The 57,671-nt window shown below is 52.9% G+C and carries 41 protein-coding genes (1 of these 41 cut by a window edge); 27 read left to right on the top strand and 14 right to left on the bottom strand.

Going from position 1 to position 57,671, the window contains the following annotated elements; translation table 11 throughout:
• Positions 1–544: the 5' portion of an NADPH-dependent aldehyde reductase Ahr gene (ahr, locus tag AC6HVW_RS15160; RefSeq protein WP_071682091.1), read on the bottom strand. It extends 503 nt beyond the left edge of the window; the window shows 544 of its 1,047 coding nt (coding positions 1–544); it begins with the start codon at positions 542–544; the stop codon falls past the left edge of the window.
• A 156-nt stretch (positions 545–700) separates the two neighbouring features.
• Entirely contained in the window at positions 701–1,864 is a 1,164-nt protein-coding gene (gene yqhD / locus AC6HVW_RS15155) for an alcohol dehydrogenase (RefSeq protein ID WP_497569517.1), read from the bottom strand.
• Positions 1,865–2,085: 221 nt separating this feature from the next.
• On the opposite strand from yqhD, the gene AC6HVW_RS15150 reads away from it, so the two are divergent.
• Positions 2,086–2,970 carry an AraC family transcriptional regulator gene (locus tag AC6HVW_RS15150; protein ID WP_223501563.1) on the top strand — a complete coding sequence of 295 codons (885 nt, stop codon included), beginning with the start codon at positions 2,086–2,088 and terminating at the stop codon, positions 2,968–2,970.
• On the opposite strand, the gene AC6HVW_RS15145 is transcribed toward AC6HVW_RS15150, so the two are convergent.
• Positions 2,967–3,989 (bottom strand): zinc-dependent alcohol dehydrogenase family protein, encoded by a 1,023-nt coding sequence (locus tag AC6HVW_RS15145; RefSeq protein ID WP_497569516.1) that lies wholly within the window; start codon positions 3,987–3,989, stop codon positions 2,967–2,969. The two genes, AC6HVW_RS15150 and AC6HVW_RS15145, sit on opposite strands and share 4 nt — an antisense overlap.
• Positions 3,990–4,094: 105 nt before the next feature.
• On the opposite strand from AC6HVW_RS15145, the gene AC6HVW_RS15140 reads away from it, so the two are divergent.
• Entirely contained in the window at positions 4,095–5,000 is a 906-nt protein-coding gene (locus AC6HVW_RS15140) for a LysR family transcriptional regulator (RefSeq protein WP_497569515.1), read from the top strand.
• Between the two features lie 14 nt (positions 5,001–5,014).
• Here the strand turns inward: AC6HVW_RS15140 and AC6HVW_RS15135 are convergent, their stop codons facing one another.
• Positions 5,015–5,671 carry a DedA family protein gene (locus tag AC6HVW_RS15135; RefSeq protein ID WP_021806837.1) on the bottom strand — a complete coding sequence of 219 codons (657 nt, stop codon included), beginning with the start codon at positions 5,669–5,671 and terminating at the stop codon, positions 5,015–5,017.
• Between the two features lie 569 nt (positions 5,672–6,240).
• On the opposite strand from AC6HVW_RS15135, the gene exbB reads away from it, so the two are divergent.
• The 3 genes from exbB (at position 6,241) to cui (ending at position 8,441) form a co-directional block, all read left to right on the top strand.
• A complete protein-coding gene (gene exbB / locus AC6HVW_RS15130) occupies positions 6,241–7,233 on the top strand; it encodes a tol-pal system-associated acyl-CoA thioesterase (RefSeq protein WP_021179542.1) in 993 nt (330 codons plus the stop codon).
• A 3-nt stretch (positions 7,234–7,236) separates the two neighbouring features.
• Positions 7,237–7,659, top strand: coding sequence for a TonB system transport protein ExbD (gene exbD, locus AC6HVW_RS15125; protein WP_071682087.1), 423 nt, complete (start codon positions 7,237–7,239; stop codon positions 7,657–7,659).
• 257 nt (positions 7,660–7,916) lie between these two features.
• Positions 7,917–8,441, top strand: a complete 525-nt coding sequence (gene cui, locus AC6HVW_RS15120; RefSeq protein WP_071682086.1) for a colicin immunity protein Cui — start codon at positions 7,917–7,919, stop codon at positions 8,439–8,441.
• Between the two features lie 17 nt (positions 8,442–8,458).
• Here cui and AC6HVW_RS15115 read toward each other — a convergent pair whose 3' ends face one another.
• Positions 8,459–8,881, bottom strand: coding sequence for a colicin-like pore-forming protein (locus tag AC6HVW_RS15115; protein WP_071682085.1), 423 nt, complete (start codon positions 8,879–8,881; stop codon positions 8,459–8,461).
• Between the two features lie 30 nt (positions 8,882–8,911).
• A complete protein-coding gene (locus tag AC6HVW_RS15110; RefSeq protein ID WP_137751210.1) occupies positions 8,912–9,163 on the bottom strand; it encodes a hypothetical protein in 252 nt (83 codons plus the stop codon).
• A 641-nt stretch (positions 9,164–9,804) separates the two neighbouring features.
• On the opposite strand from AC6HVW_RS15110, the gene AC6HVW_RS15105 reads away from it, so the two are divergent.
• The gene (locus AC6HVW_RS15105) at positions 9,805–11,994 is read left to right on the top strand and encodes a TonB-dependent siderophore receptor (RefSeq protein WP_071682083.1); all 2,190 of its coding nucleotides are present in this window, start codon (positions 9,805–9,807) and stop codon (positions 11,992–11,994) included.
• Positions 11,995–12,036: 42 nt separating this feature from the next.
• Here AC6HVW_RS15105 and AC6HVW_RS15100 read toward each other — a convergent pair whose 3' ends face one another.
• From AC6HVW_RS15100 to AC6HVW_RS15085, 4 genes are all read right to left on the bottom strand, one after another.
• Positions 12,037–12,855: a shikimate 5-dehydrogenase gene (locus AC6HVW_RS15100; RefSeq protein WP_223664677.1), complete on the bottom strand. Its 819-nt coding sequence runs from the start codon at positions 12,853–12,855 to the stop codon at positions 12,037–12,039.
• 119 nt (positions 12,856–12,974) lie between these two features.
• Positions 12,975–14,501: a p-aminobenzoyl-glutamate transporter gene (abgT, locus tag AC6HVW_RS15095; protein WP_071682081.1), complete on the bottom strand. Its 1,527-nt coding sequence runs from the start codon at positions 14,499–14,501 to the stop codon at positions 12,975–12,977.
• A gap of 91 nt (positions 14,502–14,592) precedes the next feature.
• Complete coding sequence (locus AC6HVW_RS15090) at positions 14,593–16,044, bottom strand: M20 family metallopeptidase (RefSeq protein ID WP_186485967.1); 1,452 nt, start codon at positions 16,042–16,044, stop codon at positions 14,593–14,595.
• Positions 16,041–17,357, bottom strand: a complete 1,317-nt coding sequence (locus tag AC6HVW_RS15085) for a M20 family metallo-hydrolase (protein WP_497569514.1) — start codon at positions 17,355–17,357, stop codon at positions 16,041–16,043. Before AC6HVW_RS15085 ends, AC6HVW_RS15090 begins: the two co-directional genes overlap by 4 nt.
• Before the next feature lie 272 nt (positions 17,358–17,629).
• Between AC6HVW_RS15085 and AC6HVW_RS15080 the strand changes: the two genes are divergently transcribed.
• Positions 17,630–18,526: a LysR family transcriptional regulator gene (locus AC6HVW_RS15080; RefSeq protein ID WP_024482999.1), complete on the top strand. Its 897-nt coding sequence runs from the start codon at positions 17,630–17,632 to the stop codon at positions 18,524–18,526.
• A gap of 19 nt (positions 18,527–18,545) precedes the next feature.
• Here AC6HVW_RS15080 and AC6HVW_RS15075 read toward each other — a convergent pair whose 3' ends face one another.
• Positions 18,546–19,028, bottom strand: coding sequence for a FidL-like protein (locus AC6HVW_RS15075; protein ID WP_071682078.1), 483 nt, complete (start codon positions 19,026–19,028; stop codon positions 18,546–18,548).
• 14 nt (positions 19,029–19,042) lie between these two features.
• The gene (locus tag AC6HVW_RS15070; RefSeq protein WP_039995567.1) at positions 19,043–19,852 is read right to left on the bottom strand and encodes a winged helix-turn-helix domain-containing protein; all 810 of its coding nucleotides are present in this window, start codon (positions 19,850–19,852) and stop codon (positions 19,043–19,045) included.
• Between the two features lie 377 nt (positions 19,853–20,229).
• On the opposite strand from AC6HVW_RS15070, the gene AC6HVW_RS15065 reads away from it, so the two are divergent.
• The 9 genes from AC6HVW_RS15065 (at position 20,230) to AC6HVW_RS15025 (ending at position 29,175) form a co-directional block, all read left to right on the top strand.
• Positions 20,230–20,841 (top strand): helix-turn-helix transcriptional regulator, encoded by a 612-nt coding sequence (locus tag AC6HVW_RS15065; protein ID WP_497569513.1) that lies wholly within the window; start codon positions 20,230–20,232, stop codon positions 20,839–20,841.
• Positions 20,842–21,143: 302 nt separating this feature from the next.
• Entirely contained in the window at positions 21,144–23,318 is a 2,175-nt protein-coding gene (locus tag AC6HVW_RS15060) for a PA5441 family protein (protein WP_497569512.1), read from the top strand.
• The gene (locus AC6HVW_RS15055) at positions 23,288–24,064 is read left to right on the top strand and encodes a DUF3142 domain-containing protein (protein WP_071682076.1); all 777 of its coding nucleotides are present in this window, start codon (positions 23,288–23,290) and stop codon (positions 24,062–24,064) included. Before AC6HVW_RS15060 ends, AC6HVW_RS15055 begins: the two co-directional genes overlap by 31 nt.
• Positions 24,057–24,311 (top strand): type II toxin-antitoxin system Phd/YefM family antitoxin, encoded by a 255-nt coding sequence (locus AC6HVW_RS15050; RefSeq protein WP_071682075.1) that lies wholly within the window; start codon positions 24,057–24,059, stop codon positions 24,309–24,311. Before AC6HVW_RS15055 ends, AC6HVW_RS15050 begins: the two co-directional genes overlap by 8 nt.
• Before the next feature lie 367 nt (positions 24,312–24,678).
• Positions 24,679–25,725 (top strand): LacI family DNA-binding transcriptional regulator, encoded by a 1,047-nt coding sequence (locus tag AC6HVW_RS15045; RefSeq protein ID WP_021806804.1) that lies wholly within the window; start codon positions 24,679–24,681, stop codon positions 25,723–25,725.
• A gap of 123 nt (positions 25,726–25,848) precedes the next feature.
• On the top strand, positions 25,849–27,156 hold the full coding sequence (locus AC6HVW_RS15040) for an MFS transporter (protein WP_497569511.1): 1,308 nt from the start codon (positions 25,849–25,851) through the stop codon (positions 27,154–27,156).
• Between the two features lie 35 nt (positions 27,157–27,191).
• The gene (locus AC6HVW_RS15035; RefSeq protein ID WP_071682073.1) at positions 27,192–27,956 is read left to right on the top strand and encodes an SDR family NAD(P)-dependent oxidoreductase; all 765 of its coding nucleotides are present in this window, start codon (positions 27,192–27,194) and stop codon (positions 27,954–27,956) included.
• Between the two features lie 89 nt (positions 27,957–28,045).
• A complete protein-coding gene (locus AC6HVW_RS15030) occupies positions 28,046–28,471 on the top strand; it encodes an RbsD/FucU domain-containing protein (RefSeq protein ID WP_071682072.1) in 426 nt (141 codons plus the stop codon).
• Positions 28,472–28,602: 131 nt separating this feature from the next.
• A complete protein-coding gene (locus tag AC6HVW_RS15025; protein ID WP_497569510.1) occupies positions 28,603–29,175 on the top strand; it encodes a DJ-1/PfpI family protein in 573 nt (190 codons plus the stop codon).
• A 32-nt stretch (positions 29,176–29,207) separates the two neighbouring features.
• On the opposite strand, the gene AC6HVW_RS15020 is transcribed toward AC6HVW_RS15025, so the two are convergent.
• Positions 29,208–29,987 carry a helix-turn-helix domain-containing protein gene (locus AC6HVW_RS15020; RefSeq protein WP_071682070.1) on the bottom strand — a complete coding sequence of 260 codons (780 nt, stop codon included), beginning with the start codon at positions 29,985–29,987 and terminating at the stop codon, positions 29,208–29,210.
• A gap of 117 nt (positions 29,988–30,104) precedes the next feature.
• Positions 30,105–30,425 carry a FaeA/PapI family transcriptional regulator gene (locus tag AC6HVW_RS15015; protein ID WP_059201791.1) on the bottom strand — a complete coding sequence of 107 codons (321 nt, stop codon included), beginning with the start codon at positions 30,423–30,425 and terminating at the stop codon, positions 30,105–30,107.
• A gap of 762 nt (positions 30,426–31,187) precedes the next feature.
• Between AC6HVW_RS15015 and AC6HVW_RS15010 the strand changes: the two genes are divergently transcribed.
• The 11 genes from AC6HVW_RS15010 to AC6HVW_RS14960 all read left to right on the top strand — a co-directional run.
• Positions 31,188–31,724 (top strand): fimbrial protein, encoded by a 537-nt coding sequence (locus tag AC6HVW_RS15010; protein WP_024482986.1) that lies wholly within the window; start codon positions 31,188–31,190, stop codon positions 31,722–31,724.
• A 69-nt stretch (positions 31,725–31,793) separates the two neighbouring features.
• Positions 31,794–32,327, top strand: a complete 534-nt coding sequence (locus tag AC6HVW_RS15005) for a fimbrial protein (protein ID WP_071682069.1) — start codon at positions 31,794–31,796, stop codon at positions 32,325–32,327.
• Between the two features lie 122 nt (positions 32,328–32,449).
• Complete coding sequence (locus tag AC6HVW_RS15000) at positions 32,450–35,026, top strand: outer membrane usher protein (RefSeq protein ID WP_081367032.1); 2,577 nt, start codon at positions 32,450–32,452, stop codon at positions 35,024–35,026.
• 8 nt (positions 35,027–35,034) lie between these two features.
• Positions 35,035–35,784 (top strand): fimbria/pilus periplasmic chaperone, encoded by a 750-nt coding sequence (locus AC6HVW_RS14995; RefSeq protein WP_024482983.1) that lies wholly within the window; start codon positions 35,035–35,037, stop codon positions 35,782–35,784.
• A 64-nt stretch (positions 35,785–35,848) separates the two neighbouring features.
• Entirely contained in the window at positions 35,849–36,385 is a 537-nt protein-coding gene (locus AC6HVW_RS14990; protein WP_497569509.1) for a fimbrial protein, read from the top strand.
• Positions 36,386–36,398: 13 nt separating this feature from the next.
• Entirely contained in the window at positions 36,399–36,887 is a 489-nt protein-coding gene (locus AC6HVW_RS14985; RefSeq protein ID WP_071682068.1) for a fimbrial protein, read from the top strand.
• A 14-nt stretch (positions 36,888–36,901) separates the two neighbouring features.
• Positions 36,902–37,432: a fimbrial protein gene (locus AC6HVW_RS14980; RefSeq protein ID WP_071682067.1), complete on the top strand. Its 531-nt coding sequence runs from the start codon at positions 36,902–36,904 to the stop codon at positions 37,430–37,432.
• A 79-nt stretch (positions 37,433–37,511) separates the two neighbouring features.
• Complete coding sequence (locus AC6HVW_RS14975) at positions 37,512–38,339, top strand: MrpH family fimbial adhesin (RefSeq protein WP_059201785.1); 828 nt, start codon at positions 37,512–37,514, stop codon at positions 38,337–38,339.
• 846 nt (positions 38,340–39,185) lie between these two features.
• Positions 39,186–40,295: a macrolide transporter subunit MacA gene (macA, locus tag AC6HVW_RS14970; RefSeq protein WP_071682066.1), complete on the top strand. Its 1,110-nt coding sequence runs from the start codon at positions 39,186–39,188 to the stop codon at positions 40,293–40,295.
• Positions 40,295–42,241, top strand: a complete 1,947-nt coding sequence (macB, locus tag AC6HVW_RS14965; protein WP_071682065.1) for a macrolide ABC transporter ATP-binding protein/permease MacB — start codon at positions 40,295–40,297, stop codon at positions 42,239–42,241. The genes macA and macB overlap by 1 nt, the downstream gene beginning before the upstream one ends.
• 169 nt (positions 42,242–42,410) lie before the next feature.
• Positions 42,411–57,671 (top strand): amino acid adenylation domain-containing protein (locus tag AC6HVW_RS14960; RefSeq protein WP_497569508.1); only part of this gene is annotated, 15,261 nt, incomplete at its 3' end.

The raw sequence follows: 57,671 nt of genomic DNA, 5'->3' as shown, positions 1-57,671 counted from the left end.
CAACGCGCTGTGTCGGGCGGACATCGTACTGCAATAGCGGGTTGAACACCGTGATCCCGCCGCAGAACAGCGGCCCGGCGCTGGTCACGTCAACGCCTTCCGGCAGTGGGATCGCCCAGGCCCAGTGGCTGCGGATGCGATCGGCAAAACCGCCGTGGCGACCAATGATGGTAGGTTGTACCTCGTTGCACAGATGCTGATCGCCAGACATACAGGGGTGGCAGTGCATACAACTGCCGCGGTTCCAGCCAACGCCCACCACCTGGCCAATCTTCAGCCCTTTGTTCTGCGCATGGGCACCGAGCTTGGTGACTTTGCCCACCACCTCATGGCCAGGCACGAACGGATAGTGGGTCATGCCCCATTCATTATTGAGCATGGAGAGGTCGGAGTGGCAGACGCCACAGTAGTCGATAGCAACTTCAATTTCTTCGTCGCCTAATGCACCGGCGTCGAAGGTAAAGGGTTCAAGCGGCTGTCCCTGGCCGGGCGCGGCCCAGGCACGAATGCTATTGTCAGATACGGAGCTGGATTGGTTCGCCATAAAATTCTCCCATGAGTTAACGAGACGATGTTATGCGACGCGATCGAAAGCGCGGACAAGGCGCACAACCGTGCCCGATGATCGGTCGGGCACGGTAAGTAGAAACTAAAGCCTAGCAGGAAACTGTGATGTTGCGATGAAATCGTGCGCCAGCAATTAGCGTGCCGCTTGATAAATGCGTTGGCTGACTTCCAGCGTAATGTCCCCATGCTCGCCCAGAGCGGTCATGCCGTGCTGGTGCAACTTGTCGAGCAGCGCAGGGATGGAGCTACCGTCGAGTTGATAATCAGACAGGCGGGTTGGCACGCCCATTTGCTCAAAGAAGGCACGGGTGGCGGCAATCGCGCCGTCGATACGGCTTTCTTCGGAACCCTCACGCAGACCCCAGACGCGATCGGCGTACTGCAGCAGTTTTTCGCACTTCTGGGCTTGTTTCTCTACCAGCAAAGCAGGCAGGACGACGGCCAGGGTTTGCGCATGATCCAGACCGTGCATGGCGGTCAGCTCATGGCCCAGCATATGCGTTGCCCAGTCTTGCGGCACACCGGCACCGATCAGGCCGTTCAGCGCCATGGTGGCACTCCACATCACGTTGGCACGTACCGCATAGTTTTCCGGTTCGGCCAGCGCACGTGGGCCATCTTCCAGCAGCGTTAACAGCAGGCCTTCGGCAAAGCGATCCTGCACCTTGGCATCGACCGGATAAGTCAGGTATTGCTCAATGGTGTGGACAAAGGCGTCCACTACGCCGTTGGCGATCTGGCGCGGCGGCAGTGAATAAGTCACCACCGGATCAAGCACGGCGAACAGAGGCTGCACCAACGGGGAGAAGAAGTGCTGTTTGTCGCCGCTGCTCTTACGGGTGATCACCGCGCCGCTGTTGGATTCGGAGCCGGTCGCTGGCAAGGTCAGCACGCAACCCATCGGTACTGCGCTGACGATCTCGCTGCCCACGGTTTTCAGGATATGCCAAGGATCGCGATCGGCCTGGTAGTCGGCCGCTGCCGCGATGAATTTGGTGCCATCAACCACTGAACCGCCGCCGACCGCCAGCAGGAAGTCGATCTTTTCTGCCCGCACGATTTCCACCGCTTTCATCAGGGTTTCATAGGTCGGGTTAGGTTCGATACCGGAGAACTCCTGCACGTTGCGGCCAGCCAGCGCGGCATAGACCTGATCCAGCACGCCGTTGTTCTTCACGCTGCCACCGCCGTAGGTGATCAGAATGCGGGCGTCTGCCGGGATTTGTTTGCCTAATTCGGCAATCTGGTTTTTACCGAACAGGATTTTGGTTGGGGTGTGGAGGATGAAGTTTTGCATTATCGTATTCTCTTTTCGCGTCAGGGAAGCGCCAGCGGCGCAAAATAACTGGGGTCTATTGTCGGCAACCTGGCACGATCGCACAATGCACATTCCTGTCGGTGTCTTGCCTATTCCTACACTACACTGTAGAAAATGCATGTTTATGGTTATTATCCGTGTCGAATTATTCAGACGACCAGAGGGGCTTGCTGATGGAGAACGTTGAACTACGTAGCCGTATGGCGCGCCAGGCGATGCGCTTTGCCACTGCCAAAGGCTATAGCCCAACGCCCGTACCCATGGTGAAGGTGCTGTATTCCGACGAATATTACCCGCGCCAGCCGGTGATGTATGAGCCAGGCATTGTCATCATCTTTCAGGGTCACAAGGTGGGCTACTGTGGCAGCAAGGTGTTTCAGTACGATCCGCGCAATTACCTGCTGATGACGGTGTCGCTGCCGTTTGAGTGTGAAACCTTTGCCAGTCCGGAACAGCCGCTGGTGGGGCTGGCGGTCAATATCGACACCCAGATGCTTCAGGATCTGCTGATCGATATCGGTGATGACGATTACCTGATGCAGCCCAGGGGTGAAAGCTGCGGCGTTAACCTCTCGGTGCTTAGCGATGAAATGCTGTGCGCCACCGAACGTCTGTTGGACGTGATGGAGAAACCGTTGGATGCGCGAGTGCTGGGGCCACAGATCGTGCGTGAGCTGCTTTATTACGTGCTGCGTGGCAGCTGTGGTGCTTCGTTGCAGGAGCTGGTTAACCGGCATACCCATTTCAGCCAGATCGCCAAGGCGTTACGGCGGATTGAAAACCAGTATGCCGAGAACCTCAACGTCGAACAGTTGGCGTATGAAGTGAACATGAGCGTGTCGGCGTTTCACCATAACTTTAAGGCGGTGACCAACACCTCGCCGCTGCAATATGTGAAGTCGTATCGCCTACACAAGGCGCGTTTGCTGATGTTGCATGACGGTCTTAAGGCCAGCACGGCGGCGATCCGCGTGGGCTACGAGAGCGCTTCGCAGTTCAGCCGCGAGTTTAAGCGGCTGTTTGGCATTACGCCGAGCGATGAAATCGCCCGGCTGCGGGACAACAGCGCCATCATGCAGGGTTAGCGCGCTAGGACGATTTTGCCGAACGGGCCGCGATCGAGGTGATCGAGCGCCGCGGGTAGCTGATCGAAACGGTAACGCTGGTCGATGACGGGCTTGATGCCGTTGGCGTCGACGGCGCGAACCAGATCTTCCAATGCGCGGCGATGGCCGACGGCAATCCCCTGGATCTGTGGCGACTTCAGCAACAGCAGGCCTGCGGGGATGGCGATCTCCGCGCCTTCCAGCATGCCGATCACGGAAATACGCCCGTGGATCGCCACCGCACGTAGGGAGTTGAGCAGATTGCTGCCACCCACGGTTTCGACAATATGATCGATACCGCGATCCTGCGTCAGTTGATAGATCGAGTCCACCCAATCCCCTTGCAGGCGATGAATGCCGTGATCGGCCCCTAACGCCTTGGCTCGTAGTAGTTTCTCTTCGCTGCCGGAGGTGATAAAGACCTGCGCTCCGTGGGCTTTGGCAATCTGTAGCGCGAACAGGGCAACACCACCGGTGCCTTGCACCAATACCGATTCACCGGCACGCAAATGGCCGCGTTCTGCTAAGGCGAACCAGGCCGTCAGCCCGGCGCAGGGCAGGGTACTGGCTTGGGCATCGTCTAATGTAGTAGGTGACGCGCTCAGCCAGCTCTCATCAACCACCACGTATTCCGCCAGCATCCCTTGATAAGTACCGCCTGATGCACGATAAGGCGGAATGCGGGCATCACCGTCGGGTTTTCCGTCGATCCAGTCTGGGCTAAAGGTAGAGATCACCCGATCGCCAGGGCGAAAACGCGTGCTGCCGCTTCCCACCGCGTCTACCACGCCAGCCATATCCGAGGCAGGGGTAAACGGCAGCGGCAGATCCAACGGCATGGTGCCTTCTATCACCATCTTATCGCGGTAGTTCAGCGCCACGGCGTTCACTTTCACCCGAACCTGATGTGGGCCCGGCTGTGGAATGGCGCTCTCGGTTAATTGCAGATGCTCACGCCCTATGGCGTTCATCGTCCAACGTTGCATGGTATTGGCCATGTAGTGCTCCTGATGGGGTGAAGATATTCACAGATAATAACGTTGATTTAAAATCACCAGTGGCGATAATTTTTCCCAAGATTGTTTCCTAAAAGGCTACAAAAGATGAACGACCGATTAAGCGGCATCTCGGTATTGGTCAGCGTGGTGGAGGCGGGCAGCTTTGCGCTGGCGGCCAACAGGCTGCATCTTTCCCGTTCGGCGGTGGGTAAAACTATCGCCCGGCTGGAACAACGGCTGGGCGTGCGGTTGTTTCACCGCACTACCCGCAGCCTGAATCTGACTGACGATGGCGCGCTGTTCTATGAGCGTTGTTTACGGGCGTTGGAGGAGATCCGCGTCGCAGAGAACCTGTTGGAAAGCGGTAAGCGGCAGGTCAGTGGCCGGTTGCGGGTCTCGATGCCGGTGCTGATTGGCCGCCTGTGTATCGCGCCGGTGCTTACCGCATTGGCGCGTGAGCATCCAGGATTGGAACTCGATCTTTCATTTAGCGATCGGGTGGTGGATGTGGCTGAGGAGGGATTCGATCTGGCGGTGCGTAACGGCCCATTGCCAGACAGTGCCGGGCTGGTGGCTAGAAGGCTAGGGGATAACCGTATGACCCTATGCGCCTCGCCGGATTATCTGGCTCGCTGTGGTACGCCGAACAGCGTTGAGGAGCTGTTCCAGCACGATGCCATCGCTTATCGCTACGCCGCAATGATACGTAGCTGGTTGATCCCGTTGGCCGACGGCACAATGCGAGACGTGATGCCGAAAACCCGCTTGTTGATGGATGATTTGCAGGCGATTGCCGACGCGGCGGTGGCCGGGTTTGGTATTGCCTGGCTGCCATGCTGGCTAATCCGTGATGCCTTGCTGGAAGGTCGATTACAGCAGGTATTGGGGGAGGTACCGGGGAAAGACTTTGAAGTGCATGCCGTCTGGCCGCTTACGCCGCATTTACCCTTGAAAGTGCGGCTGGCGGTGGATGCGCTGGTCAGCCACCTGCCCGCGAGGATGGCGCTATAGCCGCGCCACCCGATTCAGGAAGCGCGTTTTTTACGCCAAACGACCAGCATCACGCCCAGCAGCCCAACGACCAACAGCACCATCGGCAGGATCATCAGCCCGGCCATCACCTGATCTTCGTGGCGTTTCACCAGCGGGATTTGGCTAAAGGCATAGCCTAGCGTGACTACCGAGCCTACCCACAGCAAGCCGCTGAGCCAGTTAAAGATTTGAAAACGGGCGCTATTGAGGCCCGAGATACCGGCCATGGTTGGCAGCAGGGTACGTACGAAGGCCAGGAAACGGCCAATCAGTAAAGCGACCAGGCCGTGGCGGTTAAACAGCATGTGCGCGCGCTGGTGGTATTGCGCCGGTAGCTGTAGCAACCAGCCTTTCACCACCGAGGTATGGCCAAGCCATCGCCCTTGCAGATAGCTGAGCCAACAGCCAAGGCTGGCGGCGACCGTCAGAATAATCAGCGTGGGGATAAAGTTCATCACGCCTTTGGCGATCAAGGCACCGGCCAACAGCAGTAAGCTATCTCCGGGCAGGAAGGAAGCGGGCAACAAACCGTTTTCCAAAAACAAGGTGGTAAAAAGGACGGCATAAACCACCCAAATCACGCTGGGATCGGCAAGTGCAGTAAAGTCTTGCGTCCACAGTGCGTGAACAATTTCTCTTAATACATCCATTCTTTATCCTGGGGTGCCTGGGCTGACTTTCTATAGGCTACCGTGCTGTTATAGCCATGCTCACCGGTAAATATAGGCCACACACGGCGGTGAGGCCCTTGAGCACCATATAGTGTACCGCTATTAGCTTAAGCGGACATTAAACAGAGCATAGAAAATGTGGCAAAGGCCGTAAAACTCGGAAAAAGTACAGGCGACCGTCGGTATGGCCAAGTAAAAACGCTGTAAAACCTTGTACCTTGCTGTGTGATTTTATCTAGCCCTTACGTAGGGGGATGCATGCCTCGCTTGCAGACGTTTTCCCGCAGTCATGGCTGAGCTATTCACACCGTTTGTGGCATGTTGGGGTAAAAATCAGCAGTTTGAGTGATGATTTTGTTAGCATTATGGGTGGGCAATGTTATGCCAAAAGACGCGCAAACCCTGATAGTGACTGGGGTTGTATCATTTTTTGCTCGTCGATGCGTAATTCTTCAAATAATAATGATAACTACTATCAATCCCTGATTGGTTTGATATGATCGCACGCTGAATTCTTCCTTAAATGTTGAAATGGGTGGAGGCACAGCGTGAAAACGGCTGGCAAAATGACAAATCAAAGTGCTCAGGGCGCAGGCCGTGGGCAATGGGGCGCATTGGGGCGCAGTGTGATCGCCTCACTGGTGTTGGTGGTGGGGTTGGCGGGCAACGCTCAGGCGGCACCGGCCACTGCACCAGCAGTCGCTGAAAGCGTTGCCGCGGCAACGACACCGGCCACACCAACAGCGGTAACCCCAGTGGCGGGTACCCCGGAAAATATCACCCCGGTTAATCCTGAACCGACCATCCAACCGCCTGAAACGCGCGGCATGGACCTTTCCGTCTGGGGCATGTATCAGCACGCCGACATCGTGGTGAAAATCGTGATGATTGGCCTGGTGCTGGCGTCTATTGTCACCTGGACTATTCTGTTTGCCAAAGGCAGCGAGCTGTTTCGTTCCAAGCGCCGTCTGCGCCGTGAGCAGTTGGCGCTGGCCGACGTGCGTTCGCTGGACGATGCCTCCGAACTGGCGCAAAGCTTCTCGCAAGAGAGCATCAGTGCGGTGCTGCTGCAAGACGCGCAGAACGAACTTGAGCTGTCGGCGGCCTCTGACGACAATAACGGTATTAAAGAGCGAACCGGTTTCCGTCTGGAACGCCGCGTAGCGGCCTACGGGCGTCAGTTGGGGCGCGGCAATGGCTTCCTGGCCACCATCGGCGCTATTTCACCGTTTGTCGGCCTGTTTGGTACCGTATGGGGCATCATGAACAGCTTTATCGGCATTGCCCATTCGCAAACCACTAACCTGGCGGTCGTTGCCCCGGGGATTGCAGAAGCCTTGCTGGCCACCGCGCTCGGTCTGGTTGCAGCTATCCCTGCGGTAGTGATCTACAACATCTTTGCTCGTGTCATCGGCGGCCACCGTGCTCAGGTGGGCGATGTGGCGGCACAGGTGCTGCTGCTGTTGGGCCGCGATCTGGATCTGGCGGCCTCGGCCGATGCCAAACGTTCGCAGCATGCGCACCAACTGCGGGTGGGGTGAGTTATGGCGATGCGCTTAAATGAAGATCTGGACGACAGCGGCGAACTGCATGAAATCAACGTGACGCCGTTTATCGACGTCATGCTGGTGCTGTTGATCATCTTTATGGTGGCTGCGCCGCTGGCAACGGTAGATATTCGTGTCGATCTGCCTGCTTCTTCCGCTAAACCGCAGCCGCGTCCGGAAAAACCGGTGTTCCTGTCGGTGAAGGCAGACAAGCAGCTGTACGTGGGCGATGAGCCTGTGACGGCGGAACAGCTGACGGCGGTGCTGGATCAACGTACGCAGGCGAATAAAGAAACCACCATCTTCTTCCAGGCGGACAAGACCGTAGATTATGAAACGCTGATGAGCGTGATGGATACGCTACGCAAATCCGGCTACCTGAAGGTGGGGCTGGTGGGGATGGAAGGCGTGGCCAAGTAACGCTTAACACCGCTGTTAAAAACATCTGAAGGGGCTGTTTAGCCCCTTTGTCTTATCTAGATACCAACCTGAAAATTCCTACGCTAATCACTGATTGCGCTTCAATAGTCTGAATGGTGCCTGTGGTATTCCGGCATTGAACATTTCTTGCAGAAATTCTGGCATGTTACAATTGATAATGATACTCTTTATCAATTGGGTGTATTCAAGAATGGTATAGAGACTAATTAGTATTAATTGCAAAATTTGGGGGCGTGATGCGGGAAGGGGAAAGCGGTATCGCTGAGCGAAAACTGTTTATGACATTAGCTGTTGGGCTATGTCCCTTGTTTTTGCTTTTCTGTTACTTTAAATTAAACCCAACTGCCCAACTATTTGAACTTGGCGTTGAGATAACTAAAATTCACCCGATAAATATATCCTCTGATAATATGTTATTAAGTTCAGTCTTAGGGGTGTATTGCAAGTTAGCGTTATTTTTTGCCTTTTACTTTGTCATTAAATACAGAAGTCATCTACGGCTTAAGCTTAGTGGTGTCGGTTTGTATTCGATAATAGTCAGATTTTTTCTCTTTTCTATCGTTTACGCTATATATATTTATATGTTTATTTTTTGCTCACTTGATGTATCACATGGAAACAGATTGCTTAAATTATTATCTTCTAATGATTATTTTCTTTTTGTCTATTACGTGATTACTTTTACTGGGATATATTTATTTACTTCACTTTTCCTATGGTTTTTGGTGAGATTCCCATCAGAGTACGCAGCCCGACGATAAGAGCGCCGGGCTTTATATCAATTTAATAAATCTATGATTTTATTGTTCAGTGTTTCGGCAAGTGACGCGTCAATAAAAGATGACGCAATGCTAATTACCAGGATGGCGGCTATTACTGGTAATACATACATTGAAAATAAAGAGAGTATTCCAGTCACTATTGCCAAGGCAACACTAGACGCTACTCCACTCAACACCATAGCTTCCACCTCTAACATCAGTGGCTTCCAATTCCCAGATTCGTAGCCCTCTATACTTTTTTCGCGTATTTTCTCAGCCTTAATCACCAGATCTGCGACTTTAAAGAATCGGCCAAAATTACTGAGCTTGTTTGCCATGTCGTTAACATTCGTATATCTCCAGGCATGAATAAGAGCATCTCTGTCTCCTTTGTTGATTTTCATACCAGGGGTTGACATGATTTTATTTAAAGATGCCATTGCATCATTAAAGTTTCTTATTCTCTTTCCTTAGAAATTTTTAATGTTATTGGCAATTTCATCAGCAGCAAGTTGGTAATTTTTACCCAAACGTTTACTGATCCCTTCTGCTGAGCTGGAAACAATGGTAGAAATGTTTAGCAAAAACGCTTTTTCTGCTTTGGCCTTTGCCTCCTTTTGTTTTTTAAGTGCCTCTTTAAATGTGCCCTTATTCATTCCACCAAATTGAGCAAATCGAGTCATGTATACTTTTTTGGCTAAAGGCATATTTCCTTTGCTCAATGCACTTCTGAGTTCTTTATAATCTTTTCCATTCTTTATATAGGGACAGTTTTTCTGTCCGCAGCGCAGGCAAATATTATTGTCTAATAACTCCTTGGTTTGGTCAGATACTGAGTTATCTCCTGCAGGCTAAACAATCATTAGATCGCCAGAGTCAATACCTGTTGTAGGCCAACCCCAAGCGCCACCGTCCCATGCTAGCCCCGGTTCTGGAGCTACTCCATTATTCCAACTGTAGGGATCGTAGCCAACAATTTCATCAATCATATGAGTTCCTCTTCTTGTTCACAATTAGGTTGAGCTCTGTATATGTGTTTATATACAGTATTGAGAATGATATTCGTTTCCAGTGAGCAACTCAATGAATGATAATGATTCTCAGTTGTGCCGTAACTGACACAAAACTGACAAGTGTTGGCTTTGCCAGCTATCCTCGCTGCTCCCTGATGTGCCGCCTGTTGCATAACCCTCGATAGCCATATTCGCCATTCTTCCGCTTAAAAAATAACCAGTCAGAAGTATGGAGAAATTGTGAATTTACGCTTTCCTGCGTTTAAGTGGTAATAATTATCATTACAATTCGCAATTACAAAAATGGTTACAATTATTATTATCTACTTTAAATAAAAGGGATTATTACGATGGTTATACCTAACAACAGCAGACTGCGACCTTGTGCGATCTTGTTGGCGGGGCTTTTCAGTAGCGGTGGGATGGCGGCAGAGGAGGTGCCAGTAGAAGACAGCGAGACCATGGTGGTGCGTGCCACTGCGGCGGAAGAACTGAAACAACAGCCCGGGGTTTCGATTATCACCGCCGAGGATATACGCAAAACGCCACCGGTCAACGACCTCTCCGACATCATCCGCAGAATGCCAGGCGTCAACCTTACCGGCAACAGCGCTAGCGGTAGCCGAGGTAATAATCGGCAGATTGATATAAGAGGAATGGGGCCGGAAAACACCTTGATCCTGATCGACGGTGTCCCGGCAACCTCACGTGATTCAGTGCGTTATAGTTGGCGTGGCGAAAGGGATACTCGTGGCGATACCAACTGGGTACCCGCAGAAATGGTTGAACGCATTGAGGTGATACGTGGCCCGGCGGCAGCCCGCTATGGTTCGGGTGCAGCTGGCGGGGTAGTTAATATCATTACCAAACGTCCAACCAAAGATTGGCATGGCACGCTTTCGCTGTTTACCAACCAGCCCGAAAACAGCAAGGAAGGGGCGACCAACCGCGCCAACTTCAGTTTAAGCGGCCCGCTGGTCAGTGACGTGCTGACCATGCGCCTGTTCGGTAACATCAATAAAACCGATGCCGATGCCTATGACATCAACACCCAGCAGAACGGTTCCTATGCCGCAGGGCGTGAAGGCGTCAGAAACAAAGATATCAATGCCTCACTCTCCTGGAGAATAGACCCGCAGCAGATCCTCGACTTTGACTATGCCTACAGCCGCCAAGGCAATATCTACGCGGGCGATACCCAATACAGCAATGGCAATCTCAGCCCAGGCGGTCTGGTGGCTTCGCTGTACGGCCAGGAAACTAACCGCCTGTATCGCCAGAGCTACGGCATTACCCATAATGGCATCTGGGACTGGGGCCAATCCCGGCTGAACTTTAACTATGAGAAAACCAACAATACCCGTCTGGCGGAGGGCACAACTGGCCGCATCGAGGGGATGATCAACGACGATACTTACAACACCAGCCGGCTGGAGAATTATCGCACCGGCGGTGAGCTGAATATCCCGCTGGATCTGCTGTTTGAGCAGAACGTCACGCTGGGTGCCGAGTGGAATCGTGAAAAGCTCAACGATCCGGCATCCATGCAGATGACCGACTCCAGTGGCATCATCATCGGCGGCGTCTCTGGCGATCCCTCCGAGCGCAGCGCTAAAAATAGCGCCGACACCAGTTCACTTTATTTTGAGGATAACATCGAGCCGCTGGCGGGAACCTTTGTGATCCCTGGGTTGCGCTTCGACTATCACAATAAATATGGCGCTAACTGGAGCCCAAGCCTGAACATTTCGCAGGAGCTTGGCGAGTATTTCAAACTGAAGGCCGGTATTGCCCGAGCCTTTAAAGCGCCAAACCTGTACCAGTCCAGCGAAGGCTATCTGTTATCCACCCGTGGTAACGGGTGCCCGAAGGACATAGTTTCAGGCAGCTGCTATCTGCTGGGGAATAACGATCTGGATCCGGAAACCAGCGTTAACAAAGAGATCGGCCTGGAATTTACCTGGGCAGGTTACGATGCAGGCATCACCTATTTCCGCAACGACTATAAAAACAAGATCGTGGCGGGCACCGAGATTGTTGGCTATGCCTCTAACGGTTACAACATCTTGCGTTGGGAAAACGGCGGTAAAGCGCTGGTCGAAGGGTTGGAGGGTAACCTGGTGGTGCCATTGGTTGAGGACATGCTCACCTGGCGCACCAACGCGACCTATATGATCACCTCCGAAAACAAGGATACCGGTAATCCTCTGTCGGTGATCCCCAAGTATACGGTGAATACCCTGCTGGATTATCAGGTCACCGATAAGCTCTCCACCAACCTGAATTGGACGATGTATGGTCGGCAAAAGCCGCGCGAATATGCGGAGATCCGTAACGAAGCCGGCACGCTTTCCACTCAGGAAGTCGGGGCTTATTCGGTGGTGGGCATTGGCGTCAATTACGATCTGATGAAGGATCTGAGCCTGAAAACCGGCGTCACCAACCTGTTCGACAAGCAGATCTACCGTGAAAACGAAGGGGCTTCGACCTACAACGAACCGGGCCGGGCCTATTACGCGGGCCTGACCCTGTCGTTCTAATCGCGGCTGGTATGACGTATCCCCTCTGGTGAGGGGATACCATTAGCCACGAGCATGTGCCGCAGCGCGAGAGATTTGCTCATCGGAAGGACGCACGCCGGTGTACAACACAAACTGCTCCAAAGCCTGTAAAGCGATCACTTCTGCACCGGTCACCACCTGCAAACCCTGCTCCCGTGCATAGCGGATCAGCGGGGTTTCTGCTGGCAGTGCAACCACGTCGAAAGCGATCTTGGCAGCCTTGATGGTGGCCGGTTCAAAGGCCAACTGCTCGGCTTCGCTACCGCCCGCCATGCCGATCGGCGTGACGTTAATCACCATCTCAACCTGCAAATCGCCTACTTCTGGCTGCCACTGATAACCATACTGCGCTGCCAGCGCCTGGCCTGCCTGTGGGTTGCGCGCAATGATATGGCCGTTCTTGAACCCTGCATCGCGCAGGGCGGCGGTCACCGCTTTGGCCATACCGCCGCTGCCACGCAGGGCAAACGAGGTGGCCGGGGGGATCTGGTATTTCGCCAGCAGTTTGGCGATGGCGATATAGTCGGTGTTATAGGCCCGCAGGAAGCCGTCGTCGTTGACGATGGTATTGACTGACTCAATTGCTGTGGCCGACGCATCCAGCTCATCAAGGAACGGAATACAGCTCTCCTTGAACGGCATGGAAACCGCACAGCCGCGAATACCCAAAGCGCGCACGCCGCCGACCGCTGCCTGAATATCTTTGGTGGTGAACGCCTTGTAGATGAAGTTCAGATCCAGTTCCTGATACAGATAGTTGTGGAAACGGGTGCCGAAATTGCCTGGCCGACCGGCCAGTGACATACACAGCTGCGTATCTTTGTTGATTTCACGACTCATAGCAGGCCCTTAGCGCATTGAAATAAGTGTCCCCACCGGCTGGCAAGCATCCGGCGGGGATAATCGGTTCAGCTTACGCCAAAAGACGGGTTATTGAGCACAATTTTTTCGGCATTGGTTTACCCCATTTTCGGGTAGATCCCAGGCCCGATAGGCAGCCCCAGCATGTACCACACCACTAGCAGCAGGGTCCAGACGGCGAAGAACACCAGCGGATAGGGCATGATCAGCACGTAGTAGGTGCCGAGTTTGGCGTCTTTCAGGTAGCGTTGCAGAAAGCCAAGGAATAGCGGCAGGAATGGCGACATCGGTGCCAGCGGCAGCACGGATGAATCCGCGATGCGGAAAATCATCTGGGCGAAGGCCGGGTGAAAGCCCAACAGCATAAACATCGGCACGAAGATCGGGGCCAGGATCGACCAGATGGCGGAGCCGCTGGCAATAAACATGCACAGGAAGGCGGACAGGAACATCAGGCCGAGGAACGCCGGTGCGCCGCTCATTCCGGCCGCCTCCAGCAGATCCGTCAGGCCGATGGCCATAAACTTGCCCATGTTGCTCCAGTTGAAGAACGCTACAAACTGCGACAGCGGGAACACCATGACGATAAAGCCCGCCATGTTCTTCATCGGCTCCACCAGCTGGTTGGGAATATCGTCCGGGCGGCGGATGCTCTTGGTGACGACGCCGTAAGTGATGGCGACGGTGAAGAAGAACAGGATGATGATCGGCACAATGCCTTTAATAAAGGGCGAGGGGATCACCGAGCCGGTTTGCGGATCGCGCAGCGGGGCACCCTCCGGCACCACCAGCGCTGCCATCACGGCGATAAATACCAGCGCGGCGATCCCGCTCATCATCAGGCCACGGTTTTGTAATGGAGTGAGCACCTCTAGCTTGTCTTCGGCGGTGCCTTGCCATTTTGGTAGCCGTGGCTCGATAAACTTATCCGTTAGCAACGCGCCGGTAATGGTCAGGACGATCACCGAGGTGGCCATAAAGTACCAGTTATCGATCACGCTGACGTGGATTGCGCCGTCAACCGCTTTGGCCGCTTCGGTACTGATGCCGGAAAGCAGCACATCGGTGGTGACAATCAGCAGGTTGGCGGTAAACCCCGAGCCGACACCGGCGATCGCCGCCAGTAGCCCGGCAATGGGGTTACGCCCGACGGCCAGGAAGATCAACGCCCCCAGCGGCGGCATGACCACCAGCGCGGCATCGGAGGAAATATGGCTGAAGAAGGCGATAAACAGCACCATATAGCTGGCGTAGCCGGCGCTGACGTGTGAGGCCATTTTGTACATCAGCGCCTGCAACAGGCCGACCTTTTCCGCCAGACCGGCACCGATCACCAGCGCCAGGATCGCCCCCAATGGCGCAAATCCGCTGAAGTTGTGGATGATATTGGGGAGGATCCATTGTATTCCCTCCACGCTCAGCAGATTTTTTACCTGGATCATCTCCCCGGTAGCCGGGTTTTTCACCACTAGGCCCAACCAGGAAATGAGCGCGGTGGCGAGCATTAACACCACGATTAAATAAACGAATAACAGGAAGGGATTGGGGATTTTATTACCGATACGTTCTATCCAGTAAAAAATACGCCCGGGGCTTTTATTGGCGGATGATGCTATCTCACTCATGATATTACCCTCTTGTCCGTCATCAGATTTTTATAGTTTTATGGGTCGCTATGGAGTCCTGGCTCGGAACGGGAGCCAGAACGGTTGGGATTTACTTCAATGGGGAAGGTTTCACCCCCGCAGGGATGGGGCATTGATAAGGCTGTTCGGCACGTTGCTGGCGGAACTCCTCGCGGCAGGCGTTCAGCAAAGCGTTATCGCTCAGTAAGGCGACGGCGGTAGCGGCCATCACTTTACCTGCCAGACACATGCCCTTATGGGCTATTGAGGTGCGGCCCTGGGCGACTAACTGCCAGGTATGCAACGGCGTCCCTAGGGCAAAGCAGGGGCTGAAGCACTGGGCCGTTGGCGTGACCCAACTGATGTCGCCGACGTCGGTAGAGCCGTACAGGATTTCTTGTGACTCCACGTAGGGAGAGACCTCGTCCATCAACACCTTATCGCCCAACTGCTTTACCCATTCCTGCCCAGCGACCCCACCGGTGCGTGAAATATTCAGTTTGGCATTGCGCAGGTCGTCCTTGCTGAGCGTTTGGCGGATCTCCGTGGCAAACCGCCGCTCTTCGTCGCTGTAATCCGGTAAGCCGAAATCGCACACGTACTGATACATCGCCTTTTCCAGGCGGCGATTGGGGACGTAGTTGGAGCAGGCTTTTTCAAAGTGCACGGTCATCTGGGTGTCGGTCATCAGCGCTGCACCTTTGGCAACGTTGACCAGGCGCTGGTAAATGTCCTGCACTTGATCGAGTTGTGGAGCTCGCACCAGGTAAAGCACTTCGGCATCGGCCTGCACTACGTTGGGGGAGCTACCGCCGGTATTGGTGACCGCATAATGCAGCCGGGCTTCCTGCACGATATGTTCACGCAAGAAGTTGGCTCCGGTGTTCATCAGCGTCACGGCATCCAGCGCGCTGCGGCCGAGATGTGGCGAGTTGGCCGCGTGAGCGGCGACGCCCTTGAAGCGGAATGCGGCCTGAATATTGGCCAGGCTGCTGGTATTGAACATGCCGCTGAAGCCTTCCGGGTGCCAGGTGAGGGCGGCATCCACATCGGCGAACAGCCCTTCACGCACCATAAATGTTTTACCAGAGCCGCCTTCTTCTCCTGGGCAGCCGTAAAAGCGTATCGTGCCGGTTAACTGTTGTTGTTCCATCCAGGCTTTAACCGCAAAGGCCCCGGCCAGTGCAGCGGTGCCGAGCAGGTTATGCCCACAGCCGTGACCATTGCCGTTTTCCACCAGCGGAGACGGAGTGGCACAGCCCGCCTGCTGGCTCAGACCGGCCAATGCATCGTATTCACCCAATAAGGCGATCACCGGATGGCCGCTACCGAAGCTGGCGATAAACGCCGTTTCAATGCCGCCAACGCCGCGTTCAACCGCAAAACCCTCTTGTTCCAAGGCGTTCGCCAGTAGCTCGGCGGAGTGGGTTTCGGTAAAGCGAGTTTCTGGGTGATCCCAGATCTCATCGCTTAAGGCACTGAAACGGGCCTGATGGCTATCGATGTAATGGTGGATAAAAGAGATCAGTTCCGGCTGTTTCATACTGCGCTCCCAAAAGTCGGTAGGTTCAGTGCCAGGGTGGCCAGCGTTTTTACCGCCACGCTGAGTACCTGCTCGTCAAAGTCGAATTTCTCGTTGTGATGCCCGGCGCTGAGTTCGCAACCGAAAATCACATAGGATGCTTGCCCACCGTGAGATTTCACCCGTTCCATCATGTAGGTGGCATCCTCTGAGCCCGCCGCCTGCTCGCGGCGATCCACCACTGAACCAAGCTCGCTGATGCTGAGCGCCTGGCGATGGATGTAATCCACCCAAGGTTGCGTCGGCTGGCTGCTTTGCGCCGCGCCCATCAGGGCGATGTCGTATTCCACCCCCTGCATGGTGGCGGCTCCTTGGATGACGTTGAGCGCCTGCTGGTAGACAAACTCGTTGATCTCATTGGTGGCACCGCGAGTCTCTACCTTCATAAAGGCGGAGTCTGCGATCACGTTGCGGCCGGTGCCCGCTTGCAACACGCCAACGTTTATACGTGAGCTGCCTTCGCTGTGACGAGGGATGGCATACAGCCCAATGCTGGCTTGAGCCGCTGCCAGCAGGGCATTGCGGCCATCCTCCGGTTTGGCACCGGCATGGGATGCCACGCCACGGAAAGTGACGTCCAGCTTGGTGGTAGCCATAAAGCTGTCGCTGCCGCACACCAGTTCCCCGGCCGGTACGTCGGTGCCGATATGCACGGCGGTAAAGAAATCGACATCATCGACCACGCCAGCTGCCACCATCGATTTGGCTCCGCGGGTACCTTCCTCGGCCGGTTGGAATATCAGCTTGATGCGGCCATGCAGCTGTGGCTCCAGGCTCTTGAATACCCGCGCCAACCCCAGGCCGATGGTGGTATGCCCATCGTGCCCGCAGGCGTGCATCATGCCGCTATTGCAGGAGGCGAAACCTTCACGGAATGGCAGATGGTCGGCATGCAGTAGTTCGTTGAGATCGAGTGCGTCCATATCGACGCGAAAGGCGATGGTGGGGCCAGGGCGGCCGGTATCCAGCGTGGCGACAATGCCGGTAAAACCACCGGAAAAGAAGGGTAGCCACTTCGCCAGGGCACCTTGTTCGATGGCTCGTTGTTCTTGCGCCGCCAGGATTTGTGCCGAGGGTAGCCCCATGCGGGCTTCAGCGTTGATCACCTCGCGGCCGAGTTGCAACTGATAACCTAATCGATCCAACTCTTCCGCCACCAGCGAAGCGGTACGGAATTCAAGCCAGCCAGATTCGGCATGGTGGTGGAAGTCACGGCGCCAGGCTTGCAGCTGCGGATACAGTTCGGTCACTAACGTTGAAAGCGGAGTGTTCATAGCAGTTTTCCATTAGTTATCACGCCTTGAATAAAATTCAGGCAGATGTGGTGCACTGACGAGGATCAGGCAATTAAATTAAAATTGAATATTTATGTAATTAGTTGCTAAAAAGCTGTGAAATGCGCCTATTGAGCGCAATACTGCGTGTAAATAAGCGAAATGATGATTGGGTTATTTATTTTGTTTTTTTCGAATGTACACAATGGTATCGGGTTAAATAAGATGCCAATATCTTGCTACTGATAAACAACGGTTATCGCAAATCGCCTATGCCAGCCTCGATAAAATTGCACCAGTTACGCGCCTTTGTGGAAGTCAGCCGCCAGGGCAGTATCCGCGCCGCGAGCCGTACCTGTAACCTTTCCCAGCCTGCGTTGACCAAGTCGATTCAGGAGTTGGAAGAGGTGCTCGGCGCCAAGCTGTTTGTCCGCCGCAGCAAAGGGGTGGTATTAACCGACTGCGGCGATAACTTTTTTCAGCATGCCAGCCTGATCCTCGAAGAGCTGCGTGTAGCGCAGGAAGATATTCAGCAGCGGTTGGGGCTAGCGGGCGGCTCGGTCAATATCGGCGTTGGTGGCAGCGTTGCTCGCACGGTAATGCCGAAAGTGATCACCCAGTTTCACCGCGAATATCCCAATGTGAAGGTGCGCATCGTGGAGGGGCAACTGGTCTCGATGATCCCGGAGCTACGCCAGGGGGAGTTGGATTTTACCATTAATACCTACTACCCCAGCAGCATGGACAATGAGTTGAGCTTTGAGCGGCTGATGGAAAGAGAATACAAGGTGGTGGTACGCAAAGGGCACCCTTGTGAGAACGCCCGTACGCTCAAGGAGTTGCAACATTGCGATTGGACTATGCCAACCCCTAATGGCAGCTACTACCGCCTGCTACATGAACTGTTTGGTGATATGGGGATGGCACCGGCGATCAGCGTCACCTGCGAAACCTTTATGGCCTGTACCAGCCTGGTGGCGCAGAGTGACTTTGTCAGCATTCTGTCGGTTGATGTGATTTCCGATCCTATCCTGGGCCGCCATCTGGTCGCGTTGGAATTGGACGAAGCCTTACCACAAGCGACCTTCTACCTGATCCAACGTAAGGATACGACGCTCACGCCGATGGGCGCCTACCTGGCCCGCCTGTTCAGGCAGCATTGCCGGTAGCTGCCTCTGCGTGGTGCCGCTAGCGGCGAATGCAGACGATCAGAGGATTAGTAAACCCTTTGAAGATTATAGCGTTGTTTTTGAGTGCTCTGACCTTGGAGTAAAACTCAATGCCTGGGGTTTGCGGTAACACTCTGTTCTGCCATAAGTCTTCAGGTAAGGTATCCATGGCGTGCCTCTCCGTACGGGTAAAGACGGCTTTATTGATGTTGTCCAGTTCGGACGGTTCCAAGGTAAAATGGATGGATCTCCTCATAATATAGTGGTTCCCTTGATGCTTGACCGAGCCTAGGAACTTCATGATCCCGCTATGTTTAGAAGAGTAGATGACGTCGATATGGGTATTGACCTCGACCTCATCATCATTATCACCCTTGACTCCCAGATGGGAGAATATCTGAGCATCACAATGGAATGGCTTATAAATCAGTAATTGATACGTATAAAAAAGCAGGGCACCTAGACTTATAATCAACAACAAGGCTACGGCGAACTTTTTCATATTATTACTCTTTACTACTCTATTGTTTTGTAATTTAAGCAATTTCTATACCTGGATGTGTCAATTTTACTACAGGCTGCGAGCAGTTGAACTCTAAGACGTTCGTTATCAGGGTGCGCTTCGGCATAGAAAACATCCAGGTCTTCCCGCGAACAATCTATCCCTTCTTTTGTCATCTCGTTGATGATTTTAGCCGTATAGTCTTTATCTGGCTTGTTGTCATTCAAGTTGTAGATGCTGCATTTTTCATGTAACACCAGAAAGTTAACGCTTTCTTTTTTGGTGTGTACCAGTGTGGTCATGCCGATCAGCGTGGTCAATAATAGTAACAGTGCCAGCACGAAAGACAGCATACGGTGTTTCTTTAGCGACAAATAGAGTGAACTACGATCCTTTGGTTCGCTGATTTCTACAGACATGCCGATAGGGTTAACATTTAACCCCTCATTGATCATGACGTTATCATCGCTTGGTACCTGTTCAGTGATGACTGCCTGAACCGGGTGGATCTCTGCGTCTATCCTAAATCCAACGCGGGGCACCGTAAAGATAATATCCTTACTAACTCCAAGGGTGATGAACGCCTTTCTTAGCTCACTAATATGATTATTCAGGCTGGCATTGGACGGTGAAAAGCCATAATCCTCCCACACGTTTTTGAGGATGTCATCGCGCACCAGATTGATTCTATTGTTATTAATCAGCTCACTTAACAGGCGGGTGGCTGGCTTAGATAATTCAACAGACTGCTGTGTATCGCTTTTTAAGATTAATAATCTATTGTCCGGATCAAACGTCACTGTAAGATTTATTATATATTTCATGGTAGTAGCCTAACATCCTTGGTACTTGCTATGTGTTGCACTCAACTATAAGAATAGTCTTGGTATGTCAATTTATGGGGAATTTAGTTGCAATACGCACTCTGAGTCAACCCTTGTCTTCACTATTTTTTTAGCCAAAATAATTTACTGAAAATTAGCCAGAATTACCTGCTTACTAGGTGGTTGCAAACCAATCAAAAAAGATTTATTATTTTATTTTTACGTAATTAACAGCATTAAATGCTAATTAATCATCATTATTTGGGTTATTTTGCTTTATATTTTTTTGGCCTATAACATGGATCCTCCGTCGAAAACAGGATTTCTCGGTGGCAGATAAATGAGCGAAATGAAATTGGTTGCTTTGAGGGAATAAAATGAAACCGCATATTGTTATTGCCATTCAGGATACCAACCGCTTTTATGCATTAGGGATGCAACATATTTTGCAGGCCTATTTCCAGAAAAAGGATTGCACATTGAGCTTTGTGTCGCTTTCCTATGAGACGACAATCGACCTGCTGGTTTGGGCTAAATCCAACAACGGACCGGTGCTGGCCAATCGCCTATGGGAACAAAGGGTAAACGGGCTGTTTGGGACGATTGTTGTACGGGAAAATACCATTGAGGATATTAAGCTAGTCAAGCCTGAGCATAATGGCGCCAGTGTATTAGGCCGTAGAGAAACGGTTGAGGCGGTGGTACGTTTGCTAGAGCAGATGTTTGATTGTGCGTGCTTCCAGCATTTCCAGGCAGTAAGGAAAAGAGCTTGTTTTAGTCTGAAATTGACTGCGCGTGAGCGGGATATTTTACAGGGGATCAGTAAAGAACTTACGCCCAGTCAAATTGCCAATAAGCTGTCGCTCAGTGTCAAGACCGTCAGCACCTATAAACTCACTGCGATGCGTAAACTGGGCTTTAAACGTAATTGCGAATTATATTACTGGTTGCAACAGGGGAGGCTGGAGGTGGAAAAGTGTACGCGATAAACTCGGTATTTTGTCGTTGCATAGGGTACCGTAATTCATCATGCCGATCGGCGTGATTGGCTTTACCTTACTGGGTGGGCCGAAGGGGGGGAACGCAGCGATCATCCTTACCTGCTATGTGTATGCTCCGGCTTCTGTGCGCTGCTCTGGTCCAAACTGCCTGCATCAATAGCGCCCACTGGGATAGATTCTTAATCATGCCGGTTTTTTTGCCATATTGTTTTTTCTTAATGCTTACGACACTATTCCAGACAAAATTCACTCGGGATGAGAGTGAGCACTGGAGATAAGTAAGGATATCGATGAAAAAACTCATAGTAGCCGCGGTGGTGTCAACCATCGCTGGTACCAGCCAGTTCGCACAGGCCTCTTCCGATGAAACTGGCTGCCGCTGGAGCGACTATTGCGCAATGAGCGGTGTGCCCTACCTGGCCGCCGATAATGACACCCGCGTCAATCTGCTGATGCTGGCAGCGGGAATGCGCAATCTACCCGTAGCACTGTCGTCGTTGCCGCAGGATATTAGCCGTAGCAGAGGATACACGTTTGGCGTGTTCCCTGGGGAAACCGCGCCTGCAACCGATCAGCCCACCGCACCAGGCCAAACGGCACCACAGGACGATCCCCTTGATGCGCTAGCATTAAGCCTGGGCATTAAACCGTCGGGGTTAACCGGAGTTTCAACAGAAAATGAGGGGCGTTGGGTTTCCAATAATCCAGACTCATTGAGCCAATTCTTCCAGGCTCTGCTGGCCGATCAGCAGCTAGATCAGGCCGAACGCGATTTACTGGCGTTGCGCCGGGCCAAAATTTACCGGGGTGAAGCGCAGCCGGAGCAATTTTTACCTCTGATGGCAAGCTATGCCGCAGTTTCCCATGCGGCGGCGTTCAGAGATTATCTCACCAGTGCGGAACAATTTTACCAGGGGCAGTTTGCCGATGCGGATGCCGGGTTCCAACGGCTTAAAGAGTCGGATCAGCCATGGGTAGCAGAAACCGCCGCTTATATGCTGTTCCGCGTGGCCTTGAACCAGATCACTGAAAATGCGACGGATCAGTACGGCATGTTCGATCCGCAGCGGGCCGATAAAGAGGCGGGCGCCCTGGCATTGCAACGTGCGCAGGCCTATCTGGCCGCTTATCCCAAAGGCGAATATGTGGCTTCCGTGCAGGGATTGCAGCGCCGGGTGAATTGGTATCTGTCCGACTGGCCGCGTTTGGCGCAGCTGTATGAAAGCGAGATCACCGCCGCCACCGATATCAATACGCTTGGCGCGATGATTGATGAAGGAGACCAAATTCTGCTGAGCCGCAACATTCCTTATGACAGTGCAGAGCCACCTTTTGTCAGCAGTGCCGATGCCCCGTTGTTGACCTTCACCCAAACCATGAAGTGGCTGCGCAAATACAATCTCGATAACCCATCGATGCCGAAAGTGACCGATGAGATGCTGCAGGGGTACAAACCGATGTTTGTTGCCGCCAATCAGTTGCCGCTCTGGGAATATATGCATAATGCCTGGCTGTTCTATCAGCAAAAGGATTATGCCGCGGTCACCAAGGCGATCCAGCCAGCGGCACAGCTGGCAGCAAACGATCTCATCGCGTTCAGCCAGCAACTCCTTTACGGCGATGCCCTGGTGATGCAGGAAAACTGGCAGGGTGCAGAAGCCCATTGGCGTCATCTGCTTGGTATGAAACTTGCCCCTTATCAGCAACAGTATCTGCAACTGATGTTGGCCACCGCCTTGGTGCAGGAAAATAAAACCGCGGCTATTTTTGCCCCAGACAGCCCAATCAATAACCTGCGTTACCGCTCAGTGGTGCTCAAAAGCCTGGCCAATAAAGCGTTGCTGCAACAGCAGGCCGCTGGCGCGCCTAACGATGAAGAAAAGACCATCGCACTGCATACGCTGTTGTTCAAGGATTTGATGGTGGGCGACTATCAGGGGTTTATTGACGACAGCCAACTGAAAAAACACATCAAACAGACGCCTGAGCCGCAGGTATTTGGTGATGTCGCACTCAGCGTTTTCGATTGGGATGGCAGTCGGAGCGAGCCTGGCTATTTCTGTTCATCTTTAGACGCTAACGTTGCCGTGTTGGCGAAGAACAAGAGCGATCCACATGCCATGAACTGCGTGGCTGAGTTCTTGCGTACCACCTTTGCCGATATCAGCACCGAAGCGGAAATGGGGGGCAATGAACAGTTGGATGACTTGGCTGGGGCCGAACTGAGTAAAGATAAAGCGCATGGCAGATTAAAATATTATCAGCAAGTGATCGCCGATCCCAAGGCTGAACCGGAAGATAAAACCTATGCGCTGTACCGGGCGGTGATGTGTTTCTCTCCTTCCGGCTACAACAGCTGCGATCGGCAGGAGATCTCGCAAAAAACTCGCCAACGCTGGTTTAACCTGTTGAAGAGCCAGTATAAAGGTAACCAATGGGAACAAAAGCTCAAATACTATTGGTGATGCGGTTTTTGCTGCTGCTGTGGTTGCCGATCTTTGCAACCGCCGCAGCGGCGGATAACGCAGCTGGCCGATATGTGAATGCGCATGATTACCGCGCATTCTGGCTTTGGTCCGGCGTTTGGCCGCAGCCTGCGTTGCAGCAGGCCGATCTGCTCTATCTCCATCAGGGTGAAATCGTGAACGGCCGCCAGGGCGCTCGTTTTCTGAAGTTGGGGTTGCCGTTGAGCAAGCTCCAAGCACCCGCCATCTGGATCACCGTACGTGTCGCAACCCTGGATATGTCTGACGAGGTATTGGCCTCGGCGGTGCGCATGCCTGCCCGTTGGGCTGCGGCAGGCAATCGGGTGGTAGGGCTACAGATCGACTTTGATGCGGCAACCTATCAACTGGATAAGTACTCGGAGTTTCTCGACAAGCTGCGCGGTCGGTTACCCAAAGAATATGCTTTGGGAGTGACCGGCCTGCTCGATTGGGCAAAGACCGGCAACGTCAGCCAGTTGAATGCGTTACCAATCGATGAGTTGGTGATCCAAACCTATCAGGGGCGGCGCACGTTCACGGAATATGAACGCTATCTCCCCGCGCTGCTTAAGCTGCAAATTCCCTTCAAAATCGGTCTGGTGCAGCAGGGTGACTGGAACAGCGAATGGCAACGGCGGTTGGCCACATCGCCTTATTATCGTGGCGAGGTGGTTTTTTTGTTGAATACCACTAGGAAAACGTCCTTAGGAGATAACAATGATTAACTTTACGGCCAGTCAGGCCAAAACCCAGTTTAAACAAATGATGGCTACAGCCCAGCGTGAACCAGTTTGTATCACCCAAAACGGTAAACCCTCCGTAGTGGTCATGCCTGTTGAGGACTACAATGCGTTTGCAGAGTTTAAGCTACAAAACCTGTGCGCCAAGCTTGAGCACTCTATTAATCAAGCCAAACTAGGACGGTTACATGATGGGGAGTTGGTATTTGACGAACTGATAAACGATATATGATGGGTTAGTAGCCTACTTCAATCGACCATTATATGTGAGGCGCTGCATGCCGTACCCATCCAAATCCCGTACCAGCCTTTAACCCCACCACTAAACACTGACTAAACAGCCGGGGATTTTACCCGTGTTTAGTAATGCCATGGCGCTGGGCTTGATAGCTTTCACAAAAGCATCACGCAACTGCGGCACGGCCAGTAAAGTCGCTTGATTGAGTGATATCTCCGCTATAAATTGATCTGCATCGTTTCACTAAAACGATACAGATAATGCCAGGTCATATATTTAATGTGTTGATTATACTGTTATTTAATGGCATTCCGTGCGTAAGTTAACCAATTAACGTCAGCACCGGAGGGGGAGCGAAAACATGGCCAATATTCGTGATGTCGCACATCTCGCTGGTGTTTCCGTGAGCAGCGTTTCCAACGTGTTAAATGGGCGCAGCAATCAAATGCGCCCGGAAACCCGACTGCGTATCGAACAGGTGATGCGCGAATTGAACTATCAACCCAACAGAGTGGCGCAGCAGTTGAAAACCGGGCATGCCCGGATGATCGGTCTGCTGGTTCCCTCGATCGTCAATCCCAGCTTTTCTGCCCTGGCTCGCGAGGTTGACCTGGCGGCTAAAGAACACCGCTATCGGGTGTTGTTGGGCAACACCTATCGGCAAGAAGATGAAGAGCGCACCTTTATCGAAGATATGTTCGCCCATGGAGTGCGCGGCATTATCGTTGCGGCGAGTGATATCCGTAAGACCCATTTTGCACAAGCCGCCGAAATGGGAATGATGATCGTCAACTACGATAACCGGATGGCGGGGAGCTTCACTGCTGATGCCCGATTATTCGACAGCGTCTCAATGGACAACGTAGAGGCCGGGCGGCTGGCGGCTCAACACCTGATCGAACGCGGTTGCCGCAATATCGTCTTTGCCACAGAAGCCAGCCTGACCATGAGCCGCAGCCATAAGATTGAAGGGTTTCTCACCGTAGTGCGTAATCATCGGCTGCCCGCTCAGCAGCGGGTAATAGAAGGCAAAGCTAGCGGAGAGTATGGCGATACCGAGATGGCCGAACTGGGTTTTACCCTCGCCGCTCAGGTACTTGCTCTTTCTCCGCGCCCGGATGGCGTGGTGGCTATCAACGATGCTCTGGGCATCGGCCTGCTGGCAGGGCTGCGGGAGGCTGGAGTGGCGGTGCCTGGTGAGATATCGGTGGTGGGTATCGACAATATTCCGCTCTCGGGGCTGGTGTGGCCAGCGCTGACCTCCGTCATGCCGCCGCTTGCCGAGATGGCTCAGGTGATGGTCGAGCGCTTATTGCAACGCGTAGGGGATCCTACATTAGTCCCTGAAGAGTTTATTTTCCCGCCGACGTTAGTCAGCCGCCAGTCGGTAATAACCATTACGCCATAACGCGAATAGCGTAACGAGAACGATTAAATAGCATTACTTATTATCAGGTAAATATACCTGTATCCATCAGGCATGCCTGTAGCAGATTATTATTCCGATTAACAACATTGGAAGTATTCTATTATGCAAAAAAGAACGCCTCAGGAAATTGAACGCAGTGCCATTAGGAAAGTGACGCTGAATATTGTCCCGTTAATGATCTTATTATACTTTCTGGCTTTTTTGGATCGTAATAATATGGCCTATGCGGCAATTGCTCTGGAAGATAGCCTGGGGTTAACCGCCTCGGCCTTTGGCTTTGCCTCTGGGATATTTTTTATCGGCTATTTTATGTTTGAGATCCCCAGTAATGCGGGAACCATCAAGTTTGGCCCACGTATCTGGTTTGCCAGGATCCTTATCACCTGGGGAATATTTGCCGTGCTGATGGGTTTTGTCCGCACGCCGATGGAGCTGTATATCTGTAGGTTTATGCTGGGAGTCTGTGAGGCGGGATTTTTCCCCTCGGTCGTCTATTACTTCACGGTATTTTTCCCGGAGAAGTACCGCACCAAGATCCTCGGCATGTTTATCATCGTACAGCCGTTGTCGAACGCTATCGGCTCACCGATTTCCGGGCTGATCCTTAACATCGAACATGGCTGGTTTGGCCTGGAACCCTGGCAGTGGCTGTTTATCCTCGAAGGTGTTCCACCGGTGATTATTGGCCTGTTTATTCCTTTTATTATCAAGAATTCACCGAAGGATGTGGGCTATCTCGATGTGGAAGAGAAAGCCTGGCTAATGGACAACGCCACCCGCAGCAAATCGGGTTCCAAGGTCAAGCTGTCTGATTTCGTGCAGGGGATAAAAAATAAAAAGTATCTGTTATACGCCATGTTGAATTTTGGCATGGTGTGTGGGATCTACGGCTTCGGGATGTGGCTGCCCTCCATCATCACAGCTATCTCCGGGGATGATATTTTCCACGTGAGCCTGATTGCCTTTATTCCCTACGGATTGGCCGCCTTGCTGGTTTATCCGTGGAGCCTGTGGGCCAGTAAAAGCAAAAAAATCGGCGTGTTTGCCGGCATCAGCATGATTGTCGCCGCCTTTGGCCTGATAGGTGCCGTGGTGTTCTTTAACTACAACGTATTTGTCGCACTGATGTTCCTGAGCGTTGCTGCGATAGGTATCTATACCTCGGTTCCTTCATTCCTTTCCATGCCCGCCAATATTTCTACCGGGGCGGCAGCAGCGGCCGGACTTGCGGTGGTGAGCTGTATCGGCAATATCGGAGGTTTTGTCGCGCCTTACGTGGTCGGGTTATTAAAGGACGTCACTAACAGTAATACTCCGGGGCTGGTTTTCCTGTCGCTGTGTTTATTGGTTACCGGATTGTTCTGCATTTTTTACTGTGCCAAACAGCGTGAAGGCGTTATTCGCTCATAACTGGTTTTATCTACAAATAATCGAGAGGCAATAAAATGGGAAATTTAACGGGTAAGAAAGTATTTATTACCGGGGCCGAGCAGGGGATTGGCAAAGCTACCGCAGAGCAGTTGATTAACGCCGGGTGTGACATCTACATCCACTATTTCAGCGGCGAAGAGGGGCCAAAGGAACTGGCTGAGTTAGCCCATTCACGCGGCCAACGTGCCGCCTATGGTTATGCAGATTTAACCGATACCGCAGATACCCAGCGATGCGTCTCTGCCGCCGCCGAGTTTTTGGGGGGGGTAGACATACTGATCAATAACGTGGGCGGCATTATCGCCCGTAAATGGTTAGGCGCGATCGACCGTCAATTCTGGCAGACGGTGATTGATGTCAATATGACGACCATGCTGAACGTCACGCAAAGCGCGCTACCTTACTTAAAAAGCGCCAAGGACGGAGCCAGCATCGTCAATCTGGCCTCACTGGCTGGCCGTTCCGGCGGGCATTCTGGTTCACTGGTTTACTCCATGGCCAAAGGGGCGGTATTAACCTGGACCCGCTCCCTGGCGGCGGAACTGGGAGAACATGGCATCAGGGTCAACGCGGTAGCGCCGGGGCTTATTCTTGGCACTCGCTTCCATAACCTGCATACCAGTAAAGAATCTGCCGATGAAACCATCCACGGCATTCCCCTTGGCCGCGCGGGGAGCCCGGAGGACGTTGCTCGGGTGATTAAATTCCTCGCCTCGGAATATGACGGCTTCGTCTCTGGCGCCACCATTGATATTAACGGCGGCATTTACCGTATGTGAGCCTACCCAGCCGCTGATAAACCGCAACCGATTCAATACGTAGGGGCGCTGCATGCTGCGCCCACCTGTCTTCCCTACTGGAAAGCACTATGATCAAGGCCGACATTATTCATCCGCAACTGTTGTGCGCCCTGGCGCTGTGCGGGCATAAAACCCAGATCCTCATCGCCGATGGTAACTATTCGTTCGTCACCAACTCGTCGAAAGAGGCCACTATTATCTATCTGAACCTTGCTCCTGGAATGATTGCCAGCAGCGTGATATTAGCGAAGGTGCTTAAACACATTAACGTGGAACACGCCTCAATGATGGCCTGGCCGCAGGACTTCACTAACACCATCGCTACCGAATATCAGCAACTGCTGCCTGACGGTTGCCCCATCGATTACCTCAACCGCGAGGCTTTCTATCATGCGGCAAAATCACAGGAGACATTACTGGTTATCGCCAGCGGTGAGATGCGGCGCTTTGCCAACCTGCTGCTGACTGTGGCACCGGTTTCACTGGCTGATTGAATGCGGGTTATCTTTGCAGGAGGGGGCCTCTGTTGGCTACTGACAGAAACTGTCAACAGTGCAGGTTACTCTTGGTTTTTGCGGGTAGGAAAATCCTGAAAATTGCCCCCATTACTGACAAGGACACTCCGATGATACGTGCTATTACTCTCCTGACTGAAAACTTTTCCGATTGGGAAACCGCTTTGATCAATTCGACGGGGCGTGGGTACTACGGTTTTGACTGCCGTTTTGCCACTCCTGGCGTAGCCCAGGTCACCTCTTCAGGTGGCATGCTGGTTTCCCCCCATCTGGCAATAGAAGCCATTCAGCCTGATGAAGTCGATCTGCTGATTGTCTGCGGGGGCACTATCTGGCAAACCGCACTGGCACCGGATATCACCGCCTTGGTTACTGCGGCTTATCAAAGTAACGCTATCGTCGCGGGGATTTGCGATGGCACTCGCGTTTTAGCGCAGGCGGGCGTGCTTGATGAGGTCCGCCATACTTCCAATTCGGCAGAAAACCTGTTGAGCCTGAACTATGGCGGTGCGCAATACTATCAGGATGTGCCTTATGCCATCGCCGATCGGCGCGTTATCACGGCACCAGGTACCGCACCGGTCAGCTTTATGGCCGCAATCTTGCGTACTCTGGGTCTGGGGGATGAAAACCTCAATGCCTATCTTGCGATGCATGCTGCGGAGCACCGCAAGCCAGGCTAGTCCACTGTTATAAATAGCCTCCGAGAACCCCCTCACGTTGAGACAGGCTCTCTCTGGACAAGGGGGTCTGGTTGTTTGTGCGCAGGCAAGGCCGCATAAGGGCGGTCTTTTCTCTGCCGTACCACTAACTGTGCCGGAGAGATGAGAGTGGTTTCTGCGGGCACCTTTGGTTGCAGTGGCAAACGTGGCAGATTGATTGACGACCGTTCGTTCAGATAGTGTCCTCCCCCCTGCAGCAGCCATTGATACAGCTCCTGATTGCATCTGAAATTGAGCTTGCGCATGGCGTTCTGCTTATGGGCATTGGCGGTTTTATTGCTGATTTGCAAATAGTTGCCGGTATCCTGCCCGTTCATTCCCATGTGTATACAGCGCAACACCTCCTCTTCCCGCGACGTCAAAGGAGACATACATGTGCAATCGTGGCTTGATGCTATTAGCGATGCGAAGGGCGAAAACAGCACGCTATCCAACCGCTCGTATAATGAGGATAACGGCTGGTGGCGGTACAGCGCCCTGGTATGGCATTGTTCGCAATGCACTCTTGGCTTGGGCTGGTTTTTGTTGCGCCCCTGCTCAGTGATAAAGAATACCATCGGATGATTTTTCCGCTGATGTAAGCGGTAATGCCATGGGTAGCTAGTGACCAGATCGCCCAGGAAAATGATGTCGATATCGCTGCCAACCTGTGTTTCCTCAAGCAGACGGATGTCCTGCTGATGGGCCTGAAAATAGGCTTGCAGCCCCAGGCCCAGACCATAGGTAAAATAACGGTCAGCATCGATTATCATGATGGACAGAGGGTGTTTCATGGCATGAGTTCCTTTCAACCGGCGTGTCTGCCTGACGTAGCTCACAGCGGCAGACACGGGATAGATAAATGTCAGTAGAAAAAAATCAAACACAAGTCAGAAGGGGGATCAGCCTATTTAGCCTTCCGCCGCAACGGGCTGCGCTTCCCTTTTTTCATGATGCTTAGTTGATGGCGAGGGTTCAGCAATATACCAGCGTAAACTGTTATTGACAGCGCCAGAGGTAACATAAGCTTTTTTGTTTTCCACTAATCGCAGCAGATAGTAACGAGCAAGGTATATTGTCGTTTCGGAGTATTCTGCGATTTCCCGTGTTTTGGGCCATTGAACCTGCGGGGGAACGCCTGTGTGATGAATGTCGCGCTTGCAAAGGGTTTGTAGAGCAATAAAAACATTATTTAGCTGCTTTTCCCTTTCTTTATTGGTGCGATAAGACATGTCACTACCTCCTTTTAATGCGTCTTGATGGGTGCTATTCGAAATGGAATAATCCTATGCTGCTGGCTTTTGTTGCTAACTTTTCTAGGTGATCACAGGGGAATACTGTCAGAATCATAACCCCCATTTCTTCCTTATGAGGCGTCAGTTTACCATTCTAAGCTATCATGGACTATTGTTTCGTGAAAACCAAATTTACGATCAATGAGTTCGCAAATATCGCATTTTGCAGCATAAAATACTAAGTAATTCGTTTTTGCGACCGGACTCGTCGCAATAAGAATATTCTTGCATATAAATAAGGTTTTTATGGCGAAATTGCTATGTTTGGAAAACAACACTTTCAAAATTTAGAGGTATTTGCAATAATTTTTTGGCGACAGGAGATGAGGTTGTCCGATGGAATGGTGTGAGAATTTTCCTATCATAAATACCCTGATCAATGATTAAATTGGTGTGTGGCTGCTTTATGGTTGAAATTCTATCTATTCAAAGGTGTCGCATAAAGTTGTATTTTAATAATTCGCTTTATTCATCGGATGAAGCGCCGGAAGAGACTTGTCTTTTCTGGTGAGCTATCCCCTTCGCAAATAAAGGGGAAGGAAAGGGATGCCTTCTTTTATACCAAATGAAAGGATGCTGCCGGGTATATCCATTACCGCCAAATAAAACAGCGTTGTTCTGATAGGCACCGTTTTAATTGTGTCGGGATAGGTATGTCTGGATTTCTCGTTAAATTAACGTTTTAAGGATAAAGAAAACATGAAACTGACTAACATTGCGCTGGCTACGGTTCTGTCTCTGGGTATGGTCTCTCTGGCAAATGCTGATGCGGGTTCGGGCAAGGTAAATTTCGAAGGTAAAATCATTGATGCACCTTGCTCTATCGCTCCAGAAAGCCTGGATCAGACCAAGAGCTTTGGCCAGGTGGCGAATGTGGCTCTGGTGAACGGCGGTAAATCCAGCGTTCTGAACTTCGATATCAAACTGCAAGGTTGCGATATCTCTAGCAAGAACAAGGTACAGGTCACCTTCGCTGGTCCAAATGGCGGCGCAACTGGCACCACCAACACCTTGCTGGCTATCACTGGCGTGGCAAAAGGTGCAAGCATCGCGATGTTTGATGGTTCTAATCAACCTATCACCCTGGGTACTGCGACTACCGTCCAGAACCTGATCGCTGGTAACAACACTCTGAGCTTCTCCGCCTATCTGCAGGGGCATGCCGGTACTACGTTGGCGGATATCGAGGAAGGTGACTTCACCTCGACCACTAACTTTACCCTGGCATACAACTAATAGTCGGTGTGACTGCATGCGGTTTCCGCATGCAGTTTTTGCTGTTCTTGTTGATTACGGGAGCCAGGGATGTCGGTGAATAGTTTTACGGCTACCTCGTTGTTTTTACTGGTGGGTGCGATGACTGCACTGCCGGTTTGGGGGGGCAGCCAGCTCAGCATGAACGGGGCGATAGTCGCCACCGCCTGCGATATTGACACCACGAGCCGAGACCAGACCGTTGATATGGGCACGCTGCCCTTTGATCGGATTGTGAATGACAGTCAGGCATTGTCGCGGCCATTCAGTATCCGGTTGGTGAACTGCACGCTTAAGCACAGCAACAATAACATTCTGGGCAAGCAGCACTTTCGCGTCACGTTTGACGGCCGCAATGAGGATGGGCACTTCGGTGTTGAGGGAGAGGCACGTGGCGTAGCGCTGGTGCTGAACGATGCGTTGGGGAATGAGGCCGTTCCAGGTAAGGAGTTGCCGCCGCAGACGCCGGTGTTGCAGGGCAAAGAAATGCTGCTGAATTACAGCGCACGCATGGTTGCCAACAACCAGCCGTTGCAGACGGGCACCTATAGCGCTCAGGTGCGCTACCAGTTGGAATATCACTGAGCTGCAGGCTGACATGATAACGGATAGTCAGCACGCCTAGACAGATTGACTTCTCCGGCAGGGTATTCCCTTTAATAACAACCATAACGCCCGGGAAAGTTTTAACGCATAAAGGTCAATGGATGATGAGCACCCCACTTGTAGGAGTACAGGTTCCGCGCACCCGCTTGTTGCCGCTGTTGATTGCGCTGGCACTGGTGAATGGCCAGGTTTCTGCCGCAAAACCTATCGAATTCAATACCGACGTGCTCGACGTTCAGGAGCGCGGCAATATCGATTTGGGACGTTTTTCCCGCAGTGGTTACGTGATGCCGGGTGAATACAGCCTGCTGATTAACGTCAACCAGCAAGAACTGCCTGAACAGACGATCCCATTTTATCCCACGGACAAAGATCCAAACGTGACCGAAGCCTGTTTGTCTGCCGCTCTGGTGGAACAAATGGGGCTGAAAGAGGAATTTACCCGCGATCTGGCCTGGTGGCATAACGGGCAATGCCTGGTGATCGGTAGCCTCGAGGGGATGACGGCGCGTCCCGAGCTGGGCAGCAACACACTCTATCTCAGCGTTCCGCAGGCTTACCTGGAATACAGCTCTCCCGATTGGGATCCTCCCGCACGCTGGGATAACGGTATTCCTGGGCTGCTGCTGGATTACAACCTCAATGCTCAGAGCCAACGTCAGGATCAAAACGACAACGTCGAGAAAGGCTATAACCTGAGCGGCAACGGTGTGGTGGGTGCTAATGCGGGAAGCTGGCGGCTGCGTGCCAGTTGGCAGACGCAGATTGACCATCAAACCGGCTCTGGGCAGTCCAGCCAGCGCAACTTTGAGTGGACACAGTATACCGCTTACCGGGCGATCGCGCGGCTACGTGCCAAATTGACGGTGGGTGAAGACTTCCTGAACTCCGACATTTTCGACAGCTTCCGTTACACCGGGCTAAGCCTGGTAAGCGACGACGCGATGCTGCCGCCGAACCTGCGCGGCTATGCGCCAGAGGTGAGCGGCGTGGCACGTACCAACGCCCGTGTGGTAGTCAGCCAGCAGGGGCGGGTGTTGTATGAATCCCTGGTGCCTGCTGGCCCGTTCCGTATTCAGGATCTGAGCAACGCGGTATCGGGGCAGATGGACGTGCGGATCGAAGAGCAGGACGGCAGCGTACAGGCGTTCACTATCAGCACGGCGAGCATCCCTTATCTGACCCGGCCGGGAATGGTGCGCTACAAGCTGGCGAGCGGGCGGCCAACAGATTGGCGGCACCGTACGCAAGGGCCGCTATTTGGTAGCGGTGAATTCTCTTGGGGCGTCAGCAATGGTTGGTCACTGTTCGGCGGTGGTGTGGTGGCCGGTGACGAGTACAACGCGTTGGCGGTGGGGATTGGCCGCGACCTGATGGCGTTTGGCGCACTGTCGTTTGACGTAACCCAATCGCGGGCTAATTTGCCTCAGGGGGAGACCTTGAGCGGTGGCTCTTATCGTTTGCGCTACTCGAAGAACTTTGACCAGATTGGTGGCCAGGTGACCTTTGCCGGTTACCGCTTCTCTGAACGTAACTTTATGTCTATGGGGGAATTCCTGGAGATACGTAACCTCGGAACCCGCAGCCAGAGCAGCAAAGAGATGTACACGGTGTCCTACAGCCAGCAATTCCGCGATATAGGACTGACGGCCAACCTGAACTATGACCACCAGACCTATTGGGATCGGGACGCCAACGATCGCTACAGCCTGTCACTGATGCGCTACATGGATATTGGCCGCTTCAAGAACCTCAGCCTGTCGATGACTGGCTACCGTAACCAGTACAACGGGCAGAATGACGACGGGGTGTTCCTGTCACTGTCGCTGCCGTGGGGTAACAGCGGTTCGATGAGCTACAGCGGCACGCTGGATCGCAATGACAACACCCACCGGGTCAGCTACTCAGACCGGGTCGGGGATCGTGGCAGCTATCAGGTGAGCACTGGCTTTACTCGCAAAGGGCCATTGGCCAGTGGTTTCTATAGTCACGAGGCGGATTGGGCGCAGATTAACGCCACCGCCAGTGCTCAATCCGGGAGCTACAGCACGGTGGGGTTGGCATTGCAGGGCGGGGTAACGGCGACTGCGGAAGGTGCAGCAATGCACCGGGTCGCTATTCCGGGCGGTACCCGTTTGCTGGTCGACACCGACGGTGTAGCCAATATCCCAATCCGTAACTACGGTGCCCCAGTGCGCACCAACCGCTACGGCAAAGCCGTAGTGGCTGACATGAACAGCTATTACCGCAACCGGGTGAATATCGATCTGGATAAGCTGCCGGATAACGCCGAAGCGATGAAGTCGGTGGTGCAGGCCACGCTGACGGAAGGCGCGATAGGCTATCGCCGGTTTGACGTGATAGCGGGTGAGAAGGCCATGGCGGTGATCCGTCTGGCAGATGGCACGATGCCGCCGTTTGGGGCAACGGTGCAGAACCTGAAAAAACGCGATGTGGGGATCGTCAGCGACGCCGGCAGCGTATACCTGAGTGGTATTGAGCGCGGTGAAACGATGACGGTTCACTGGGATGAACAGGCGCAGTGTGAACTGACATTACCGGCGGTATTGCCAGCGAACGGCATGGCTGAACTCTTGCTGCCTTGCCGGGCGATAACCGCGAAAAAAGACTCCACAGACCTGGCCGCAATACAGAAAAAGGCTGAGACAATACAATGAGATACGAAATGACGAAAACCAATACGGGGATGGCGCTGGTCGCCGCAACCTTACTGTGCGCGCTGACCACGCAGGCCCAGGCGGCGATCGCGCTAGATCGTACCCGGATCATCTTTCCTGGCGGCGATAAGTCGGTCAGCCTGAGCGTCAACAATGACAACCCGCAATTGCCCTATCTGGCTCAGGGCTGGATAGAAGACACCAAGGGCAACAAGGTGACCAGCCCGTTAACGGTACTGCCGCCGGTACAGCGCATCGAACCGGGTGCCAAGAGCCAGGTGAAGGTACAGGCGTTACCGGTATTGAGCCAACTGCCACAGGATCGGGAAACGCTGTTCTACTTCAACCTGCGTGAAATCCCGCCGAAGAGTGACAAGGCTAACACCTTGCAACTGGCGTTGCAGACGCGCATCAAACTGTTCTATCGGCCAAAAGCGCTGGTGAAAACGGTCACCGAGATGGCGACACCGTGGCAGGACCAACTGACGTTGACCAAGCAGGGCGACAAGTATGTGGTGAACAACCCGACGCCGTACTACGTGACGCTGGTGGATGCGGGCAGCAGAAAGGGCGTTAGTGCAACGGGTTTTGAGCCGCTGATGCTGGAGCCGAAAAGCAGTGCTCCTTTAGGTATTAGCGCGTCGGTATTAGGGGGATCGCCAGTGCTGACCTACGTCAACGATTATGGCGGCCGCCCAGTGCTGACGTTCCGTTGCGGCGGATCGGACTGCCAGGTGGAACCGGCGAAGAAGAGTTAATTGAAACCGGTCGTGCCAGGTTACAGGGAGAGGGCGCGGGGTCAGGTCTGCAAGGAGAGAACGTATGCAACAATATTATCCTGTTCCTGGTAAGCATCGCCGGGGGAGCATGAGATCGAGGGCCTCAGGCTATTGTCTTGCCGGGGTGCTATTCAGTGTCTTACTGACCAGCGTTCCGGTCAGCGCGATGCCAGTGAATATCAGGGGAACCGTTATACTGCCACCGCCCTGTACGATTAATAATAATCAAACTATTTGGGTGGACTTTGGCGATGAGGTGATGACTACGCGGATTGATGGCGTCAACTATAAGCAGACCATTGCCTATAGCCTGAGTTGTGACATCCAGAAATCCAACGATCTCAAAATGAGCATTCAGGGCGGCACTGCGGGCTTTGGGACCGGATTATTGAGCACCAATAAAGGTGATTTGGGTATCGCTTTGTACTATGGGACGCAACGGTTAAATATCAATACCTGGTTTAACTACACCTATCCCAATCAACCGGTGCTGTATGCGGTGCCGGTCAAGCGTAGCGGGGCCACCTTGACGGGGGGCGAGTTTACCGCCTCCGCCACGTTATTAATTGATTACCAGTAAGGGAGCACAAGACATGCGAATTCTACTGTTATCCCTACTGACCGCGGGTATAAGTGGCTTGTTATCTACCGCATTTGCCGCAGGGGGCGATATGAGGTTTCGAGGAACGCTGCTCGAACCACCACCTTGTAGCATTAATAGCGGTAATAATATCATCGTTGATTTTGGCCTTAAGGTGGGTGTCAAAAAGGTGGATGGCGTTAACTATATGCAGAACATTAATTATGATCTGGTTTGTGAGCCAAATACCCATGGTTGGGCGTTAAAATTGAAGCTTACGGGGAACCCCGTTTCTTTTGATAACGCCGCGGTGCGAACCAATATTAACGGGCTGGGAATTAAAATCCTGCGTGACGGTCAACCCTTTGTTATTGGCAGTGAAATAACCATCACGCCGGCCAGTAAACCCCAGCTTAAAGCCGTGCCGGTGCAGCAGACGGGCATAGTATTAACGGAAGGCGCGTTTGAAGCAATGGCAACGCTGCAGGCCGATTATCAATAACAGGGAGGTATATCATGCGATTTTCGGCACTGTTACTATCCCTGACTGTAGGGCTTGGCGGTTTATCCAGCGTATCCGAGGCGGTTGATAACGTACGCTTTAGAGGCGCTTTGGTGGCTGACCCTTGCACATTGCGAGTCACGGATGAAAATATCAATATCGATTTTGGTTCGATCGTTGAGAAATACCTTTATATCAACACCCGTACGTTAGGGGTGCCGTTGGTATTACATCTCGATGATTGCGATCTTAGCCTGGGAAATATGGTGAAGCTGACCTTTTCCGGTACGGAAAATAGCAGGTTGAACGGTCTGTTGGCGATATCCGGGGCGAGCCAGACCAGCGGTATTGGCATAGGTATTGAAACGCAGCAGGGAAATAAGGTCGCGATCAATACCGGCCGCTATAACCAAGGGCTGATCGCGGGCAATAATACCATTAGCCTGCGGACCTATGTGCAGGGTGAACCCGATGCGATTAGCCAAAAAACTATTAACCCTGGTGACTTTACCGCCAGCGCAACGTTTTTATTGGAATACGAGTAGCCCGTAATACGGCTTACCCTGAAATCGACAGCGTGGTAAATAAATACGCGGTAGATAAGGGATGATCACAGGGGTAGTTATGCAAGCCATTAAAGCGATACTTTTTGCTGTCACGTTGCTGACAACGTATAGCGCCAATAGCGCGATTTATTCTTATATTACCCGTAGTGAGGGGACACCCGAGAACGCCAAATATTGGTGGACTATTGAATACTGGGATACCGTCGATGCTACACCCAATCCGTGTTATGGCTGGGGGCAATGTACGGTATTTATTGGCCACCGGCACAGTGATGCTGGTGAGGCGGGTCCTGGTGTTTCAGATGGTGTCGAATACCTTGACGGTATCCAGAATTTGCGTACAGTAGGCGACGTGGGGGCGGCTTTTCAGCGTAAGTATTCGCTCCCCCGCAGCGGAACTCAGAATCACGTTGGCCCAGCGGTGACGCAGGAATGTGTAGGGATGTACTATAAAATGGCAACGGGAACTACCAGTGCCGGTGGCAGCACCATGATGCCCAGCAGCCTCTGCGGGATTGTACCGCCGCCGGTGGGTAAATGTGAATTTACTGAAACCAGCGTTGAACTGACCCACGGCCAGGTTCAATTGAGGGACATTGAAGGACATCAAGCCCGGCAGACCGGTTATATCCGTTGCACGCAAACAATGGACGTTATGGTCTACCTTGCTGGGTCGGCCGGAAACGGTATGGTCAACCTCAGAAGCGACGGCAGCCTGAAAACCCGCTTGACGATTGATGGAGTGAGTGGCTCAACCGGGGTCAGGATACATGCCTTGGCGTCGACCAAGATGCCGCTGGAGTTCGTCTCTACGCTGACAAAGGTGGGAGCCGTGGAAGCCGGTGATTTCTTCGGGTCGGCTACCGCTATTCTGACTATGCCATAGTGACTGATATCGGACGCGGCATGCGGTTGCTTCAACCGTATGCTGCGCCCGTTTAATCCAATCATCAGGTTTTTCTCACCGTAAGCTCCAGCGCCACGCCAATTAGCGTCATATTTTTACCGACTGTGCTTCTGTGACCTGGATCTTCTGCAGGTCAAAAATCTCCTTTTTTGTCTCTCAAGCAAGAGCGGGTGCCGGATAATTTGAAGAACGGGATTCAGCTCACTCTTATTCGCCCTCTAAAGGGGCTTTCATCTCAACTCAAATGCTTGGTTGAGGTCTGCATCGTGTTGGCATCAATGGTGCCAATAGATAACGCTATTAATAATTATCCTGAATACATCAATTGATAACTAATCATATTGTCTTATGTTTAAATAAGATGCTTCTTGTTTTGTATTAAGTAATAACTTAGATATTAAGAATGTACGACAGTGAATACAGGATTATTTGCCTGTTTGAGAGAAAATTCCATTTGAACTATCAGAAAGATTAATCAATAATGGTTGCCATTCAAAATTTCAATCAGTTCTATTATCACTCATGTCAATTTAAACGTATCGGCCCACTACCGGTTCGGCACACGATAGGGGGATCAGCGGCTTTGCTATCGGTCCTGCGCCATTGTGTTTTGATAAAAGCCATTCCCGAAGGGGGGTAAATGGTTTTATTTATAGCTTAAGCATTATAAAACAGAGGTAAGTTATAAGTAATATCAATAATAGGCTCGCTGCACATATTGGCCTTGGTGGAGGGGTATGTATTCACGTGATGGTTTATTTCGATGGCGGCTTTGCGGCTAGAAATTGGCAGGAATAGACGAAATAGTTAGGGAAAAATATCCATATGTTAAAAGGACGAACAAAACGTAAGCTGCTAGGGGGAGGCGCTTTAGTGGCGATTGCCATAGTGGCTTATTGGCATTTCAGCCAACCGCTACCTGCGGAGTTTAAAACGGTTAAGGTTACCCAGCGTGATTTTCAACAGAACGTTTTGGCGACCGGCCAACTGGATGCGGTACGCAAGGTTGATGTGGGGGCTCAGGTCAGCGGACAGCTAGAGAGCCTGAAGGTCGAGATTGGCGATAAGGTGCAAAAAGGCCAACTGCTCGGCGTGATCGATCCCCAACAGGCACGAAACAGCATTCGTGAAGGCGAGGCCACGCTACAGCAACTGCAAGCCCAACTGCAACAGGCACAGGCGGAGCAGCAACTGGCAGAGGTCACCTTGCAGCGTAACCGCGAACTGGCCAAGGTGCAGGCGGTATCGCGCCAGGATCTGGATAAATTGACCACCGAGCTGGCGGTGAAAAAGGCGCAGGTGGCAAACACCCGGGCGCAGATCGCCAAAAATCAGGCCAGCCTGGATACCGCCAAGATCAACCTGGCCTATACCCGCATTGAAGCGCCGATGGACGGTGATGTGGTGCAGATCACCACCTTTCAGGGCCAAACGGTGATTGCCGCGCAGCAGGCACCCAACATTCTGACGCTGGCAGATATGAGCACCATGCTGGTGAAGGCCCAGGTTTCCGAGGCGGACGTCATCCACCTCAAGCCGGGGCTGAAAGCCTGGTTTACCGTGCTGGGCGATCCGAACAAACGCTTTGAGGGCGTACTGAAAGACATCCAACCCACCCCTGAGAAAGTCAATAACGCCATTTTCTATTACGCGCGTTTCGAAGTGCCAAATCCGCAGGGATTGCTGCGCCTGCAAATGACCGCGCAGGTGCATATCCAACTGGCTGGCGCCAGCGATGCGCTGGTTATTCCGCTGGTAGCGTTAGGGGAGCAGATCGCCGATAACCGTTACCACGTTGCGGTGCTGCAACAGGGCCAGAAACAGCTGCGGGAGGTGACGATCGGCATGCGTAACAACCTGGATGTGCAAATTGTCAGTGGATTGACAGCCGGTGAAGAGGTGATTGTCAGCCGTGGCGGCGTGGAGGACAGCTGATGGCCGCACTGTTGGAACTGAGTGATATCCGGCGTAGTTATCAGTCCGGCGATCAGACCCTGGAGGTATTGAAAAGCGTCAGCCTGCGGATAGAGGCCGGTGAGATGGTGGCGATCATCGGGGCATCCGGCTCCGGTAAATCGACTTTGATGAACATTCTCGGCTGTCTGGACAAACCCAACAGCGGCATTTACCGCGTGGCCGGGCAGGACGTGGCCACGTTAAATGGCGATGCATTAGCCCAACTGCGGCGCGAGCATTTCGGCTTTATCTTCCAGCGTTATCATCTGCTGCCACATCTGAGTGCGGCGCATAACGTGGAGGTGCCAGCCGTTTACGCTGGGATGAATAACTCGGCACGGCATGCCAGGGCGGCGGCCTTGCTGCAACGCCTTGGGTTAGGGGAACGTATCGCCTATCGGCCAAGCCAACTGTCCGGTGGGCAACAGCAGCGTGTCAGCATTGCGCGGGCATTGATGAACGGTGGCCAGGTGATCCTGGCGGATGAGCCAACCGGTGCGCTTGATAGCCACTCGGGTAAAGAGGTAATGACGATCCTCAAGCAACTGTGCGAGCAGGGGCACACCGTGATCATCGTTACCCACGATCCGGCGGTAGCGCAGCAGGCCGAGCGGATTATCGAAATCCACGATGGCGAAATCATTGGTGATTCTCGGCCACAGGGGCAGGGCAAGGTACAGGCCAAATCGTTGGAACTGGCCGCACCAGCCCCGTCCTGGCAGCAGATGGCCGACCGTTTCCGGGAGGCGTTGTCGATGGCCTGGTGGGCGATGGCGGCCAACAAGATGCGCACCTTGTTGACCATGCTGGGGATCGTCATAGGCATTGCCTCGGTGATCTCGATCCTGGTGATAGGTGATGCAGTCCAACAGCAGGTATTGGCCGAGATCAAATCCATCGGCACCAACACCATAGATGTCTATCCCGGTAAGGATTTTGGTGACGATGATCCAACCCTCCGCCAGGCGTTGAAATATGACGATCTGAGCGCATTGGATGCACAACCTTATATCAGCGCGCTTTCTCCCATGACTCGCAGCAGCATGCGTCTGCGCTTTGGCAATATCGATGTGGCGGCTAATGTGGCGGGCGTCAGCGAGCAGTTTTTCCGGGTGTACGGCATGGAGCTTTCTCAGGGGGCGGCTATTGATGTCAGGCAGGTAGAGTCCCAGACGCAGACGGTGGTGATCGATACCAACACCCAGCGCCGTCTGTTCCCGCAACAAAAAAACGTGTTGGGTGAGGTGATCCTGATAGGCAATATGCCTGCGACCGTGGTGGGGGTGGCGAAGGAAAAGCAAACCATGTTTGGCAGCAGCAAGATGCTCAGCGTCTGGGTGCCTTATACCACGATGGCCAATCGCCTGATGGGCAACGACTACTTCGATTCGATCACCGTGCGTATCCGCGATGGCTATAACAGCCAGGAGGCAGAACAGCAACTGACGCGGTTGTTGACGCTGCGCCACGGCAAGAAAGACTTCTTTACCTACAACATGGATAGCCTGGTGCAAACGGCGGAGAAAACCACCCGTACGCTGCAACTGTTCCTGATCCTGGTGGCGGTGATTTCGTTGGTGGTGGGTGGGATTGGCGTGATGAATATCATGCTGGTCTCGGTCACCGAAAGAACGCGTGAAATCGGCATCCGCATGGCCGTAGGCGCTCGTTCCGGCGACGTCCTGCAACAGTTCCTGATTGAGGCGGTGCTGGTCTGTCTGGTGGGTGGGATTTTAGGGATCGCGCTTTCGTTCACCATCGGGTTACTGGTGCAATTGGCGATGCCGGGCTGGCAGATCAACTTCCCGCCGGTGGCTCTGCTGAGTGCGTTCCTGTGTTCCACCGGTATTGGTGTCGTGTTCGGTTACCTGCCTGCGCGCAGCGCTGCACGGCTCGATCCCATTGACGCATTGGCACGGGAATAATCAGCCAAACCCTAATTTCACCCTGATCCGCGAGTACTGCTGAACCCTCGGCACAATAACGTTCAGGTGATACCTATTGCTGTGAGTCGATGCTCACGGTGTTGGCCGTGCTATGGCTCAAGCCAGCCAAAATATTTATAAATAAAATATCTCAAGGAGTAAAATAATCATGGCGAATAATATGGAAAAAATAACGCTCACCCCCTATCAGACAATTTTTTATTATGAGTGGCTACAAGATCCCGATCGCAGTGATTACAATATGGTCATCGACAATACTATCGTCGGCGAAATAGACAAAAAAAAGTATAACGATAGTTTTGAACAGCTGCTTAACGAGCATTTTATTACCCGTCATAACATTGAAGACGGAGCTGATGGAGCCTTTTGGGTACCGAGAGAACCCGTTTTCAATTTAGTCACCTATCACGATACCCCGTTAACCGATGAAGAAATTTATGCGTTAGTCTCTGCCCCCTTTGACTTAAGAAATGGCCCACTGGTACGGATACATTTGATTTCTCTTGGGGCAGAGCGATACCGTACATTGTTTATTTTTCACCATATTGTTGTCGATGGCATCAGTACCGAAGAGATCTGGGACAAATGGCGTAAACGCTATAATGGCATCGACTATCAGGTGCCATCGCTGCAGGATCAAGGGGTTATGCATCAGCAGCTTTGCCATAATTTCGCCACGCTGCTACAAGAAAAAGGCGAACAAATGCGTGAGTTCTGGCGCGAGCGTCTGTGCGATCTCGAAGGCGTTGATTTACGCTTTTTACAAACGGGCCGCCAGCTTGCAACCACGGCAACCCGGCGTCAGATCGACGAGTTACTGTTTGGTTTTGATGAAGATATCAGCCGACGCGTAAAGCTGTTACTGCGCAAGTATAAGTTGACCACCTACCTGTTCGGGCAAATGGTCATGGCCCTGCTGTTGCACAAAATGTCAGGGCAAAAAGCCGTTGCGCTCGCTTTCCCGGTAGCGATCTCTGAAGGTAAGGAGCTGTTGTATGGTGCGCATATCAATACCTTGGCTATCGATTACCGCTTTGCGGATGATGCGACGATCCGTAGCGTTATTGCCAGTGTTCATCGTTATTACAAATCATTAAAACAGACAAAAGCCAAATATTTACCCGTCCATGAGATCCTGGCTTGTGGTGAGGCCACCGGCGTACTGGATGTTGCTTTTGCCCAAACTTTCCTGCGTGATCACCAGACCCATTTTAGTGGCGTCGTCGATGAGTCGGCCAATCACGACTTTCATATTGACCTGGTTAATGAACTGCTGTTTGAACAGGAGACGTTAGCGAGTGGTATCAACTATCGCGTCAGGTTTGATCGCAACGTCCTTGATGCCGCATTGGTTGAGAGTTTTATCGATCTCTATAAAGATCTGTTTATTAATACGCTCGATAGGCTGCTTGCGGGTGAAGTAGACACACCAATAAATTCCATCACGCTGATTGCGCAGCCGCCACACCACACCCAGCACGTATGCGCTGGCGCTAAAGTCCCTCAACATTCGATTGTCGAACAATTTGAGCGTATGGCCGCGACTTACCCAGCCCGCAACGCCGTTGTCTATGGCAATCAAACGCTGTCCTATCAGCAGCTTAATCAACAGGCCAACCGTCTGGCTGATTACCTGAGGTGTGAACTGCGGATCAAGAGCGGCGATTTCGTCGCCCTGTGCCTTGAAAAGTCGGCAGCAATGCCCGTATGTATTCTTGCCGTACTCAAAACTGGGGCCGCCTATGTTCCGCTTAACCCTGGCGAGGCTGGGAACAGATTAAGTTTTATTCTGCAGGACACACAGGCTAAAGCCATCTTGGGCGATAGCGCCAGCGTGAGCTATCTCAATGAGATTGCAGAGCTGCCGCAGGTGCCAATTATTGCGGTCGATAACCCGCAGTTTCAGCGCGATCTGGTTGCTAAGCAGCAATCAGAGAACCTTGATATCGCCATATATTTGGACCAGTTAGCCTATATTATTTATACCAGCGGCACGACAGGTAAGCCAAAAGGCGTCATGATTGAACACGCGGGATTAATCAATCTGGCGCTGGTTCAGGGCGAAGCGTTTGGCTTGGCACCTGGCGAGGAGTCGGTAAAGCAATGTCTTTGGTATGCCGCCTATGTTTTTGATGCCCATGTCTCTGAGCTCTTTACGGCGATTGCCAATGGCCATGTGATACATATTTTGCCGGAAAATAAGCGCAAGGATTTTGACGCGTTAGCGGAATATATTGCCGATGCTCGCATTGATATTGCCACCATTCCCCCGGCATTATTGGATAAACACTCCCTTTTAGCGCTCTCTACTTTGGTTGTTGCTGGCGAACCTTGTAATCGTGAGATTATGCAACGTTATCGTGCGCAAGGAACAACGGTTATCAATGCCTATGGCCCGACGGAAAGCAGCGTCTGTGCGACGTTGCACTATTACGAAAATGGCGATAGCAACCTCAATATCGGTCTGCCGCTACTGAATCTTGATGTGCATGTTTTAGATCAACACCTGGCACCTGTCCCCGTCGGTGTGATCGGCGAGCTTTATATCAGTGGTGTTGGCCTGGCTCGGGGTTATCTGAATGATACGCAGCAGACCGAGCGCGCCTTTATCGCCAATCCCTTCCAGAGCGACGAGCAAAAGCAGCGCAATGAAGCGGCACGGCTGTATAAAACCGGCGATCTTGTCCGCCGCTTGGCCGACGGTCACATTGAGTATGTCGGCAGGCGAGACTCCCAGCTGAAGATCCGCGGTTTCAGAATTGAATTAAGCGAAATTGAAATGCAACTGGTGCAAATTCCGCAGATTATCCAATCGGCGGTCATTGCACATAAGCTCCCGACGGGAGCGCTGTCTTTAGTTGCCTACTATGTTGCGGATGTTGCCGTGGACAAAGAGCAGATCATTAGGCACCTGGCGGATGCTTTGCCTGACTATATGATCCCGATGGCCTATGTTCACTTAACGGCGTTCCCGATGACGGTTAACGGTAAATTAAACCGTAAGGCATTACCGCTGCCCGATCTGAGCGGGCAGGATGACTATGTCGCTCCTGCCGATGAGATGGAAAGGGCACTATGCCAGATCTATGGTGAGATATTAGGTCAGGAGCCGGGTCATGTTGGTGTTAATGACGATTTCTTTAAGCTGGGCGGCGACAGTATCAGCGCCATTCAGATGGTGAGAATGATCCGTCAAAGGCTAAAGGGGACGGCCAGCGTCAAAGATATTTTCGACTGCAAAACCGTTCGTTTACTCGCCCGTAATATCGTGCTGGATGGCGATGAACATCACATCAAACATCTCTCCGAGCCGGGGATGTTGAGCGGCCCTGCGCAGTTGCTCCCGATCCAACAATGGTTCTTTGACCAGGTCAAACTGGGCACTTTTTCTGCTTATCAGCACTGGAACCAATCCTTTGTCTTGGATGTTCCCCAGTTGGATATTGGCATACTCAACAAGAGCCTGGCGCTGTTATTTGCCTATCATGATGCCCTGAGACTGGTCTTTACGCGTGACGGTAACGGGGAGTACAGCCAGCACTATCAATCGGAAGTTGGCGAAATACCGCTGTCGGTTATTGATGAACCCGTTGGTGCCGAGCAACAAATCGCGCTATTTGATCGGTGGCAAAGTGAGTTTGATATCTTTGGCGGCAAGCTGTGCCATATTGGCTATATAACAAGCGAAAAAGCGCCACGGGCGAAGCTACACTTTGCTTTTCATCACCTGATTATGGATGCGGTAAGTTGGCATATCATCAAACAGGATCTGGAAAGGATTTATCGCGCGCTGGAAGGAAACGCGGCGGGTATTAGCGATCCCGTTGAGATTTTGGGTGATAAACCCACCAGTTATCGTCAGTGGGCTGCCCAGGTACAGGATTATGCCAACCATCAGGGAGCCAATGAAGAAACGCTTTATTGGCGTACTGTTATTGGCGGCCTGGGTGACTATCGCCAACGGATAGCGCCGCTTTTCACCTCGCCATCGTTGAGCCAACTCGAGTTATCGTTAAACAAAGCCTTAACGCAGCATCTGTTGGGCGGGGTACATCATGTGTTCAATACCCAGGTTAACGATCTTCTGTTAGCCAGCTTCGTTGAGATCCTCAATGAGTTTACCGGGCTGCATACCCAGTACCTGACGTTGGAAGGCCATGGCCGAGAAGCGCTCGATACCAGCGTTGATATCAACCGTACGGTAGGCTGGCTGACCACTATGTACCCGGTCCGCTTGACCAGCGAGGGAGACTGGCGTCAACGGATCGTGACCGTCAAAGAGACCGTTGGCGGGATCCCGCGCCGGGGCGTTGGATTTGCGCCGCTGATGGGGTATGACGCCGACCAGTTGCCACCGGTTAGCTTTAACTATTTAGGGCGCTTTGATGAGGTGCAGCAGGAGGGATGGTGCTTCAGCCCGACAAACAGCGGACAAACCGTTGCGCATGAGAATGGCGAAGCGCATCTGCTCAGCGTCAACTGTGGTGTAGTTGGGGGGGAACTGAGAATACGCCTCTCCGGTTACCTGGCAGACGAAGTATTGCAACACCTGGCGAGCCGTTACCAGGGGGCGATTGCAGGCGTTATTGAGCGCTTGCTGGCGGAAAGCCGCACTTATCTGACTGCACGAGATATCGACGGGGTAATACCTCAAGCAGCACTTGACGCTCTGCAGCGTGATAGCGAGCTGGAGTCGGTCTATCTGGCCAATAGTTTGCAGGAAGGCTTTATTTACCATGCGCTATCGCAGGGTGAAGTCGACGATGCCTACCATACCCAGATGTTCTGGGACTATGACAATGCGCTGGATATCGCCTGTCTGAAGCAGGCATGGTTGCAGGCCCAGCAGTATTATCCAACGCTCCGCCTGCGGTTTAATTGGGATGAAGAGTTGGTGCAGATTGTTGATGCGCACGCTGCACTGAACTGGCATTTCTTTGATCTCAGTGAAAAAAGCGAGCAACAACAGCAAGCCTTCTTCTCTGATTTATCTGCTCAGGATCGAGCACGACCTTACGATTTGTCGATCAGCGGGATCTTCCGTGTCTATGTGGTCAAAAATGCGGATGAACGTTACCGCTGCATTTTCAGCTGCCACCACGCCATCATGGATGGCTGGAGTAACCCGCTACTGATTGAAGCGGTGCATAAATTCTATCTGGCGTTGTTGCGTGGTGAAACATTGCCGCAGGCATGTGACCACGGTTTCCATCAGGTTCAGCGTTATATACAATCGCACAAAAGCGAGCATTTACCGTACTGGCGGGACTATCTGGCAGCACAGGATGAACCCGAAGATTTAAATATCTTGCTGTGCGGGCAGGCGAAGCACGTTCAGTTAAATGAATATAAGCACATTAAAACCTCGAAAACACAGCAGCTGATGTTTGATGAACCTGGTTATCAACAGCTGAAATCGTTCACCGCCGAGAACGCGATAACCCTTAATGCGCTATTGCAATATTGCTGGCACAAAGTGCTCAGTATTTATTCTGGCAATGCGGCCAGCATCGTTGGCACGGTGGTTTCAGGCCGTAACCTGCCCGTGGATGGCGTGGATCAAACGGTAGGATTAATGATCAACACACTGCCGCTGATCGTCGATCATCAGGCTTCAGTGTCTGTCCTCACGGCTATTCAAAACCTGCAGGACGCGATCAATGAGGCGAATACCCGCGGCCATGTCAATCTGGCTCAGCTGCAACCGGCAGGGAAACGCCTGTTTAACTCTTTGTTTGTCTTTGAAAACTATCCGATGCCCAGTGGGGATATCGATAGCGATTTACGGCTACGTTTCGCCAGCGCTAACGAGAAACAAGATTATCCGTTGGTGGTGACCGTGCTGGAACAGCAGCACCTGGCGTTGAGCCTGCATTATGCCGGTGAACTGTTTGACGATGTGCTGATCGAACAGCTACTGAACACGATGAGGACGCTGGTAGAAAATATTGTTCGGGGTGCCTCTCAGTCTCAAACCGAGTTGCCTTACCTGCAGGCGGCGCAGTATCAAACGATGATCCACCAGTGGAATGATACCCGCAGGCCCTACGAACAGGATAAAACCCTCGCCGCGCTGTTTGAAGCTCGCGTGGCCGCCTCACCAGACAGCGTCGCCGTAGAATTTAACGACGTGGTGTTAACGTACGCACAGTTAAACCAACAGGCGAACCAGCTAGCGCATTATTTGCAGCAATGTTGCCAGCTGCGCGCCAACGATCTCGTGGGCCTCTATCTTGAGCGCAGTGAGCAGTTGGTCATTGGCATTCTGGCCATACTGAAAGCGGGAGCGGCCTATGTGCCTATGGATCCGGATTCCCCCGATGAGCGCAATGGCTATATTATCGCGGATGCCAAGGTAAAAGCGGTGCTTTGCCAACGGCAGGCTTTGCAAAGGGTAGACCTGATGGCACCCGGTGCCATGCTTATCCCTCTTGACGCACCAGAAACCACCGCGCGTTTGGCGCGCTGTGCAACAGATAACCCATGCAGCAATACCGGGCCCCAAGATCTGGCGTACGTCATTTATACCAGTGGCACGACGGGATATCCTAAAGGGACGCTGATAGAGCAACGCTGTGTGAATCGGCTGGTGATTAATGCCAATTATGTTGAGTTCGGTGAACAGGATCGCATTCTTGGTATTTCAGGCTATCAGTTTGATGCCTCCATTTATGACATCTTTGGGGCGTTGTTAAATGGCGCCGCATTGGTGATTGCCGATAAGCCAAATATCCTGGACTTGGACCGCCTCTCTCAGCTTATTGTCGATCGTCAGATCAGCAATTTCTTTGCCACGACCGCCTTCTTTAATACGTTGGTGGATGCTGAACTGCCTGGTTTGCAGCAGTTGAACTACCTGCTGTTCGGCGGTGAGCAGGTGTCCGTTAACCATGTTAATCGTTTTAGAACGCTTTACCCTCAGGTCAAGCTGGTGCATGTTTACGGGCCGACGGAAACGACAACCTACGCCACGGCCTATTTGACCAACACTGCGTCGCAGACGTTTGATTACACTGTTCCCATCGGTCGGCCAATCAGTAATACCCAACTGTATATACTCGACGAACAGCTGCGCCCCGTCCCCCAAGGGGCGATTGGCGAGCTGTATATCGGTGGCGCTGGCGTTGGGCGCGGCTATCTGAATAACCCGCAGGCGACAGCGGACGCGTTTATTGCCAATCCGTTCCGCAGTGACGCCGAACGCAGCCGTGGTGAAAACGCCCGCCTTTATAAAACCGGGGATCAAGGCCGTTACCTGCCGGACGGTAACATCGAATACCTGGGCCGCAATGACTTCCAGGTTAAGATCCGTGGCTTCCGTATTGAGCTGGGGGAAATCGAAGCCCGGCTGATCGACCATCCTGCCATCCAGCAGGCACTGGTCCTGGCGAGCGAGAATCCGGCGGGGCATACCTATCTGACGGCGTACTACGTCGCACAGGATCCCTTGGAGCAAGATGTGTTGCGCGCCCATCTGCAACAGGTTCTGCCGGACTACATGGTGCCGTCGGCCTTTGTTCACCTGCTATCGCTACCGATGACCGTCAATGGCAAGGTCGATCGCGCGGCCTTGCCGGTCCCGACGTTTGAGGCGCAGGCAGACCGGGTGGCACCAGAGACGGCGACCGAGCAGCAACTGGCCGAGGTCTTCGCCGAACTGCTCGCCATCCCGCAGGACAGCCTCAGCGTGCTGGACGACTTCTATCGCCTGGGGGGCAACAGCATTCTGGCGATCAAGCTGGTGGGCCGTTTGACCCGCGCGTTAGAAAAAAGCGTGCACGTCTCTGACCTGTTCCGCCTGAGAACCATCCGGGCACTGGCGACATTTATTGACGGCGAAGCGCAAGGCTGCCAGGTCATCCAGGCGCCGTCGATCGCCCGGCCTGAGGAGCAGCGGCTGTCGTTTGCCCAGGAGCGCCTGTGGTTTATCGACCGCTATGAAGAAGGCAGCAACGCCTACAACGTCCCACTAACGCTCAAGCTGCAGGCCGGTACCGATCCGCAGAAAGTGGCCCAGGCCCTGATGAAGGTGGTTGAGCGTCACGAAGTGCTGCGCACCCTGATCCTGTGCGATGACGACGGGCAGGGGTATCAACATATTCTGCCAGCCGAGACATTCTCACTGAGCATACCGCAAGAAACATGCGACAGCGTACAAGCGTTGCATGCGCGGCTGCACGAGCATCAGCACCGGGTATTTGACCTGGCGCAGGAATGCCCAATTGCAGCTAGCAGTTATACGTTGGCGGGAGCCCACTACTTCAGCATCGTCATTCACCACATCGCGTTTGACGGCTGGTCGGTGGATCTGCTGTTAAAAGAGTTACTGCACTATTACCGCGTGTTCACCGGAGAGGCCAGCAATGAACTCCCGGCACCGCCGGTGCAGTACCGGGAATTTGCGCTGTGGCAACGCCAACACCTGCAAGGTGCCACGCTGGACAAGCAACTGGCCTACTGGCATGGGCAACTGGCGGACCATGAACCGCTCAACCTGCCGACGGACCATGTGCGTCCACTGCAGTTGGATTACCGCGGCGACGATATCACCTTCCAGCTGGATGCGGCGACCAGTGCCGAACTGCGGGCGTTGGCCGCTTCATTGAACGTCAGCCTGTACACGGTACTGCTGAGCGGCTATTACCTGCTGCTGGGGGTTTACAGTAACCAGCAGGATATCGTGCTGGGTACGCCGATAGCGGGCAGGCATTACCCTGGGGTAGAAGATACCATGGGGCTGTTCGTCAATACGCTGGTCCTGAGACGGCAGATAGACGTCAGCCAAACGGTCAGAGAATTTATTGGCCAAACGGGCCAACAGGTCAGTGAAGCGCATACCCATCAGGATCTGCCTTTTGAAAAACTGGTGGAAGTGCTGAAAACGGAAAAGGACAGTTCAAGGCACCCGATATTCCAGGTGATGTTCAGTCTCCAATCGTTTGGTGCCACAGGACGTACCGAAGGAGAAAGCCTGTTTGAGCAGTATGACGCGCAAGAAGGGGCGTATCGGGCAGCGAAGTTCGATTTGACCGTGATGATGGACGACAGTGAAGAGGCGATCGGCGGCGTCTTCAACTATGCGACGGCCCTGTTCAACGGGCAAACGATGCGGAACTACATCGCCACCTACCAGCATATCCTGCGCCAACTGGGTACGCTGTGCAGTCAGGGGCGTTCCCTTGCGGAGCTTCAGTACCTGGATACGGCACAATACGAGCAAATCATCTGCCAGGGGAACCGCACCGAATGCGACTACCCACGGGATATGACGATCCACGAAATGTTCGAGGCGCAGGTAGCGAGAACCCCAGAGAATATCGCACTGGTGTTTGAGGGGGTGAGCCTGACCTATCGGCAACTGAATGAACGCGCTAACCGCTTGGCGGCTTACTTGAGAGAGCAGTTTGTTTTACAACCGGACGATCTGATCGGGCTTTGCCTGGAAAGATCGGAGCGCATGATCGTGAGTATCCTGGCGGTGTTGAAGGCCGGTGCTGCCTATGTACCGCTTAGCCCCGATATGCCCGCGGAGAGAATGCTCTGGACGATAGAAAATATCCACTCCCGCGTTATGCTGACGGAGTTGGGAGCGCAAGAGACGCTGGCCAAACTGATTGATCCACAAAAGACGGCGCTGCTGTGCGTGGACGATCCTGAGTTGATAGCGCGTGCTGGCAGCCACCAGGTGGCTAATGTGTCAACCCAAACCAGACCTGACAATCTGATTTATGTCATCTATACCAGCGGGACGACGGGAACCCCTAAAGGGGTGATGATTGAGCATCATTGTGTTGCCAATCTGGTTGAGGCGCAGCGGAGTATCTTTGGCACTGAGATCTGTCAGGTCGGAGAGCCGACAAAAAGTTACCTCTTCTATTCAAATTATACCTTTGATGCGCATGTCCTGGATGTGTTCAGCCCGCTGCTGACCGGCCATTGCTTACATGTCTTGTCTAAAGAGATACGTTTGAATTTCGCTGCGCTTGCTGCATACATCAAACAACATGCCATTGATATCGGCTTTGTGCCTCCTGCGCTGCTAAATAACAATGAAACACTGGCGCTTTCCACGCTAATCCTGGGTGGAGAGGTAGCCAGTAGCAGCGTGATAGAGCGCTATAGCGCTCAGGGGGTAAAAATAGTTAACTGCTATGGCCCAACGGAAACCACGGTCTTTGTCACCAGGAACGTTTACCAAGCGGGCGATAGCAATACCCTCATTGGCCAGCCGATAGGCAATGCTGGCGCTTATATTCTGGATAGTTGTCTACGGCCGCTCCCTGCGGGTGCCGTGGGTGAGCTCTACATCAGTGGAGACTGCGTAGGCCGTGGCTATTTAAATAACCCAGAGGCGACTCATCAGGCGTTTATCGTCAATCCATTGCAAAGCGAAGAAGATAAAGCGCGAGGACGTCACGATCGGCTGTATAAAACGGGTGATTTAGTCCGTTACCTGAACGACGGTAAGATTGACTATATTGGGCGTAATGATGCACAGGTGAAGATCCGTGGCTTCAGGATCGAATTGGCCGAAATCGAAAGCTGTCTGACCCAATATCCACAGATTGAACAGGTTGTGGTACTGGCGCTGGAGCATGACTCGGGGCAAAAGTACCTGGTGGCCTATTATGTTGCGCCAGACGCATTGCCAGCAGATGTGCTGTCTGAGCATCTGCAACAGCGTTTACCTGCCTACATGATCCCCACAGCGTTTGTTCATCTAACGGCATTGCCGATGAATATGAACAATAAGTTGGATCGCAAAGCCTTACCTCTGCCGATATTAACGGATGAGGTGAACTACGTGGCCCCAGCCAACGAGAGTGAAATGCTGATCTGCCGCGTATTTGCGGAGGTATTACAGCTGAAGGATTATGCGGTGGGGGTCACCGATGATTTCTTCCGTTTAGGCGGGGACAGTATCAGCAGTATCCAACTGGCGAACAAACTCAAAAAGTTATCTGGCCACCATCTCACGGTGAAAGACATCTTTGCCCACAGAACGGCCAAAGCGTTGAGCACTTACCTGCTGCAACGTCAGGGTGACAATTTGCCGGTTATCCAGTCAGAGGCGGGGATGCTGGCGGATGAGCTCCCCTTGGCGCCGATCCAGCGCTGGTTCTTCCAGGCCGTAGAGTCAGGGAAATTGCCTGATGCTGGGCATTGGAACCAGGCATTTATGGTTAAAGTGCCAACGTTAAACGTTGAGTTACTGCGTTTGAGCGTGGCTAAACTGGTTGAATACCATGATATTTTGCGGGCCGTTTACCCGAAAGATGCCGCTGTCGGTCACTATCGTCAAACGATAGAGACGCTGCCATTTGATGCGATCAATCAACAGGATTTCACAGCCGATCAGCTCGATGCGCAGTTGACGGCCTGGCAGAACCGTTTTTGCCTGGCAGAAGGGCCACTGTTCCATATCGGTTATATTGCAGGCTACGCTGATGAGACTGCGCGTATCCATGTGGCGGTACACCATCTCAATATTGATGCGGTCAGCTGGCGGATTATCAACCAAGACTTACGCACGCTTTACCAGTTCTTTGCTGCACAAGGCGATAACCTGGATGTGACGGTTGATGCGCAAACTATCTTGGGCCAGAAAGGCACCAGTTACCGCCAATGGGTCAACTCACTGCAAAACTACCCAGCCGTTGCCGTGAACAACCATAGGGATGAGAAGCATTACTGGGATAACCTGACCACGGAGTTGGACGGCTGGCACCAGCGTTTGGACGCCCATCGCGTGGGGACGCTCAATCGTACGATGATAAGCCTGTCGCAAGAGCACACCGGTTGTCTGTTGCGAGACCTTCATCATGTTTATCACACCGAGGTGAACGATATTCTGCTGACCGTACTGGCAGATGCGCTGTCGCAGGTGGTTGGCGGTGACAGCCAGTATGTCCTGCTGGAAGGGCATGGCAGAGAGGCGATGTTTGACGATGTGGATATCAACAATACCGTCGGTTGGTTTACCTGCATGTATCCGGTCAATCTGCGCGTTGAGCATCGGGACCTTGTACGCAATTTACCGCTGATAAAAGACAGGCTGCGAACTCCTCCTCACCATGGCTTAGGCTATGGCGTGCTGGTTGGTTATGATGCGCAGGCACTGCCTGCAGTGACCTTCAACTACCTTGGCCAGTTCGATGGTGATGAACGGGATGGCGAGTGGGCGTTTGTTCAGGAATCTACGGGGTTGGCATTATCAGCGAATAACCGCACAACGGACTTCTTAGCGCTGAACGGCGGTGTGCTCAATGGCCAATTACAGTTCCTGGTCGAGGGTGATCTCAGCCCGGAACAGCTCGAACTGTTTGCCACGACTTATCAACAACGGTTAATCCAGTTGATCGACGAGCTTAAGCGGTCATCTCGCTCTTATCTCACCGAGTCTGATGTTAAGGGTGTGGTCTCCGGTGAATTGTTGGCGCGCCTCCAGCAGGATGAAGAGGTGGCGGCGATTTATCCGGCTAACAGCCTGCAACAAGGATTTATTTATCATTACGTCCTGCAAGGCGATATCGACAACGCCTATCGTACGCAAATGGTCTGGCACTATCGCAATGCGTTGGATGTCGAGCTGTTAAAACGGGCGTGGCAATGCAGCCAGGCGAAATATCCGGCGCTGCGGCTAAGATTCTCCTGGCAGGAAGAGTTTGTGCAGATCGTCGATAAGCAAGGCACCTTTGGTTGGCAGTTTATCGATATCAGTGAGCAGGACGAACGTGCGCAAGCAAGCACCGTGGCTGAACTCATCAAGCAGGATCAGCAGACCCATTTCGATTTGTCTGCTAAAGGGCTATTCCGTCTCTATCTCGTTAAGTGCGCGGCCGATCACTACATTTGTCTGTTTAATAACCACCACGCCATTCTGGACGGCTGGAGCCTGCCGATCTTGCTCAATGACGTGCACCAAAATTATCTGGCCCTGCAACAGGGAAGCGCGCCGGAGCAAGCCGCAGATCAAAGCTATCTGGAGGCGCAGGCATTGCTACAGACGGTTAGCCATGAAACCGAGCAGTTCTGGCAAAACTATCTGGCTGGCCTGGAGGTGCAAGAGAATCTCACCGGCTTGCTAAAGCCGGAGATGAAACACGTCAATTTAAGTGAATATAAACACCTGCAAGATCCCAAGACGGTATCGACCGCATTGGCTGGTGAGCTTTACCACGGGCTGAAGGCGCTCTCGCGGCAGCATGGCGTGACGCTGAATGCGCTGATGCAGTATTGCTGGCACCAACAGCTCAGTCTTTATAGCCATGCGGAAGTGACGATTGTGGGCATGACGGTGTCTGGCCGTAACCTGCCGGTGGAGGAGATAGAGCGCTCTGTTGGTTTATATATCAATACGTTGCCTGTGGTTCTGGCACATACCGATGAGGCGATCATCGATAATGTCAAACGCCTGCAGGCTCATATTAATGACATCAATAGCTACAGCAATATCAGCCTGATCACACTGCAAAAGGCGGGGGTACGGCTGTTCAACTCGCTCTTCGTGTTTGAAAACTATCCGGTGCCAGCCGATAACGGCGAGAGCCTGTTCAAACTCGAGTTTGAGGACAGTGATGAAAAACTGGATTACCCGCTGGGCATCATGGTGTATGAACAGGATGGGCGCATTGAGTTCAAGATCAACTATGCGGGCGAGCTGTTCAGCCGTTCGGCGATTGAAGGCGTGCTGCAAGGAATACGGCTCACCGTACAGCAGTTGATCGCGGACCCGGCCATGGTTCCCCAGGCGTTATCACTGCTGACGCAGGACGACTATACGCAGCGGGTAGCAAACCAGCCGCGGGTTCAGGTTGCCGTGGAGCGAAATAAACTGGTCGGTCAGATGTTTGAAGAGCAGGCCGCCAGAACGCCGGATGCTTTGGCGTTGGTGTATCAGGATACGCGGTTGACGTATCGCGAGTTAAATCAGCGGGTGAACCAGTTGGCGGCTTACCTGCAGGCGAACTTTGCGATACAGCCTGACAGCGCGATTGCCCTCTATTTTGATAAGTCGGCCCATATGGTCATTGCCATGCTGGCGGTGCTCAAGGCCGGGGCGGCCTATGTCCCGATTAGCCCTCAGGCACCGTTGGAGCGCTTGAGTCTGCTGGTCGACGACGTTAAACCGGTGCTGATCCTGACGCAGCAGCATTATGGTGCACGCATCGCTGGCTGTGGTTTCCCTCTGCTGGATATAGATAACCCGCAACTGGCCAACAAGCTGGCGCAGCTCGACGACAGCAACGTGCAGTCACGCACGCAGCCAGACGATTTGGCGTATATCATCTATACCAGCGGCACCACTGGCCGGCCAAAAGGGGTGATGATTGAGCATCACTCGTTAATCAACCTGGCGCAAGGGCAGTCGGACCTGCTAGGTATGCCTACGGGCTATGAGCAGGCTGCCAGGCTAAACACGCTGTGGTATTCGGAATATGTTTTCGATGCCCATGCGCTGGATGTCTTCTGTGCCTTGTTGAATGGCCATTGCCTGCATATTCTGCCAGAACAGCAACGTCTCGACTTTATCGCGCTCTCTGCCTATATCAGGGATCACGCCATCGAGTTCGCCTTTATTCCTCCGGCGTTACTGGCGCAAAATGAACTGCTGGAACTGTCCACGCTGGTCGTTGGCGGGGAGTGTATCGACGCGGCGATGATTGACCGCTACTGTGAGGCCGGAGTCCGTTTGATCAACGGTTATGGGCCTAGCGAAACCACCGTTTGGGCGACGGCGCGGATCTATCAACCTGGCGATGCCAATACCAATATCGGCAAGGCGATCAACAACGTTTGTGTTTATCTGCTGGATCGCCACCTGCGCCCCGTCCCACAAGGTGCGATTGGCGAGCTGTATATCGGTGGCGCTGGCGTTGGGCGCGGCTATCTGAATAATCCGCAGGCGACAGCGGACGCGTTTATTGCCAATCCGTTCCGCAGTGACGCCGAGCGCAGCCGTGGTGAAAACGCCCGCCTTTATAAAACCGGGGACCGGGGCCGTTACCTGCCGGACGGTAACATCGAATACCTGGGCCGCAATGACTTCCAGGTTAAGATCCGTGGCTTCCGTATTGAGCCGGGGGAAATCGAAGCCCGGCTGATCGACCATCCTGCCATCCAGCAGGCGCTGGTCCTGGCGAGCGAGAATCCGGCGGGGCATACCCATCTGACGGCGTACTACGTCGCGCAGGAGCCCTTGGAACGGGAGACATTGTGCGACCATCTGCAACAGGTTCTGCCGGACTACATGGTGCCTTCGGCCTTTGTTCACCTGCTATCGCTACCGATGACCGTCAACGGCAAGGTCGATCGCGCTGCCTTGCCGGTCCCGACGTTTGAGGCGCAGGCAGACCGGGTGGCACCAGAGACGGCGACCGAGCAGCAACTGGCCGAGGTCTTCGCCGAG

The organism is Serratia sp. NCCP-200, assembly GCF_059697885.1.
The sequence above is the reverse complement of the archived record's forward strand: the minus strand, read 5'-3'. Positions and strand labels throughout refer to the sequence as shown.

Bases quoted from the DNA above. Each gene is read 5' to 3' on its own strand.
- yqhD (WP_497569517.1), bottom strand. From the start codon at position 1,864: ATGCAAAACTTCATCCTCCACACCCCAACCAAAATCCTGTTCGGTAAA.
- AC6HVW_RS15150 (WP_223501563.1), top strand. From the start codon at position 2,086: ATGGCGCGCCAGGCGATGCGCTTTGCCACTGCCAAAGGCTATAGCCCA.
- AC6HVW_RS15145 (WP_497569516.1), bottom strand. From the start codon at position 3,989: ATGGCCAATACCATGCAACGTTGGACGATGAACGCCATAGGGCGTGAG.
- AC6HVW_RS15140 (WP_497569515.1), top strand. From the start codon at position 4,095: ATGAACGACCGATTAAGCGGCATCTCGGTATTGGTCAGCGTGGTGGAG.
- AC6HVW_RS15135 (WP_021806837.1), bottom strand. From the start codon at position 5,671: ATGGATGTATTAAGAGAAATTGTTCACGCACTGTGGACGCAAGACTTT.
- exbD (WP_071682087.1), top strand. From the start codon at position 7,237: ATGGCGATGCGCTTAAATGAAGATCTGGACGACAGCGGCGAACTGCAT.
- cui (WP_071682086.1), top strand. From the start codon at position 7,917: ATGCGGGAAGGGGAAAGCGGTATCGCTGAGCGAAAACTGTTTATGACA.
- AC6HVW_RS15115 (WP_071682085.1), bottom strand. From the start codon at position 8,881: ATGGCATCTTTAAATAAAATCATGTCAACCCCTGGTATGAAAATCAAC.
- AC6HVW_RS15105 (WP_071682083.1), top strand. From the start codon at position 9,805: ATGGTTATACCTAACAACAGCAGACTGCGACCTTGTGCGATCTTGTTG.
- AC6HVW_RS15100 (WP_223664677.1), bottom strand. From the start codon at position 12,855: ATGAGTCGTGAAATCAACAAAGATACGCAGCTGTGTATGTCACTGGCC.
- abgT (WP_071682081.1), bottom strand. From the start codon at position 14,501: ATGAGTGAGATAGCATCATCCGCCAATAAAAGCCCCGGGCGTATTTTT.
- AC6HVW_RS15090 (WP_186485967.1), bottom strand. From the start codon at position 16,044: ATGAAACAGCCGGAACTGATCTCTTTTATCCACCATTACATCGATAGC.
- AC6HVW_RS15085 (WP_497569514.1), bottom strand. From the start codon at position 17,357: ATGAACACTCCGCTTTCAACGTTAGTGACCGAACTGTATCCGCAGCTG.
- AC6HVW_RS15080 (WP_024482999.1), top strand. From the start codon at position 17,630: ATGCCAGCCTCGATAAAATTGCACCAGTTACGCGCCTTTGTGGAAGTC.
- AC6HVW_RS15075 (WP_071682078.1), bottom strand. From the start codon at position 19,028: ATGAAAAAGTTCGCCGTAGCCTTGTTGTTGATTATAAGTCTAGGTGCC.
- AC6HVW_RS15070 (WP_039995567.1), bottom strand. From the start codon at position 19,852: ATGAAATATATAATAAATCTTACAGTGACGTTTGATCCGGACAATAGA.
- AC6HVW_RS15065 (WP_497569513.1), top strand. From the start codon at position 20,230: ATGAAACCGCATATTGTTATTGCCATTCAGGATACCAACCGCTTTTAT.
- AC6HVW_RS15060 (WP_497569512.1), top strand. From the start codon at position 21,144: ATGAAAAAACTCATAGTAGCCGCGGTGGTGTCAACCATCGCTGGTACC.
- AC6HVW_RS15055 (WP_071682076.1), top strand. From the start codon at position 23,288: ATGGGAACAAAAGCTCAAATACTATTGGTGATGCGGTTTTTGCTGCTG.
- AC6HVW_RS15050 (WP_071682075.1), top strand. From the start codon at position 24,057: ATGATTAACTTTACGGCCAGTCAGGCCAAAACCCAGTTTAAACAAATG.
- AC6HVW_RS15045 (WP_021806804.1), top strand. From the start codon at position 24,679: ATGGCCAATATTCGTGATGTCGCACATCTCGCTGGTGTTTCCGTGAGC.
- AC6HVW_RS15040 (WP_497569511.1), top strand. From the start codon at position 25,849: ATGCAAAAAAGAACGCCTCAGGAAATTGAACGCAGTGCCATTAGGAAA.
- AC6HVW_RS15035 (WP_071682073.1), top strand. From the start codon at position 27,192: ATGGGAAATTTAACGGGTAAGAAAGTATTTATTACCGGGGCCGAGCAG.
- AC6HVW_RS15030 (WP_071682072.1), top strand. From the start codon at position 28,046: ATGATCAAGGCCGACATTATTCATCCGCAACTGTTGTGCGCCCTGGCG.
- AC6HVW_RS15025 (WP_497569510.1), top strand. From the start codon at position 28,603: ATGATACGTGCTATTACTCTCCTGACTGAAAACTTTTCCGATTGGGAA.
- AC6HVW_RS15020 (WP_071682070.1), bottom strand. From the start codon at position 29,987: ATGAAACACCCTCTGTCCATCATGATAATCGATGCTGACCGTTATTTT.
- AC6HVW_RS15015 (WP_059201791.1), bottom strand. From the start codon at position 30,425: ATGTCTTATCGCACCAATAAAGAAAGGGAAAAGCAGCTAAATAATGTT.
- AC6HVW_RS15010 (WP_024482986.1), top strand. From the start codon at position 31,188: ATGAAACTGACTAACATTGCGCTGGCTACGGTTCTGTCTCTGGGTATG.
- AC6HVW_RS15005 (WP_071682069.1), top strand. From the start codon at position 31,794: ATGTCGGTGAATAGTTTTACGGCTACCTCGTTGTTTTTACTGGTGGGT.
- AC6HVW_RS15000 (WP_081367032.1), top strand. From the start codon at position 32,450: ATGATGAGCACCCCACTTGTAGGAGTACAGGTTCCGCGCACCCGCTTG.
- AC6HVW_RS14995 (WP_024482983.1), top strand. From the start codon at position 35,035: ATGACGAAAACCAATACGGGGATGGCGCTGGTCGCCGCAACCTTACTG.
- AC6HVW_RS14990 (WP_497569509.1), top strand. From the start codon at position 35,849: ATGCAACAATATTATCCTGTTCCTGGTAAGCATCGCCGGGGGAGCATG.
- AC6HVW_RS14985 (WP_071682068.1), top strand. From the start codon at position 36,399: ATGCGAATTCTACTGTTATCCCTACTGACCGCGGGTATAAGTGGCTTG.
- AC6HVW_RS14980 (WP_071682067.1), top strand. From the start codon at position 36,902: ATGCGATTTTCGGCACTGTTACTATCCCTGACTGTAGGGCTTGGCGGT.
- AC6HVW_RS14975 (WP_059201785.1), top strand. From the start codon at position 37,512: ATGCAAGCCATTAAAGCGATACTTTTTGCTGTCACGTTGCTGACAACG.
- macA (WP_071682066.1), top strand. From the start codon at position 39,186: ATGTTAAAAGGACGAACAAAACGTAAGCTGCTAGGGGGAGGCGCTTTA.
- macB (WP_071682065.1), top strand. From the start codon at position 40,295: ATGGCCGCACTGTTGGAACTGAGTGATATCCGGCGTAGTTATCAGTCC.